The organism is Bifidobacterium sp. ESL0764, from assembly GCF_029395515.1.
In the GTDB taxonomy this organism is placed as follows: Bacteria; Actinomycetota; Actinomycetes; order Actinomycetales; family Bifidobacteriaceae; genus Bifidobacterium.
This window is the reverse complement of sequence record NZ_CP113919.1, coordinates 1,960,830-2,018,500: the sequence shown is the minus strand read 5'-3', so window position 1 is coordinate 2,018,500 and position 57,671 is coordinate 1,960,830. Positions and strand designations below refer to the sequence as shown.

46 protein-coding genes and 1 tRNA gene (2 of these 47 cut by a window edge) are annotated in these 57,671 nt (G+C 58.4%); 29 read left to right on the top strand and 18 right to left on the bottom strand.

The window, feature by feature from the left end; translation table 11 throughout:
• The 7 genes from gatA to OZX71_RS07790 form a co-directional block, all read left to right on the top strand.
• On the top strand, positions 1-1,000 hold the 3' portion of the coding sequence (gatA, locus tag OZX71_RS07820; RefSeq protein WP_277159913.1) for an Asp-tRNA(Asn)/Glu-tRNA(Gln) amidotransferase subunit GatA. Its footprint begins 539 nt before the window's first position; the window shows 1,000 of its 1,539 coding nt (coding positions 540-1,539); its start codon lies beyond the left edge, outside the window; its stop codon occupies positions 998-1,000.
• Positions 1,001-1,024: 24 nt separating this feature from the next.
• Positions 1,025-2,524 carry an Asp-tRNA(Asn)/Glu-tRNA(Gln) amidotransferase subunit GatB gene (gene gatB, locus OZX71_RS07815; protein WP_277159912.1) on the top strand — a complete coding sequence of 500 codons (1,500 nt, stop codon included), beginning with the start codon at positions 1,025-1,027 and terminating at the stop codon, positions 2,522-2,524.
• A 403-nt stretch (positions 2,525-2,927) separates the two neighbouring features.
• Positions 2,928-4,166, top strand: a complete 1,239-nt coding sequence (locus tag OZX71_RS07810) for a GNAT family N-acetyltransferase (RefSeq protein ID WP_277160693.1) — start codon at positions 2,928-2,930, stop codon at positions 4,164-4,166.
• Positions 4,163-4,477, top strand: coding sequence for a DUF2469 domain-containing protein (locus tag OZX71_RS07805; RefSeq protein ID WP_277143495.1), 315 nt, complete (start codon positions 4,163-4,165; stop codon positions 4,475-4,477). Before OZX71_RS07810 ends, OZX71_RS07805 begins: the two co-directional genes overlap by 4 nt.
• Before the next feature lie 571 nt (positions 4,478-5,048).
• Positions 5,049-6,740 carry an NAD(P)/FAD-dependent oxidoreductase gene (locus OZX71_RS07800; protein WP_277159911.1) on the top strand — a complete coding sequence of 564 codons (1,692 nt, stop codon included), beginning with the start codon at positions 5,049-5,051 and terminating at the stop codon, positions 6,738-6,740.
• Between the two features lie 495 nt (positions 6,741-7,235).
• Complete coding sequence (gene rho / locus OZX71_RS07795; RefSeq protein WP_277159910.1) at positions 7,236-9,290, top strand: transcription termination factor Rho; 2,055 nt, start codon at positions 7,236-7,238, stop codon at positions 9,288-9,290.
• Between the two features lie 167 nt (positions 9,291-9,457).
• On the top strand, positions 9,458-9,892 hold the full coding sequence (locus tag OZX71_RS07790) for a chorismate mutase (RefSeq protein WP_277146141.1): 435 nt from the start codon (positions 9,458-9,460) through the stop codon (positions 9,890-9,892).
• A gap of 147 nt (positions 9,893-10,039) precedes the next feature.
• Here OZX71_RS07790 and OZX71_RS07785 read toward each other — a convergent pair whose 3' ends face one another.
• Entirely contained in the window at positions 10,040-11,038 is a 999-nt protein-coding gene (locus OZX71_RS07785; RefSeq protein ID WP_277160692.1) for a LacI family DNA-binding transcriptional regulator, read from the bottom strand.
• A 317-nt stretch (positions 11,039-11,355) separates the two neighbouring features.
• Here OZX71_RS07785 and OZX71_RS07780 point away from each other — a divergent pair, with 317 nt between their 5' ends.
• The 3 genes from OZX71_RS07780 to OZX71_RS07770 all read left to right on the top strand — a co-directional run bounded on the left by OZX71_RS07780 (position 11,356) and on the right by OZX71_RS07770 (position 14,714).
• On the top strand, positions 11,356-12,582 hold the full coding sequence (locus tag OZX71_RS07780) for an MFS transporter (protein ID WP_277146143.1): 1,227 nt from the start codon (positions 11,356-11,358) through the stop codon (positions 12,580-12,582).
• 78 nt (positions 12,583-12,660) lie between these two features.
• A complete protein-coding gene (locus OZX71_RS07775) occupies positions 12,661-13,515 on the top strand; it encodes an alpha/beta hydrolase (RefSeq protein WP_277146144.1) in 855 nt (284 codons plus the stop codon).
• 305 nt (positions 13,516-13,820) lie between these two features.
• Positions 13,821-14,714, top strand: coding sequence for a hypothetical protein (locus OZX71_RS07770; protein WP_277159909.1), 894 nt, complete (start codon positions 13,821-13,823; stop codon positions 14,712-14,714).
• Positions 14,715-14,819: 105 nt separating this feature from the next.
• On the opposite strand, the gene valS is transcribed toward OZX71_RS07770, so the two are convergent.
• The 4 genes from valS to OZX71_RS07750 all read right to left on the bottom strand — a co-directional run bounded on the left by valS (position 14,820) and on the right by OZX71_RS07750 (position 21,036).
• Positions 14,820-17,573: a valine--tRNA ligase gene (gene valS, locus OZX71_RS07765; protein WP_277159908.1), complete on the bottom strand. Its 2,754-nt coding sequence runs from the start codon at positions 17,571-17,573 to the stop codon at positions 14,820-14,822.
• A gap of 68 nt (positions 17,574-17,641) precedes the next feature.
• Positions 17,642-19,168, bottom strand: coding sequence for an ABC transporter substrate-binding protein (locus OZX71_RS07760; RefSeq protein WP_277159907.1), 1,527 nt, complete (start codon positions 19,166-19,168; stop codon positions 17,642-17,644).
• A 113-nt stretch (positions 19,169-19,281) separates the two neighbouring features.
• On the bottom strand, positions 19,282-19,950 hold the full coding sequence (nth, locus tag OZX71_RS07755; protein ID WP_277159906.1) for an endonuclease III: 669 nt from the start codon (positions 19,948-19,950) through the stop codon (positions 19,282-19,284).
• A 306-nt stretch (positions 19,951-20,256) separates the two neighbouring features.
• Positions 20,257-21,036 carry a response regulator transcription factor gene (locus tag OZX71_RS07750; protein ID WP_277146149.1) on the bottom strand — a complete coding sequence of 260 codons (780 nt, stop codon included), beginning with the start codon at positions 21,034-21,036 and terminating at the stop codon, positions 20,257-20,259.
• Positions 21,037-21,348: 312 nt separating this feature from the next.
• Here OZX71_RS07750 and OZX71_RS07745 point away from each other — a divergent pair, with 312 nt between their 5' ends.
• Positions 21,349-22,209, top strand: coding sequence for a hypothetical protein (locus tag OZX71_RS07745; protein WP_277146150.1), 861 nt, complete (start codon positions 21,349-21,351; stop codon positions 22,207-22,209).
• A gap of 223 nt (positions 22,210-22,432) precedes the next feature.
• Here the strand turns inward: OZX71_RS07745 and OZX71_RS07740 are convergent, their stop codons facing one another.
• The 3 genes from OZX71_RS07740 to OZX71_RS07730 all read right to left on the bottom strand — a co-directional run bounded on the left by OZX71_RS07740 (position 22,433) and on the right by OZX71_RS07730 (position 25,986).
• A complete protein-coding gene (locus tag OZX71_RS07740; RefSeq protein ID WP_277159905.1) occupies positions 22,433-23,002 on the bottom strand; it encodes a manganese efflux pump MntP family protein in 570 nt (189 codons plus the stop codon).
• 157 nt (positions 23,003-23,159) lie between these two features.
• Entirely contained in the window at positions 23,160-23,654 is a 495-nt protein-coding gene (locus OZX71_RS07735; RefSeq protein WP_277159904.1) for an inorganic diphosphatase, read from the bottom strand.
• A gap of 145 nt (positions 23,655-23,799) precedes the next feature.
• Complete coding sequence (locus OZX71_RS07730; RefSeq protein ID WP_277159903.1) at positions 23,800-25,986, bottom strand: alpha-1,4-glucan--maltose-1-phosphate maltosyltransferase; 2,187 nt, start codon at positions 25,984-25,986, stop codon at positions 23,800-23,802.
• 324 nt (positions 25,987-26,310) lie between these two features.
• Between OZX71_RS07730 and OZX71_RS07725 the strand changes: the two genes are divergently transcribed.
• Positions 26,311-27,348, top strand: a complete 1,038-nt coding sequence (locus OZX71_RS07725; RefSeq protein ID WP_277159902.1) for a hypothetical protein — start codon at positions 26,311-26,313, stop codon at positions 27,346-27,348.
• Positions 27,349-27,465: 117 nt separating this feature from the next.
• On the top strand, positions 27,466-32,928 hold the full coding sequence (locus tag OZX71_RS07720) for an LPXTG cell wall anchor domain-containing protein (protein ID WP_277159901.1): 5,463 nt from the start codon (positions 27,466-27,468) through the stop codon (positions 32,926-32,928).
• A 353-nt stretch (positions 32,929-33,281) separates the two neighbouring features.
• On the opposite strand, the gene OZX71_RS07715 is transcribed toward OZX71_RS07720, so the two are convergent.
• Complete coding sequence (locus OZX71_RS07715) at positions 33,282-34,535, bottom strand: site-specific integrase (protein WP_277159900.1); 1,254 nt, start codon at positions 34,533-34,535, stop codon at positions 33,282-33,284.
• A 290-nt stretch (positions 34,536-34,825) separates the two neighbouring features.
• Here OZX71_RS07715 and OZX71_RS07710 point away from each other — a divergent pair, with 290 nt between their 5' ends.
• Together OZX71_RS07710 and OZX71_RS07705 are read left to right on the top strand one after the other, a co-directional pair.
• The gene (locus OZX71_RS07710; protein WP_277159899.1) at positions 34,826-35,362 is read left to right on the top strand and encodes a hypothetical protein; all 537 of its coding nucleotides are present in this window, start codon (positions 34,826-34,828) and stop codon (positions 35,360-35,362) included.
• A gap of 208 nt (positions 35,363-35,570) precedes the next feature.
• Complete coding sequence (locus tag OZX71_RS07705; protein WP_277159898.1) at positions 35,571-36,146, top strand: recombinase family protein; 576 nt, start codon at positions 35,571-35,573, stop codon at positions 36,144-36,146.
• Positions 36,147-36,198: 52 nt separating this feature from the next.
• Here the strand turns inward: OZX71_RS07705 and OZX71_RS07700 are convergent, their stop codons facing one another.
• From OZX71_RS07700 to OZX71_RS07690, 3 genes are all read right to left on the bottom strand, one after another.
• Positions 36,199-36,363, bottom strand: coding sequence for a hypothetical protein (locus OZX71_RS07700; protein WP_277159897.1), 165 nt, complete (start codon positions 36,361-36,363; stop codon positions 36,199-36,201).
• A gap of 832 nt (positions 36,364-37,195) precedes the next feature.
• On the bottom strand, positions 37,196-37,774 hold the full coding sequence (locus OZX71_RS07695) for a hypothetical protein (RefSeq protein WP_277159896.1): 579 nt from the start codon (positions 37,772-37,774) through the stop codon (positions 37,196-37,198).
• Between the two features lie 347 nt (positions 37,775-38,121).
• Positions 38,122-39,843, bottom strand: coding sequence for a hypothetical protein (locus OZX71_RS07690; protein WP_277159895.1), 1,722 nt, complete (start codon positions 39,841-39,843; stop codon positions 38,122-38,124).
• A gap of 190 nt (positions 39,844-40,033) precedes the next feature.
• Between OZX71_RS07690 and OZX71_RS07685 the strand changes: the two genes are divergently transcribed.
• The 5 genes from OZX71_RS07685 to OZX71_RS07665 all read left to right on the top strand — a co-directional run bounded on the left by OZX71_RS07685 (position 40,034) and on the right by OZX71_RS07665 (position 44,141).
• Entirely contained in the window at positions 40,034-40,534 is a 501-nt protein-coding gene (locus OZX71_RS07685) for a hypothetical protein (protein ID WP_277159894.1), read from the top strand.
• A gap of 484 nt (positions 40,535-41,018) precedes the next feature.
• Positions 41,019-41,828: a hypothetical protein gene (locus OZX71_RS07680; protein ID WP_277159893.1), complete on the top strand. Its 810-nt coding sequence runs from the start codon at positions 41,019-41,021 to the stop codon at positions 41,826-41,828.
• 69 nt (positions 41,829-41,897) lie between these two features.
• Positions 41,898-42,269, top strand: a complete 372-nt coding sequence (locus OZX71_RS07675; RefSeq protein ID WP_277159892.1) for a hypothetical protein — start codon at positions 41,898-41,900, stop codon at positions 42,267-42,269.
• A 60-nt stretch (positions 42,270-42,329) separates the two neighbouring features.
• Positions 42,330-43,334: a hypothetical protein gene (locus tag OZX71_RS07670; protein ID WP_277159891.1), complete on the top strand. Its 1,005-nt coding sequence runs from the start codon at positions 42,330-42,332 to the stop codon at positions 43,332-43,334.
• A gap of 84 nt (positions 43,335-43,418) precedes the next feature.
• Positions 43,419-44,141: a hypothetical protein gene (locus OZX71_RS07665; RefSeq protein ID WP_277159890.1), complete on the top strand. Its 723-nt coding sequence runs from the start codon at positions 43,419-43,421 to the stop codon at positions 44,139-44,141.
• A gap of 226 nt (positions 44,142-44,367) precedes the next feature.
• On the opposite strand, the gene OZX71_RS07660 is transcribed toward OZX71_RS07665, so the two are convergent.
• The 5 genes from OZX71_RS07660 to OZX71_RS07640 form a co-directional block, all read right to left on the bottom strand.
• Positions 44,368-44,622 (bottom strand): hypothetical protein, encoded by a 255-nt coding sequence (locus tag OZX71_RS07660; protein WP_277159889.1) that lies wholly within the window; start codon positions 44,620-44,622, stop codon positions 44,368-44,370.
• On the bottom strand, positions 44,588-45,637 hold the full coding sequence (locus OZX71_RS07655) for a hypothetical protein (protein WP_277159888.1): 1,050 nt from the start codon (positions 45,635-45,637) through the stop codon (positions 44,588-44,590). Before OZX71_RS07655 ends, OZX71_RS07660 begins: the two co-directional genes overlap by 35 nt.
• Before the next feature lie 136 nt (positions 45,638-45,773).
• Positions 45,774-47,126, bottom strand: a complete 1,353-nt coding sequence (locus OZX71_RS07650) for a plasmid recombination protein (protein ID WP_277159887.1) — start codon at positions 47,124-47,126, stop codon at positions 45,774-45,776.
• The gene (locus tag OZX71_RS07645; RefSeq protein ID WP_277159886.1) at positions 47,126-48,871 is read right to left on the bottom strand and encodes a hypothetical protein; all 1,746 of its coding nucleotides are present in this window, start codon (positions 48,869-48,871) and stop codon (positions 47,126-47,128) included. The genes OZX71_RS07650 and OZX71_RS07645 overlap by 1 nt, the downstream gene beginning before the upstream one ends.
• A 232-nt stretch (positions 48,872-49,103) precedes the next feature.
• Positions 49,104-49,346, bottom strand: coding sequence for a helix-turn-helix domain-containing protein (locus OZX71_RS07640; RefSeq protein WP_277159885.1), 243 nt, complete (start codon positions 49,344-49,346; stop codon positions 49,104-49,106).
• Positions 49,347-49,495: 149 nt separating this feature from the next.
• On the opposite strand from OZX71_RS07640, the gene OZX71_RS07635 reads away from it, so the two are divergent.
• Positions 49,496-50,251 carry a hypothetical protein gene (locus OZX71_RS07635; RefSeq protein WP_277159884.1) on the top strand — a complete coding sequence of 252 codons (756 nt, stop codon included), beginning with the start codon at positions 49,496-49,498 and terminating at the stop codon, positions 50,249-50,251.
• A 150-nt stretch (positions 50,252-50,401) separates the two neighbouring features.
• Here OZX71_RS07635 and OZX71_RS07630 read toward each other — a convergent pair.
• A tRNA-Met gene (locus OZX71_RS07630) sits at positions 50,402-50,478 on the bottom strand.
• A 106-nt stretch (positions 50,479-50,584) separates the two neighbouring features.
• Between OZX71_RS07630 and metA the strand changes: the two genes are divergently transcribed.
• The 8 genes from metA to atpD form a co-directional block, all read left to right on the top strand.
• Entirely contained in the window at positions 50,585-51,631 is a 1,047-nt protein-coding gene (gene metA, locus OZX71_RS07625) for a homoserine O-succinyltransferase (protein ID WP_277159883.1), read from the top strand.
• 286 nt (positions 51,632-51,917) lie between these two features.
• Entirely contained in the window at positions 51,918-52,733 is an 816-nt protein-coding gene (gene atpB / locus OZX71_RS07620) for a F0F1 ATP synthase subunit A (RefSeq protein ID WP_277146157.1), read from the top strand.
• Between the two features lie 153 nt (positions 52,734-52,886).
• Entirely contained in the window at positions 52,887-53,114 is a 228-nt protein-coding gene (atpE, locus tag OZX71_RS07615; protein ID WP_277146158.1) for an ATP synthase F0 subunit C, read from the top strand.
• A 60-nt stretch (positions 53,115-53,174) separates the two neighbouring features.
• Positions 53,175-53,708 (top strand): F0F1 ATP synthase subunit B, encoded by a 534-nt coding sequence (locus OZX71_RS07610; protein WP_277146159.1) that lies wholly within the window; start codon positions 53,175-53,177, stop codon positions 53,706-53,708.
• A 78-nt stretch (positions 53,709-53,786) separates the two neighbouring features.
• Complete coding sequence (locus OZX71_RS07605; protein ID WP_277159882.1) at positions 53,787-54,614, top strand: F0F1 ATP synthase subunit delta; 828 nt, start codon at positions 53,787-53,789, stop codon at positions 54,612-54,614.
• 89 nt (positions 54,615-54,703) lie between these two features.
• Positions 54,704-56,332, top strand: a complete 1,629-nt coding sequence (gene atpA, locus OZX71_RS07600) for a F0F1 ATP synthase subunit alpha (RefSeq protein ID WP_277146161.1) — start codon at positions 54,704-54,706, stop codon at positions 56,330-56,332.
• A gap of 3 nt (positions 56,333-56,335) precedes the next feature.
• Entirely contained in the window at positions 56,336-57,334 is a 999-nt protein-coding gene (locus OZX71_RS07595; RefSeq protein ID WP_277159881.1) for a F0F1 ATP synthase subunit gamma, read from the top strand.
• 8 nt (positions 57,335-57,342) lie between these two features.
• On the top strand, positions 57,343-57,671 hold the 5' end (the start) of the coding sequence (gene atpD / locus OZX71_RS07590) for a F0F1 ATP synthase subunit beta (protein WP_277156820.1). It continues 1,165 nt past the right edge of the window; the window shows 329 of its 1,494 coding nt (coding positions 1-329); the start codon lies at positions 57,343-57,345; its stop codon lies beyond the right edge, outside the window.

Sequence of the window (57,671 nt, the reverse complement as noted above, 5' to 3'; positions counted from 1 at the left end):
TACCGGCGGCTCGATCCGCCAGCCCGGCAGCCTGACCGGCACGGTCGGCGTCAAGCCTACCTATGGCGGCGTCTCCCGTTTCGGCGCAATCGCCATGGCGAGCTCGCTCGACCAGATCGGCCCCGTCTCTCGCAACGTGCTCGATTCCGCGCTGCTGCAGGAGATCATCGGTGGCCACGACGTGCGTGATTCCACGTCCATCCCGATGGGTGTTCCGCCAATCGTCAAGGCCGCTCGCGAAGGCTACAAGCGCGACCTCAAGGGTATGAAGGTCGGCCTCGTGCGTCAACTCGGCGGCGATGGCTATCAGCCCGGCGTCGAGGCCCGATTCAACGAGGGCGTCAAGCTGCTGCAAGACATGGGCGCGGAAGTGGTCGAGGTCGATTGCCCGCACTTCGATTACGCGCTCGCGGCCTACTACATCATCATGCCCTCCGAGGTCAGCTCCAACCTGGCCCGCTACGATGGCATGCGTTACGGTCTGCGCGTGATGCCGCCGGCAGGTGTGCCGCAGACGGCCGCCAACATGATGGCCTATACCCGCGAGGCCGGCTTCGGCGACGAGGTCAAACGCCGTATCATACTCGGTATCTATGCCCTTTCCGCCGGCTACTACGATGCGTGGTACGGCTCGGCGCAGAAGGTCCGCACCCTGATCATCGACGACTTCAACAAGGCGTTCGAGAAGGCCGACGTGCTGGTCGCGCCGACGAGCCCGACTACCGCGTTCAAGTTCGGCGAGAAGATGAACGACCCGCTGACGATGTACATGAGCGATATCGCCACGATTCCGGCGAACATGGCCGGCACCCCCGCGATGAGCATCCCCGCCGGTCTTTCCGACGACGGTCTGCCCGTGGGCTTCCAGTTCATGGCCCCGCAGAAGCACGACGAGCAGATGTACAAGCCCGCCGCCGCGCTTGAGGCGGCCCTCGAGGAGCAGTGGGGCGGCCCGGTCTGGCAGAGCCTCAAGACCCCGTGGCTCAAGAGCGCAAAGTAATCGGACGGCAAGGAGAAACAAATCATGGCTGAAAAATTGATGAAGTATTCCGATGCCGTCAAGGAATTTGACCCGGTATTCGGTCTGGAAACCCACGTCGAGCTGTGCACGCAGACCAAGCTGTTCTGCCCGGCGCACGAGGAGTTCGGCGCGGAGCCGAACACGGAGCTGAGCCCGGTGAGCCTCGGCCTGCCCGGAAGTCTGCCGGTGGTCAACAAGACCGCCGTCGACTTCGCGATCAAGCTGGGTCTGGCGCTGCACTGTGAGATCCACGAGTGGAGCCAGTTCGCCCGCAAGAACTACTTCTACCCGGACATGCCGCGCGACTACCAGATCTCGCAGTTCGACAAGCCGACCAACGGCAACGGCTACCTCGACGTCGAGCTGGACGACGGCAGCACGTTCCGCGTGCCGATCGAGCGTGCACACATCGAGGACGACGCCGGCAAGAACACCCACGTGGGCGGCGCCGACGGCCGTATCGAGGGCGCGGACCACTCGCTGGTCGACTACAACCGCGCCGGCGTCCCGCTGATCGAGATCGTCACCAAGCCCGTCGAGGGCGGCGGCGACCGCGTTCCGGAGATCGCGGACGCCTACATGCGCGCCATCCGCGACATCGTGCGTGCCTTGGGCATTTCCCACGGCCGCATGGAGCAGGGCAATATGCGTGCCGACGTCAACATCTCGTTGCGCAAAAAGGGCACCACCAAGCTCGGCACTCGTTCGGAGACCAAGAACGTCAACACGTTCCGTGGCATCAAGAAGACCTTGCAGTACGAGATTCGCCGTCAGGCGGCCATCCTCGACGAGGGCGGCGAGATTCTGCAGGAGACCCGCCACTGGGACGAGGCCACGCAGACCACCGCTGGCGGCAGGGTAAAGTCCGATGCCAACGATTACCGTTACTTCCCCGATCCCGACCTCGTGATGCTGCACATCACGCAGGAGCACATCGACGAGATCGCCAAGACCATGCCGGAGATGCCGCGCGAGCGTCGTGCCCGCCTGCAGAAGGAATGGAACCTGACCGATCTGCAGATGCGCGACCTGATCAACGCCGACGCGCTCGACCTGGTCGAGGAGACCGTCAAGGACGGTGCCTCGGCTGCCGGCGCCCGCAAGTGGTGGCTCGGAGAGATTTCCCGCGTCGCCAACGAGCGCAGCCTGTCGCTTGAGGAGCTGCCGATCACCCCGGCCGATGTGGCCGAGGTCGAGAAGCTCGTCGCCGCGGGCAAGCTCAACGACAAGCTCGCCAAGCAGACCGTTACCGGCGTTCTGGCCGGCGAAGGCACGCCTGATGAGGTGGTCAAGAAGCACAACTACCAGGTCGTCTCCGACGACGGTGCGCTCGAAAAGGCCGTCGACGACGCGCTTGCCGCCAACCCGGATGTGGCCGAGAAACTCAAGAGCGGCAACATGAAGCCGATGGGCGCCATCATCGGTGCCGTCATGCGCGCCACCCACGGTCAGGCCGACGCCAAGGCCGTGAGCGCTCTGGTCATCAAGAAAATGAAAGGCTGAGCCGCTAAGCGGGGAACCCAGTGGGTTCCCCATAGGCTCAGTGAGCGCGATGTATCGAGCGCGAAGGCAAACCTCTGGTTTGCGTGTGAGTTCCAGCTTGGTGCGTGAGCTTCTTGCAGCCCAAGCCCAGTGGGCTTTTGTAGGCTCGGTGAGCGCGATGTATCGAGCGCGAAGGCAAAATCGCGAGATTCTGCTGGTCTGAACCCGATAAGATCTGCGTTCGGACGATGTTTTATCGTTGTCTGGACGCAGATTTTTTATATGGCGGGTGTAGTGCAATGAAAGATCGGCCAAGATTCGGGTGTCAGACGAAAAGGTCGGGGTTGTGATTCTCTTCCATCCGTCAGACGAATACACTATCCTTATAAGGGTATGTCTCGAGTTCGTTGGAGGGTGAGTGACTATGTCTGAAAACTCCGAAATTCCCGCAGAGGATGCAACGCCGCGTCAGCTGCCGGAACGTATTGTCATACCGGAGATTCGTGGCGAGATGGTGCATCTGCGCCCCGCCACCCTTGACGATCTGCCGAGGCTCGATCAGCTTGAGGTCTATTTCAACGCTTCCGGCGATACCGGCAAAGACAAGCAGTCCGAGCGCGCCGTCGTTCAGGCCTGGGTCAAGCGTTCCGTTGCATGGGTCAACGGCGTTGCCGCATCGGAATCCGGAGTCGGCGATCCCGAGGCCCGGCGCACGATGGCCTGGACCATTCTGACCGATTCGGATCATGACGCTGACGGCAAAATCGATGCTGAGGAGACCGACAACGTCATCGGCATGATTTTCCTGATCGACATCGACGGCTGGGCACGTTCGGCTCGTATCCAGGTGATGCTCGGCAAGGATTACCGTGGCCGCGGCTATTCGCGCGACGCGATGCCGCGCGTGATGACCTACGGGTTTGCCTCCACCCCGGTGGGTTTGGGAATGCACCGTATCTGGGTGGCGGTGCCGGAGAAAAGCACCCGTACCCTCTCGGTCTATCAATCGTTGGGCTTCATCAAGTCCGGCACGTCCCGCGATTCGCTGTGGGACGCCTCGATTGGCAAATATCAGGACCTCATCGTTCTCGACACCCTGGTAGACGAGTATGACCCGATTCATTCGTTGGATGCTTTCGGCATGCATGTCATCGAAGGCAATCCCGGCGTCAAAGAGGCGATGGCCGCCCGCGAGCATTCCATCGAAATCCAGCAGCACAAGAATCGGAAAAACAAAGACGTCGTTTCAAGTCCTGATGCCAGTTGCGGGGAGACCAGCGGAAACCTCGCGGAACAGGGAAACGGTGGAGAAGGCAACGGCCAAAAAGCGAAGCGTAAACATGACGATGCCGGAGTCGTCGAAAGCCAATCTGTGGCTAACGAGGCCTCTGCAGCTGTCGATTCCATATCCGGAGCAGCGGATATGGCAACTGCTCGTGGTGATGATTCCTTATCGGCATCGGCACGGCAAAGCTCAGAGTATCCTGAGCAGAAGCGTAAGAGTGATGATTCCGATGAAACGTCATGGCCGTTTTCCGCCACGCAAAGCAAGAAATCGAAAAAGGCCTGGTGGCGTAGTCTTGGTCACGGCACTCAGAAAAAAGGCGACGTCGACAAGACGTCCGTTTCGAAAAACGACAAATCAGGAGGTAGCGTTCAGTGAGCGCTGAAGATCTCGACGATTACGAGATGAACGCCGAGCTGGCACTTTACAAGGAGTACCGCGACGTCATCAAGCTGTTCACGTACGTCGTGGAGACGGAGCGGCGCTTCTACTTGGCCAACAAGGTCGATTTCAACGTGCGTTCCGCCGGGCAGGATGTCTATTTCGACGTGCAGCTTACGGATGCGTGGGTCTGGGATGTCTACCGCTCGTCGCGCTTCGTCAAGAACGTGCGGATTGTGACGTTCAAGGATGTCAACGTAGAGGAAGTGCAGAAGTCCGACATCGATATTCCCGATTCTCTGGCTTGATTGTTTGTTGCTTATGACGGTCTGGGAGGGAAACATATTTCCCTTGGGACGCTCCGGGCTGAACCGTTAAGCGAAAAGCCCTGTGGGCTTTTCGTAGGTGAAGTGAGCGCGATGTATCGAGCGCGAAGGCAAAATTTCCAATTTTGCTCAGGCCAAGTCTTTACGGTCGAGCAACGCATATCTCCGGCTCCCAGACCTCAACCTTAGAATCTTTTCGGAGAGCAATTGTTTCGATGTCGAAGTTCTGAGGCACTTTTAAGCGGATAAAAAATAAGCTGTTATAGACTTGACTCGCTGTGGATAGCTGATTGTTGGAGGTGGGCGGAAAGATATGCCTTGTTCGGGCGTAAGACACGGCCGAGCGGCCAAGGAGCGTCCCGAATAAGGTATATCTTTTCACCCACCGTGAGTTGTATCACTGATCAGTGGTGCGAGTTTTCAGCGAACATGCAGATGGTTCGTGTATGTTTTTAGACATTGGTTGGGCTGGTTTGTGCTTTCGTGTAGGCTGGTGATGATTTGCGTATGAGGCGTATTGGCTTCAAAATAAGGATTTTTTTGGGAGGCTGTTGTGGCTGAGGATGCTGGCAAGAAGTCTGTGGTGATTATCGGTGGCGGGCCTGCGGGTCTGACGGCGGCTTGGGAACTGCTCAAGGACGGCGGCGCCGACAAGTTTGATGTGACCGTTTTGGAAGCGACGCGCGAGTTCGGCGGTATTTCGCGCACGGTGAAGCACAACGGCAACCGCATGGATATCGGCGGGCACCGTTTCTTCTCGAAGGACGACCGCGTGATGGACTGGTGGAAGAACATCATGCCGTTGCAGGGTGCGCCTTCGTATGACGACAAGAAGCTCGGCCGTCACCACGACCTCGAGCCCGGCGGCCCGGATCCGGAGAAGACCGATGTCGTGATGCTCAAGCGTCACCGTGTCTCGCGTATCTTCTGGAACCAGCACTTCCTGGACTATCCGATTTCGCTTTCCCCGGGCCTGTTCAAGGCGCTGGGCTTGAAGCTGACGCTGAAGGCCGGATTCAGCTATCTCTGGAGCATGATTCACAAGCTGCCGGAAGACAATCTCGAGAACTTCTATATCAATCGTTTCGGCCGTCAGCTCTACTCGATGTTCTTTGAAGGCTACACCACCAAGGTCTGGGGGCGCACACCTTCGCAGATTTCGGCGGACTGGGGCGCCCAGCGCGTGCGCGGCCTGTCCGTGATTACGGTGCTGAAGAACGCCATCGCCAAGATGCGTCCACAGAAGCGCGATTCCAGCCAGGTGGAGACCTCGCTGATCGAGGAGTTCTGGTATCCGAAGCTCGGCCCTGGCCAGCTCTGGGAGATCGTCGAGGGCCAGGTCGTCGACAATGGCGGCAAGGTCATCACCGACGCGAACGTGGTCGAATTCAAGCAGAAGGCTGACGGTTCCATCGCCAGCGTGGTCTACGTCGACGACAAGGGCGCACGCACCGAGCTCAAGGCGGACGATTTCATCTCGTCCATGCCCGTCAAGGACTTGGTCAACGCCATCGACAGGGCCGCGAAAGAGGACGAAGCCGCAAACGCCGGCGATAGTTCGAACGCTGCGGATGCCGCTGATACCGCAGCTTCCAAGGAAGTCGCCACAACCGCTGAAGACGTGCCTGCAGATATGAAGCGCATCGCCAACGGCCTGCCGTACCGTGATTTCGTCACCGTCGGCCTCTTGGTTGGTCACCTCCGCCTGAAGAACACGACGGACATGAAAACGCTCGGCAACCCGCCGATCGTGCCGGACTGCTGGATCTACGTGCAGGACCCGGGCTACAAGGTCGGCCGTGTGCAGATCTTCAACAACTGGAGCCCGTATCTGGTCAAGGACGTCGACAACACGGTGTGGGTCGGCCTCGAGTACTTCTGCGAGGAAGGCGACGATTTCTGGAACCTTTCGGACGAAGAAGCCACGAAGTTTGCCATCAAGGAGCTCACCCGTATGCGTGTGATCAACGGCCCCGAGGACGTCTTGGACTCCCACCGCGAGCACGTGAAGAAGGCTTATCCCGCCTACTTCGACACCTACGACGAAATGCCGCAGCTGATCGACTGGCTCGACAAGTTCGGCAACCTCTACTGCGTGGGCCGCAACGGCCAGCACCGCTACAACAACCAGGACCACTCCATGGCCAGCGCGATGGAGGCCGTGGGCAACATCAAGTCCGGCCGCGCCGACAAGAAGAACGTCTGGAGCGTCAATACCGAAAAGTCCTATCATGAGGAAAAATAGCCACTGACTGTTCTGATTTTTCAGAATACCCGGTTTCATGCTTGAGGCGGGCGATCCACAAGGGTCGTTCGCCTTTTGCGTTTTCGTTGTTCCGATTAAGTCAGGCTCATTGGTGCTGGTAAACGGCATCCGGGATTCATTTATGTGCGGTTTTCCTGCACTCAATTGTGTTGGTGCTGGTGAACGGCATCTGCCGTTCCTTCATATGCTGTTTTGCAGCATCAGATTATCTTGTTGCTGGTGAACGGACTTTGGCAGTTTGCCAGGTGCGGTTTTCCGGCAGCAGAGTCATCAGAAAGTAGTGTGAGAATTGGCGTGGATCGTGAGTTCGCCACGCCGAGTGGCGTTGGTCAGGGCACGGTTGTAATCTAAAGAAAAGTTCGAAAACCACATGATGGTAACGAATATTTCATAAGCGGTTTTTAATATATGCCGCATCTTTTTCATTAGTCTTCCGGGCAATGCCGTAGGAAGTCGAGGAAAGGCAACATTATAGTGGCAACTAGCCAGAATATTGAGGATATGAAGCTGCCTGAGCTCAAAGCGCTCGCCAGGCAGATGGGACTACGCGGCACGTCAACGATGCGTAAACCCGAGTTGCTCGCCACCCTTCAAGCTGCAAGAACAGGCGGAGAAGCGCCCGAGGGAGTCACGGTTCGTTCTCCCAAAGCCGCGCCGAAAACGGCTGCGGAAAAGAACGAAAAGCCTGATACCAAACGTAAGCAGGCTTCCGCAAACGATCAGGTGTCCAAGCAACCGGCTTCCGTCAGTGACGCCGATGGTAAGGCCAAAGGCGCTAAGGCAGCTCACGATGAAGCTGCGTCCGACAACGTTGTGACGCACGAATCGGCTGCCCGTGAGAATACACGGTTGAAGAAATCAATTTCGCGGGATGAGCAAGCCGACGAGCAAGAGTCCTCCGAAAAGCATGGTGAGGGCCGGGCATCCCAGCCCAGTGTGTTCGACGATGAAGAGTCGTTGCACCGGCGTAGCAGGTCATTCGTTTCCCACCATCGCGGCGAACGCGAGATGGGCGAGGAAGGCGAGACCCGCACTCATCGTCGGAACTACCGCGCGGAGCAACAGTCCCGTCACGATACCGAATCCAATAAGGTCCGCGATTTGGATGACATTCTTGCCACCTTGCCGGTCGTCGGCAATGACGAAGGGAATGCTGACGACGCCAAAGAGGCGGAGCCGCGCCATGAATTCGTTCGCCGCAACCGTCATAATGACCGTTACAATCACGAAGATCGTGGCAATGATCGCCATCAACGCAGGATGCGTGGGCGCGATCGCAACAACTATGACTATAAGGATCGTGACAATCGTAACGATCGTGGCGGCCGGTACAACAACAATGAAAACATCAGCGAAGAGGACACGCGCGATCATCGCAGCGACTCCAAGGAGGGTCTGGTCCCCGTCGCCGGTATCGTCGATGTTCTCGATTCCTATGCGTTCATCCGTACCTCTGGCTATCTGCCAGGGCCGAACGACGTCTACGTTTCGATGGGCCAGATCCGCAAGTACGGCCTGCGCAAAGGCGACGGCGTGCAGGGCTTCATCCGTGAACCGCGCGAAGGCGAACGCCGCAACCAGCGCCAGAAGTTCGTGCCGCTGCAGTCCATCGAGGCCATCAACGGCATGAGCGTCGAGGATGCGGCCAACCGCGCGCAGTTCTCCAAGCTCACCCCGCTCTATCCGCAGGAACGCCTCAAGCAGGAGACCACGCCAAACAAGATTCTCGGCCGCCTGATCGATCTCGTCGCGCCGATCGGCAAAGGCCAGCGCGGCCTGATCGTCTCCCCGCCGAAGGCAGGCAAGACCATCACCTTGCAGAACATCGCCAACGCGATCGCCACCAACAATCCTGAAGTGCACCTGATGATGGTGCTCGTGGACGAACGCCCCGAGGAAGTCACCGACATGGAGCGCACCGTGCAGGGCGAGGTCATTTCCTCGACCTTCGACCGCCCGGCCTCCGACCACACCACCGTCGCCGAACTCGCCATCGAACGTGCCAAGCGCCTGGTGGAGCTTGGCCAGGATGTGGTGGTGCTGCTCGATTCCATGACCCGTCTCGCCCGTGCCTATAACATCGCGGCCCCGGCTTCCGGCCGTGTGCTTTCCGGCGGTGTCGACGCGCAGGCGCTCTATCCGCCCAAGAAGTTCTTCGGCGCGGCACGCAACATCGAAAACGGCGGTTCCTTGACCATCATCTCTTCGGCACTGGTGGAAACCGGTTCCAAGATGGACGAGGTCATCTTCGAGGAGTTCAAGGGCACCGGCAACATGGAGCTGCGCCTTTCGCGCGATCTGGCCAACAAGCGCCTCTTCCCGGCCGTTGACATCAACGCCTCCGGCACGCGCCGCGAGGAGCTCATCACCCCCAACGACGAGCTCGCGGTCATCTACCGCCTGCGTCGTCTGCTTGGCGGCCTCGAGCCGGAGCAGGCCTACCAGACCATCGTGCCAAGGCTGAAGAAGACGGCGACGAACCGTGACTTCCTGCAGGCCATCATCAAGCAGAACAGCGGCAACAACTGATTCGGTTTGTACCGTGCTATAGGGGACTTCCTGTTGGAGGTCCCCTTTTGCTGTCTGGCGTCACATTTGCAATGGTTGCATGGTTTGGTTGCGTTGGTGACGTTGCGGCCACGTTTTGCGCACGAACGCAATGATGGAAGTGGAGCTCGTGTCGTATGGTAAGGGATATGACTTTCAATACCGCAGACGACACCGCAGATGACACCGCAGATAGCACCCAGGCTGCCGGCCAATGGCGCGATACCACCATCGACGACGCGCAGGAGCGGACCAACCCGCAAACCGCCCAGGCCGTCGAACGCATCAAACAGTTGCGCCAGTCCATCGACAATGTGGACACGGCCATCGTCTCGCTGCTTGCGGAACGTTTCAAATACACCGCCGAAGTCGGGGTGTTGAAGGCCAAGGCCGGGTTCGCCCCGGAGGATCGGGAACGCGAAAGTCGGCAGGCCGGGCGTCTCAAAAAGGTCGCTCTCGACGCCGGGCTCGATCCGAGCATCGAGGAAAACTACCGTGAGTTCGTAGTCACCGAAGCCAAAAAACGCCACCAACGCATCGCCGAAGCCGGCGGAGACCCCGGTGTGCTCGACGTCTACGCGTGAATTTGATGACTGTGATTAATAGCGTCGCAGCAAGGCGTCGCAGCAAGCAGGCAGCCGACGGTTCATCGACGGCTTACCAGCGGTTCATCGGTGGTTCATCGGCGGGCTTACCATCGGCTTACCAGCAGCTCAGGAACCTGACCGGAATCAAGCTGATTGACGTTTGACGACCCATACGTTCTGCGGGCCGAGTTCCGCATCGTCTTCGTCCGGTGTTCCGCTGTTTTCGCGCTGGCGGTCATGTCGTCTCGCGTCAATCGCATCTTTGATTTCAGCAACATATTCCGACATATCGTGGTCGAAATCGACTGTGGTCAATGACGGCTCGAAATATTGGCCCATCGATAGATTATCGACGCCGATCACCTTGACGTCTTTAGGCACTTCAATGCCTGTTTCCTTGCAGCATGCCAAAACAGCGGCCGCGCAATCGTCATTGAAACAGCAAATGGCGTCGCTTCGTTTTTCTGTTGCAACTTTGAGCGCCTTATGCACGGAATCGAAATCGGTCAAATCGATTTCGAGATTGCATGTCAGCTTTTGTCCGGATTGCGCAAGCGCGTCCTCGACACCACGGATTCGGAAAGCCCGCAAGCCGAAGCCGAGAGGGTCGTTGGCCCCGATATAGCCGATTCGTTTGCAGCCGAGTGAAGTAATGTATTTGCCTTGGGTGGCTCCCAGATTGTATTGGAACCGCGAAAAAACAGGCATTGGTTGCTGATCGATGTCAGGTGACCAGAATTCGACGATTGGTATTCCCTGATTCTTCAAAAGCCTGCGATCATCATCCGAAAGTTCGAAAAACGGAACGACCACACCGGGGGTCATGTCGGAAAGCAATTGCCGCAAAGGCGTTGTCGTGCCTGCGGAACGCGAAAACACGCAGGACAGTCCCGCGTTGGTAAGTTGCTTGCTCAGCGCATTCCACATGCTGTCGGCTCGTCCGGACGGCATCCAGCCGGGGGCGAGACAGAGAACGGTGCTGCCATGGCCGTTACGCAGGGTCCTCGCCTCGGCGGATGGCACGAATCCCAGTTTTTTCGCAGCCTGCAAAACGCGTTGGCGAGTACGCTCGGGAATCGAACCCGCCTTTTCGTTCATCACCATGCTTACGGTCGTACGTGACACGCCGGCTTCCTTGGCCACGTCGGCGCTTGTTGTCTTATGAATATGCAATTCCCGTCCAACCCTCACATCGTTATCTCCCGGTCAGTATACCGGAACGCCTGTGCAAATTGCGATTCAATCCGTTGGAAAGCAGTAGTTGCATATGCAGGATTGACAACGTTTTGACAAATGGGAATTTTGGCTTATAGTATCTGGTAACACGTGTTACTGACACGAATTACTAACACGTGTTACTGAAGATTGCCAGTCATACTGGTAAGTGAGACCGAAGGAGATCTAACTTGAGTTCAGATATTCAATCAACTGGAGCAACGTCGCCGGTTGTGAAACATAAAATGAGTGTAACGCGCATTTTGGGTCTGCTGATGCCGACCATCATCGCGCTCTATGGTGTCTATCAGGCCATCAATCAGGTGCTGTTGCCTGCCCAACTTGCTCAAATCTCGCCGTCGGGCAAGGTGCATTATATGGCCATCGCCTCCTTGGTGGAATCGGTGGTCGGTACCATCATTCTGCCTGTTGGCGCGGCGATTTCCGACCGTACTCAGACCAAGCTCGGCAAGCGTACGCCATGGTTGCTCTTCTCGGCGGTGGGTACTTTGATCACCTGCCTGATTATGGCTACCGCAAAATCGATTCCTGTTGTCGTCGTCATGGCAGGTTTCGTATGGTTCTTCGCCAATTGGTATCAGGGCGTCATCTATGCGGTCATCCCCGATCGCATTCCCGAGAATTATCGTGGTATGGCCTCATCCGCCGCAGGCTTGGGGCTCCCCTTCGGTATCCTGATTTTCGTCAATATCGCAGCCCGTACCAGCCGGTTCGTCGGCTATGCCGTTGTGGGCGTCTTCATCGTGGTCACCACGATCCTGTTCTGCGTCTTCGCCCGCGAGGATTCCTCGATTCGTGCGAAGGCCGAAATCCGGGAAGCCGACAAAACCGAAGAGGCGCAAGGCAAACACACCGCGTTCTTCTCCGCGTTCCTGCATCGTGATTTCACTATGGCGTTCCTCTCTCGTTTCTCGTTCTTCTTCGCCAACTTCGCGGTCTCCAATTTCACGTTCTATATTTTGAGCGATTACATCGGCGTGAAGAACCTGCCGAGCGGTAATGTCGCCGCCAACGTCGCGACGGTGTCGACGTTCTCCACCATAGCCCAGATCATCGCGATCATCGTTTTCGGCAAGCTCGCGGATATGCTCGACAGAAGGAAGATGATCGTGGCGCTTTCCTCGATTATCTACATGGTTTCGTTCATCGTTCCGCTGGTTTCCAAGACGTGGATCGGGATGTTGATTTACGCCGTCATCAGCGGCGCGGCTTCCGGTGTCTACTTCGCGGTCGATATCGCCGTGATGTCGCTGGTGCTTCCCAGCAAGGCGGATGAGGGACGAGATCTTGGCATCCTTGCGATTGCGACCTCGGTTCCTGCCGCCGTCGCCCCGCTTGTAGGCTCGACGTTGCTCGATATCTTCGGCACCTACGCTTCCATTTTCATCTTCGGATGTGTCACGGCCCTGTTGGGTGGCCTGTTCGCGTTCATGATCAAGTCGGTGCGCTAACCGGCAATCCGCTTGTGGGCAGACGCAGGTGCTGCCTGAAAAATTTCTGATAACAGAATCTCAATAAAAGGGGTATGTATGCCATACGCAAAAAACAAAGATGTATCACTGTATTACGAATCGTACGGTCCACAAAATGGTCCGTCGCTGATCATGATCGAGGGCTATACCGCACAGATGGTCGGCTGGGAGCGTGGTTTTGTGGAAAACCTCAACGCCGCCGGTATCCGAACCATCCTGATGGACAACCGTGACGTCGGGCTTTCCTCGCAGGTTGCGGGTCCCGATGAAACCGGCAAATGCTATTCGGTTGCCGACATGGCCGATGACGTCGTGGCCGTGGCCGATGCCTGCGGGCTGAAGAAGTTCCATGTTCTCGGTCAGTCGATGGGCGGTATGATCGCCCAGCAACTGCTTGTCTCCCACGCTGACCGCCTCAAATCCGCCAGCATCCTGTTTACGGCTCCGGCCAACCAGCCCCAGTGGATGTCCGAATCGAATTCGTCCGGCGACAGCGAGACCAAAGGCCTTGAAGCGGCGGATTCAAGAGATGAAGCCATTGAGATTTTCATCTCGCGCGAACGCGCCTGCCACGAAGGTTCCGTCTATGGGTTCGACGAGCAGTGGGCCCGTGAGCTCGGTGGCATCACCTACGACCGTTGCTATCGTGTTGACGGCTGGCGCCGGCAGCAGGCGGCGATGTCTGATTTCGCCATTGACGCCGATAAGCTCAAGGCCAGCACGGTTCCGTCCGTAGTGATCCACGGCCGTAATGATCCGTTCTTCAACGACGCCGCCACTTGGTTTATAGCCGACCATTTGAAGAATTCCGAATTGCACGTTTACCCGGGAATGGCGCATGAGATTCCGCGTGCGTTGTGGGGAGAATTCACGACTATCATCGCTCGCACCATCCGCCGTGGAGAACAGTGAACGGTCATTGAGGTCTAAGGCGCGCCGTTAGCAGCTATATCTGTTGCCTGGCGTCCCGATTACGGGTGCCACGATTTCATAATGCATCATTATGAAATCGTGGCACTCTTTTGTTGTCTATCCGATTGAATAGGTGTCTTGAATGGGCGTCCGTATTGGACAGCTTGTAATACTTCTTGCTTTCGATGAGCTGTTTATTCGCCATCTATGGTGGGCCGGTACGATTCGTCTTTGATTGTATGCGTGGTCATCGATGATATTATTACTTTATAATAAGTTTTACGTTTGCTGGCAAGGAGGCTGCTATGGGCAAGAAACACGGTAAGAAACACAGTAAGAAAATCATCAGCGCAAAGAAATTCAAGATCGTCGACAATCTGGACACTGCAGAAAAGCGGCTTGAGGACCGGCTGTTCCTCATGCAGATGGCGATGGACGAATACGACGAGTATCTGGGCGGAACGTTGGAACGTTCGGTTTCGTGGTATCTGATGTGCTCGTGGTACGGGCTTTCGACCATGCAGAGTGCGATTTTGATCGCAAGGCTGGCGACTCTGCTTGACGCTTCGCAGAGCGGGCACAAATGGACGCCGTTCGTCCACGCGCGCCAGGGCAAGCGCGGTTTGGAGATTTACGCCAGGAAAAACAAGTCGAAGCGTGAGAAGGGGCCCGCGTTTGACGTTGCGCATATCCGTATGGTCATGCGTTCGGTGATGACCAAGGAGAAGCTTGAAGCCATCACCGACGAACAGGTGATGCGTTTCGCCCGCACGTTGCAGAGCATCGCCGCGCGCGAGGAAGAGCGCGAGGCAAAGAACGGCCGTAGGGACGATCCCGATTCTCCCGGGGCCGTCGCGTTCGAGGACGCCAAGGAATACGCCGATCCGGACGCGTTGGATGACGTCGATGATATCGATGACGGGATCGGTGATGTCGACAGCTTTGACGATTTTGAGGGCGGACCGTTGGATTCCAAGACCGCCGAGGTCGCCGAGGACGTCGGAGTTCTGGGTGAAACCGGACCGTTGAATGAATCTGCGGCGGCAGAGGGATTATCAAAAAGTGATGACGCTGAAAATCGTGACGATGAAAGTGATGACGCTGAAAGTCATGATGTCCATGGCAAGCACGCTCAAAGCGACGATTCGCTGACGGATATTCCAGAACTCAAGCGGCTCGATCTGGGCAAGGAGAGCTAAAACAGATATAACAACGGGAAATATGCCAAGAGGGGTTGCACTGTGATTAAGCAGTGCAACCCCTCTTAGTATGTTGCTTTCAGCGTTTCAGCCGCAACGCTTCGGTTATTTCTTCTTGGGCTTCTTGGCCGGTGGCTCGCCGAGCTCGGAATCGCTGACCTTGACGATAATCTCGTTGTCCGGACTATCGGCGGAATCTTCGACCGCAACCGTGAGCGGACCAGTGACCTTGCCGGCTTCGGCGATGTCGACGAGGCTCAAGTCGATGGCGGTCTTGCCGGCCTCGTTGGCCGCGTTAAGCGTTGCCTTCAGAATCGGGGTCTTCATCGAGACCTTGGCCTGCGACTTCAAGCCGCGCAGCTCGGCGAGCGCCTTGCCTGCCCAAACGAGCATGTCCGGGTCGGCGTCGCCCGCAGCGGCCTCGTAAGGCTCGGCGGTCGGCCAGGAGGAGGTGTGCACGGAGCCCTCGCCTGCATGCATCCAGTGCCAGACCTCTTCGGTGGCGAACGGCATATACGGCGCGAGCAGACGTGCGAACGCCTCAAGGCCGAGGCCCAGCGTGGTGTGCGCGGACTTTACGGCGGCGGCCGTCGGCGTCTTGCCGGTGGAGTCGGCGGTGCCGTAGGCGCGGTTCTTTACCAACTCGATGTAGTTGTCGCAGAACTGCCAGAAGAAGGTCTCGATGAGTTCGAGTGCCTTGGAGTGCTCGTAGGCGTCCATCGACTTGGTGGCTTCGCGGATCACGGTTGCCAGGCGAGCCATCACCGCGCGGTCCAGCGGTTCGGTGACGTCGGCCGGATCCCAATCGGCGCTTGAGGCCGCGCCAACGTGATGGTTGTCGTCCTCGCGGCCGATGGCCAGCGCGAACTTGGTGGCGTTCAACAGCTTGATGGCCAGACGACGGCCGATCTTCATCTGCCCCTCGTCATAGGTGGCGTCGAGACCCAGCTTGGCGGAAGCGGCCCAATAACGCACCGCGTCGGCACCGTACTTCTCGATCGGCTCCTTGGGAACCACGACGTTGCCCTTGGACTTCGACATCTTCTTGTGGTCGGGGTCGAGAATCCAGCCGGAGAGCGCGGTGTGCGCCCACGGCAGGCAGTGGTTCTCGAGGTGCGCACGGTCCATCGTGGTGAAGAGCCAGGTGCGGATGATGTCCTGACCCTGCGGGCGCAGGTCCATCGGGAAGGTGGCCTTGAACAGGTCCTTGCTCTCCTGATCGGGCTCCTCCCAGTGGGTGACGATCTGCGGGGTCAGCGACGAGGTGGCCCAAGTGTCCATGATGTCCTTTTCGGCCGTGAAGCCGCCGGGCACGTCGCGCTGCTCCTCCGTGAAACCGGAAGGCACGTCGTTGGTCGGGTCGATGGGCAGCTGGTCCTCGTTCGGGGTGATCGGGTGGTCGTAATCCGGCTCGCCGTCGGCCTTGACCGGGTACCACAGCGGGAACGGCACGCCGAAGAAACGCTGGCGGGAAATAAGCCAGTCGCCGTTGAGGCCGTTGACCCAGTTCTCATAACGTACGCGCATGAAATCGGGGTGGAACTCGAGCTCCTTGCCACGCTCCAACAGCTCGGCGCGCAGTTTCATATCGGTGCCGCCGTTCTTCAGGTACCACTGGCGGGAGGTGACGATTTCGAGCGGCTTGTCGCCCTTCTCGTAGAAGTTTGTCATACGCTTGGTGGGCTTCGGCTCGCCGTCGAGGTCACCGGATTCGCGCAGGTGCTCGACGATGATCTTGCGGGCCGTGAAGGTGGTCTTGCCTTCGGTCTCCTCGAAGATGGCCTTGCCGCCTTCATCGGAAATCCAATCCGGCACGCTCATGATGATGCGGCCGTTGCGCTGGATGATCGGGCGGAGCGGAAGGTTCAGATCACGCCACCACTCGATATCGGTCTGGTCGCCGAAGGTGCAGCACATCGCGATGCCGGCGCCCTTGTCCATCTCGGCGGCCGGATGTGCCATAATCGGCACCTTGACCTTGAAGAGCGGGGAGTAGACGTACTGGCCGAAGTACTTCTGATAGCGTTCGTCGTCGGGGTTGGCGATCAGCGCGCCGCAGGCTGCCAGGAGCTCGGGACGGGTGGTCTCGATGTAGATCGGCGTGCCGTCCTCGAAGCGGAACGCGACGCGGTGATAGAAGCCGTCGTATTCGCGGCTCTCCAGCTCGGCCTGCGCCACCGCGGTCTGGAAGGTGACGTCCCAAAGGCTCGGTGCGTCCTTCTGATAGGCCTCGCCGCGCTCGAGATTGCGCAGGAACGCCTTCTGCGCCACGCGCTGCGGGTGCTCGCCGATGGTGTGATAGGTCTGACGCCAGTCGATGGACGTGCCAAGGGAACGCCACAGCGCCTCGAACTGCTTCTCGTCCTGCGCGGTCAGGCGCTCGCACAGCTCCACGAAGTTCTTGCGGCTGATCGGCACCTGGTCGCGGGCCTCGATCTTCTTGCCCTGCGTGCCTTCGAACGGCGGCTTGAAATCAGGATCGTATTTGAGCGACGTGTCGACGCGCACACCGTAGTAGTTCTGCACGCGGCGCTCGGTGGGCAGGCCGTTGTCGTCCCAGCCCATCGGATAGAAGACGTGCTTGCCGCGCATACGCTCGTAGCGGGCGATGACGTCGGTGTGGGTGTAGGAGAAGACGTGGCCCACGTGGAGGCTGCCGGAAACGGTAGGCGGCGGGGTGTCGATGGAATAGACGGACGCACGGTCGGGGGCGCCGTTTCCATCGCGCGGAATCTCGAATTCGTAGGTGCCGTCGTTGTCCCATTCGGCGCGCCATTTGTCTTCCAGGCCGTCGACGCCGACCCGGTCGGGCAGCGGCGAAAGGCTTGCGTGGATAATGCTATTGTCCTGATCAGTCATAACGACCAATTTTAGAAAGCAATGGTGACATAGGGGCCGTGTGGGCTGACATATGAGCTTTAGGCCGGCTATCTCGTCCTCACGTCACGCAACGGCAGGTATTCGTCGGTCATATTTTTGGGGTAACCGGCGATGTTGTCATCGGCGACGACCATGCTGCTTTCGGTGTAGAGCCAGGCGCTGCCGGCATCGGAGCTCACGGCCTTGGCGTAGGCGCGCAGGTTCTGCTGGTAGTCGATGTCGTTGGGTGAGGCGAGCGCGTTGCGGTAATCCTCCTGCGCCTGGCTGCCCTGATAGCCGAACCTGCCGTCGGCGAACGCGCCGAGGTCGTCGGGCCCTTGCATGGCGACGATGGCCATTTTGTAATCACCGTTGGCGACTCGTTGCGCAAGCGTGCTGTCGTCGACCACCTGCATGACAAGATTGAAACGGGTCGTCTTGAACTGCTCGACGATCTGCTGGCCCAGTGTCGCGTATTCGGAAGGTACCAGGAAAGTGATGTCACCGATATAGTTGGGCCCGAAATAGTTGATGTCGTTCTTGCCCTCGTCAAGATTGTGCGGGAACATGACGGAAAGGTCATCGTAGCCCGGTTCGAGAGGGCTGATGGGCCCGTTGAGCACGGAGGCGGCGTTCGGCTGCGCCTTGGTGATTGACTCGTTGTCGAGGATGTAGCGCACGGCCGCGCGCGCACGTTGGTCCGAAAAGATCGAGTCGGCGTTGTTGTTGAGAGCAAGCGTGACCTTGGAGGTTGTCAGTCCTTTGGAGACGTTGTATTTTTTGCTGTTTTGGAAGGGCTTCGGGGAATCCGACGGGCGCAACACGGCAACCTGGATCGTTCCGTCTTTCATGGCTTTGTTCAATGATCCCGCCGAGTCGAAATAACGCATGGTCATCTGCGAGCTGGCCGATTGCTGCTTCCAATAGAGAGGATTACGCGTGAAAACGATGGAATTGCCGGGGTCGAAACTGTGTACGGTGAAGGGCCCGCTGCCGCTGGCCTGTTTGGCATAGTTGACGTTGGAAGTCGAATCATAGACGATTCCGGCCCGCGAGGAAAGCGCGCGCAGAAGTCGCGGATTGGGGGAGGAAAGATTTATCTGCACCGTTGAGGTGTCGGGATTTTTGACGGATTTCAGTCCGGTCAGATCGACGGAGCCCACATAGTCCTTATTGATGACCTGCTGCAGGGAATAGACCACATCGGTGGAATCCAGAGCGTCCCCGTTGGCAAAACGCATATCCGTATTAAGGGTGAACGTATAGTTGAGCCCGTCTTTGGAGACGTCCCAGCTTTTGGCGATGGACGGGACGGGCTTGTTGTTCTCGTCGCGGCCGACGAGGGTTTCGTAGACGTTGCCGATCAGCGCTTGATCGAGTTCTTTGCCCTGCACGGTGCGGATGTCAAGGGATTGCGGCGCGGGCGAGTCGAGGCCTACGGTGACCTCCGAACCGGAATGGAGCAACGTCGCGTCAACGGAACCGTGGCTGAAATGGGCCCAGCCGACACCCGCAAGAGCGAAAAGCACTACCGCAGCACCAAGGAAGGCAAGACCTCTTACTGGTCCGCTTGTTTGCGGCTTACTACGTGACATGACTCCAAAGTTTACTATCCGGTGCTGAATGATTCCTGAAAAAGGTGTGAAGCCTGAAGTGCCGGGATTTTGGGTGGGTGCCGATGCCCCGATACGCTCAACCGAACAGCCCGTCAACCGAACAGCCCTGCGGAAGGGCAGGTGTCGTTGAGCGGGCAGTCGGCGCACGCCGGCTTGCGCGCGTGGCAGGTCGAACGGCCGAAGAGGATGAGACGATGCGAAAGGTTCGTCCATTCCTCCGGTGCGAAATAACCGGTGATCTCCTTTTCGATCTTCACCGGATCGGGGTGTGTGCTGCGCCAGTCGGTGCGCCAGCGCAGGCGGCCGGTCAGGCGCATGACGTGGGTGTCGACGGGGAAGCCGGGGATGCCGAAGGCGTTGCCCAGCACGACGTTCGCCGTTTTGCGGCCGACTCCCGCCAGTTTGGTCAGTTCCTCCATCTTCTGAGGCACGACGCCGTCGTAACGGTCCATCAGCTGGCCGGAAAGGGTGATGATGTGGTCGGCTTTGGCGTGGTAGAAACCGACCGGGTGGATGATGTCTTCGATGACTTCCGGGTTGGCCGCCGCGAGCCGCTCCGGCGTGCCGTAATCCTTGAACAGCGTGGGGGTGACGCTGTTGACGCGCACGTCGGTGGTCTGGGCGCTTAGGACGGTGGCGACCAACAGCTGGAACGGCGTCTTGAAATGTAATGCGCACGCGGGTTCGGGGATGAGCTCGCGCAGGATCTCGTATTCGCCGTGCATGCGCTCGAGGCGTTGTTTCTTCGTTTCCTTTGGCATAGCAGCGATTATAGATGGCTGGGATACCGCACGTGATGCTGATGGTGAATTGTGCAATTTTTGCGCTGCCGGTGTTTGTTAGGTGGCTCAAATCTGGTGTAACGTCAGGCTCGATTCTAGCGCAACGTTGAGGTTCCGCCATTTTGTATCGCTGAGATTGGTTCAGAGGCCTATTTATGTCGTGTGTGATGCGTATGGTGCGAGCCGGAGTTGAGCCGTGATTTGGACAGGGTTTAGACGGAGTTTATCCGTAATTAAGCCGTAATCCTGAATGACGTTTCGGATGTGCCTGCTTGCGCGTTTACGTCAGTCGTTGTCGGTATCGGTGCCTGAAGTGCCTGGAGCTGGTGCGTGGCCATCGGAGACGTCATGGTTATTGTCATCGTCGTCCGGCGGATCGAAACGATAACCGACGTTGCGCACGGTGCCGATCATATGCTCGTACTCGCCGCCGAGTTTGGCGCGCAGGCGGCGGACGTGGACATCGACCGTGCGTGTGCCGCCGTAATAGTCGTAGCCCCACACCTCCTGCAGCAGCTGGGCGCGAGTGAAGACGCGATGCGGATGCGCGACGAGATATTTCAGCAGTTCGAATTCCTTATAGGCCAGATTCACCGGTTCGCCGTTGAGCGTCGCCGTGTAACCCTTGGTGTCCACCACCAGATCGCCGGAACGAATCTGCCCGTCGTCGCTGTAATTGTCGCGTTCCACAGACGTGCGGGCGGTGGCGGGAGCAGCCTGACCGCGCTCGCAGACCAGCCGAAGCCGGCCTTCCACCTCGGCGGGGGAGGCGTTGCTCACTACGACGTCGGCCACGCCCCACTGGATGTTGATGGCGGTAAAACCACCTTCCGTAATAATAGGAATAATCGGAATGGAAAGACCGGATGCGTGGATGAGATTGCACAGCGTCTTGGCGTTGGCCAGATCGTCGCGCGCATCGAGGAACAGAATGGTGTTTTCGGGAAGCTTCACCAGGCTCGCGGCATCCATCGGCAGGACTCGCACGCGGTAGGAAAGCAGGGCGAGACTTGGCAGAACGCTCGCGGGATTGGGGGCCATCGTCATCAATGTCAGATCGGTCATCGAGCCCTCCCTCCCAGGCGCATCCCCGCTTGACTGCCGGCTTTGCCGTTTCGCTCGGACGGTCCCAAGCATAAATCGACATCGAGTGTACGACGTCATTGGGGTTTATGCGATTGTCACCATTGTACCTGTTGGTTGTGGACACTGGCGGCTACCATATTTCTTATAGAAAACCTTGTTGGTTTCGGCATTGTTACGCCGGAGTTCCGCGTTTTGGCAGCGTTCAACGGTTTGGCCGCGAGGTTTTTGTATGACGGTATTCGTGCCTGGTGGCATGAAAAGCGAGCGATACGAGACGGAACGGGGTTACGGATGGCTGCTGCGGCGAATGGCGACGGCAATGATAAGAGGCATTCTCTTTCGATAGGTTCCACCAGGGGAATGGTGGCGCTTGAGGTCGGCGCGTATGTGGTCATTGCTGTTCTGTTGATTGCAGCGTGCTTTGTCGAAGGCCGGATGGAAGTGGCCATCTTTACGGCGGTTGCCGGGGCGCTGGCGATTTTCGTAGGGGTTTCCTGGCCGTTGCACACCAGCGTTTTTGACGCTTTGGTGGGAGCTTTCGGCGGATTCGGCATGATATACGGCACCGAGACATCATTGACGGAGGCGCTGCCGAAAACCGCTGGTATGACAGGGCCGCGTAGGCTGCGCCGCCACGTATCCGCACGTTTCGACGCGATGTCGGGCAGCGAATTGCTGCATTGGTGTACGCTCTGGGCGGGCGCATTGCTGATTGTGCTGGCGGCGTTCGTCATCCTCGGTTTCCTGCATCAGATGCTGCGTCGTGAGCGCACGAATATGGTGCTTTCCCTTTCGCGCGGACTGATGTTCGACGTCGCGATGGCGGGGGCTTCGGGCTGGGTGTTCGCTCCGGCTCTGCTGCGCTATTTCGGCGTCGGCACGTTGGGTGCCTGCAAGCCGTATGTGGTCGCGATTGTCGTGGTGATCGCCGTGGCTCTGCTGGCTGCGTTGTCATGGGCCTCGACCAGGTGGGCGAAGGATTATCGTGCCTCCGGAAGTCCCTTGCCGCGCTTCAAGCTCGAGGCCGGCAATGGGAAGGATGTGCGTAATTTCCGCAGTTATGCGCTGTATTCTCTGGGATTGATGCCGGTGATGTACGGCGGCTTCGTCGTGTTCCTTGCTCTGGTCGCGCTGCTCGTTTTCGTTGGCTGAGAGGTTGCTATCTGTCTGCGTAAAAAGTGCGTTTTAACTGGTCTAATACGCATATTCTTACCGCATCTGTGAATAAAGTGCGTTTTAGCTGGCGTAAAATGCACATTTTTGCCGAGTCTGTGAATAATGTGCGTTTTGTATACGTTTGGATGCGCGTGTTAGTGTGGTAGCCCGATCTTGCGAATGCCTTTGTCGCTTCTCGTGACAACGTGACTGGCTGTCTCTACCAGGCGATGATGCCGAGGTGCTCCAGCAGGGTTTTTAGGCCGATGAGAATGAGGATGATGCCGCCGACGATTTGGGCGGTCTGCTGCCAGCGCACGCCGATGGTGTGGCCGAGGTAGAGGCCGGCGATGGAGAAGGCTCCCGTGATGACGCCGATGATGGCGGCGGCAGCCCAGATGTTGAGTGGCATGAACTGGAAGCTCACGCCGACTGCAAAGGCGTCGATGCTGCATGCCACGGCCAGCGGTGCCATGTGTCGCCAGTCGAATTGCGCGGTTTCCTTGGCATCCTCCTCAGGCTCGCCGAAAGCCTCGCGGATCATGTTGCCGCCGATTAGCACGAGCAATCCGAAGATGATCCAGTGGTCGACCGCCTCGACATAACGGCCGAATAATGAGGCGAAGAAATAGCCAAGAATGGGGAAGAGTGCTTGAAAGCCGCCGAACCACAGTGCGGTTTTGAGTGCGTTGACCGGCCTGACGTGTTTGGTGGCTAATCCCTTGCCGATGGCGATGGCGAAGGCGTCCATGGAGACGGACACCGCGATAAGCAGGATTTCGATAAGCATGGCCTCTGCCTTAGAGAAGTGGGAATTGGCTGGTATATGGCTGGTATATGAAAAGAAGGTGCCGGAATACGCATTCGAATTCCGGCACCTCCATCAAGACGAGATCCTCTGTGGCGAATCACTTCACCGCAGGAGACGTGTCAGCAAGTGAAAACGTTCACTTCTGGGAGGCGGCGAGGCGCTCGCGGGAAGCCTTGATCTGCTTCTCGGCCTCGGCCACGTTGGTCCAGTAATCGCCGGGCTTGACTTCCTTGCCGGGCTCCAGGGCCTTGTACTGCTCGAAGAAGTGCTTGATTTCGGCCTTGTGGTACTCGTTGACGTCGTCGATGTCCTTGATGTCGTCGAAACGCACGTCGGCGGGCACGCACAGCACCTTGTCGTCGCCGCCCTCTTCGTCTTCCATGTGGTAGAGGCCGACGGCGCGGCACTCGATGACGCAGCCGGGGAACACGGAGTTCGGGATCATCACCAGGGCGTCGAGCGGATCGCCGTCTTCGCCCAGGGTGCCCTCGATGTAGCCGTAGTCGTCCGGATAGCCGAAGGAGGTGAAGAGGGTGCGGTCGAGCGTGATGCGGCCGGTCTCCTGGTCCACTTCGTACTTGTTCTTCGATCCACGCGGGATCTCGACGAGAACGTTGAATGTCTCTGCCATGTTTGCTCCTTTTGAACGTCTGTTGAACGTAGTGTTTGTTGCCGAACTCAAGTCTAGCGCAGATACTCGCCGATGCGGTTATCGGTTTTATTTTGCTTTTGACTGCCGGTGGATGGGCTGGGTTTGGCCTATTCCGGTTGGGTCTTCATTCCTGCTTGTTTTCGGTGACGCTGAAAATATAGGCCGGGCGCTCGGCGGGATCGAGGGTGATCTTGTTGTTGCTCGACCAGGTGAAACTGCCGCCGCCGAGTTCGTCGTGGACGTCGAAGGTATGATCACGGGGCAGGCCGAGCAGTGCCGGGTCGAAGTTCACCTCCGAGGTGTGGGCGGCCTTGCCATCGAGGTTGACCACGGCGATGAGGGTGTCGCCAAGGGCCGCAAGAGTTGCGTTTTCGGCTCCGTCGTTTGCGCTGCTGGTCTCGTCGCTGTTCTGCTTATCCGCCAAACCGGTTGTCATCGGCGGGATATGGCGGGCGAAGGCGACGACGTTTGGGTCGCTGGTCCAGAGCATGGTCACATCGTGATAGCTGCGGCAGGCAGGGTGCGCGCGGCGGATGCGGTTGAGGTCGGTGAGCAGCGTAGCGATACCATATTTATCGGCCTCGCTCCAATCGCGCACCTTGATTTCGTATTTCTCGTTGTCGGCTTGCTCTTCGTGGCCTTCCTGCTGCCGGTTCTCCACCAGCTCGTAGCCGTTGTAGATGCCCCAGGAAGGCGAGCCCATTGCGGCTAGGACAGCGCGGACCTTATGACCAACCGGTCCGTTGTCGCGCAGATAGTCGGTGAGGATGTCGGGCGTGGTGGGCCAGAACGTGTTGTGCTGGTAGTAGGCCTCGTCGCTGTTGGTGGTCTGCAGGTATTCGCTCACTTCGTCCTTGGTGTTGCGCCAGGGGAAGTAACTGTGCGACTGGGTGAAACCGGCCAGACTCAGCGCCCGCATGATCGCCGGGCGGGTGAAGGCTTCGGCAAGGAAGAGGATTTCGGGGTGCTTGCGCTGCACCGCCTCGATGACATCCTGCCAGAAACGCACCGGCTTTGTGTGCGGGTTGTCGATGCGGAACATGGTGACGCCCGCTTCGACCCATAGATTCATGATGCGCTCGGTCTCGCGCTCGATGCCGGGCATGTCGATGTTGAAATCGATGGGGTAGATGTCCTGGTATTTCTTCGGCGGGTTCTCGGCGAACGCGATGGTGCCGTCCGGCTTGTGGCGGAACCAGTTCGGATGCTCACGAACCCACGGATGGTCCGGCGAACATTGCAGCGCGAAGTCCAGCGCGATCTCGAGTCCGAGCTTGTGCGCGTGGGTGCAGAACGTCTTGAAATCGTCCATCGTGCCGAGCAGCGGGTCGACCGTATCATGACCGCCGAGCGACGAACCGATGCCGAACGGCGAGCCCGGATCGTCCGGTCCCGCCACCAAGGCGTTGTTGCGGCCTTTGCGGTTGGTGACGCCGATGGGGAAAATCGGCGGCAGATAGACCACATCGAAACCTTCGGCCTTGGCGCGGTCGAGCCCGGACAATGCGGTTTTCAGCGTCCCCTGAGTGATTTCGCCGGTTTGCGGGTCGCGGTTCGCGCCTTCGGAGCGCGGGAAGAACTGGTACCACGCGGTGAAGCTCGATCCGGGGCGTTCGACCCTGAAACGTTGCGGGGCGCTCGCGCTGAGTCCATCCCGCAACGGATTCGAGTGGTGAAGGGCCGAGATGGCCGGATTGTCGGCAGCGGCAAGCCGCTCCTTGATATCCAAGGAATCGTCGGCAAGCAGTTGGGCGGCTTTTTGCAAGGCGTTGCGCTGGGCGTCGTCGAGGTTGCAATCAGTATTCTCCGACCAGCGTGCGAGAAGCTGGGAGCCTGAAATCAAGGCGTTTTCGGCGTCATCGTCGACGTCGACCTTGATGCGCGCGTCGGCCAGCCAGGAGGCGTACGCATCCTCCCAGCCTTCGAGCACGACCGTCCACTCGCCAAGCTGTTGCCGGACTTTGCCGAAGTCCTTGTTCCATGGTTTGAGGTCGCTGGGAATGCCGGCGGCGAGTTCGGCTTTCCATAAATCGAGGCCTGGATTGGTGCAGGTCATGGCGACGCGTTGCCTGACCTCGCCGTGCGGGTCGCGCAGAACCGCGGTGGCTCCGGTATGGCTCCGGCCTTCGATGAAGATTTGCGCCGTCACGGTGAATGCTTCGCCCAGTTCGATGCGAGCCGGGAAGATTCCGCGCTGTTCGCACGGTGTGACCGACATGATGACGATTCGTCCGAATTGGTGAGGTGCGGCAATGGGAATGCTGGGTGTGGCCGGTTCCTTGAATTCCTGGTTTGTGGTGTTGGCTGCCATAATTATTCCCGCCTTATTTTCGCGTCGCTGAATTGTTTTGTATGTCTCATTGTAAAGGCACGTTTGGTGGCTTTTGGCGTTTTTAGACGGAATGATAAAATTTGTGTATAACTATTTTCTTGTATTGCAAAATAGTTGATAACCATGTGGGCAACTTGGTCGAGGATGACCTGAAAACGGCGAAATGTGGATAGTGAAAACTAAGTTATCCACAACACGCCGAGACCCCGATCATTCGACCACAGTGCCTGAAATCGGCACGGAAATCTGAAGAATTATGCAACCATAGCGATATCAGGTTGTGAACGGGAAAGTGAGAAAACGATGAATGACGAAGCGAAATCGGAACAGACTGCCGACGAACGAGGTGAGAAGGATGTGCCGCCTCCTGCCGGGCCCAGCAGTCATACTGCCTCGCCGCGAGCGGGTGAGGCCCCCAACGAGCATGACGTTGTTGCGGCTGAGGGCAGATCGCCGTTTTGGAAGAGGCGTGTGGTGTGGATGGTGGTGGTTGCGTTGGCCGTTGTCGTGGTCGCCGTTGTCGTTGGCGGGATGGTATGGAGCAGGCATGTCAAGGATGAAGCGCTTTCGGGCTGTCGGCAACAAGCGGGGCAGATTCGGCATCTTGCAGGTACGTCTCTTGGCAAGGACGCGATAGAGGCCGGGAAAGTGGGCAAGAAGGATGTCGCCGACGCCAAGACTTGGGAAGCGCTGCAGGGCAGCCAAAAGAAGCTGGCTGGTTTGGTGCGTGAGGGAGTGCCCGCTTGCGACGCAACTTCACGCGTGGCGGCTCAAGGGCAGAAAAGCAAGGCTGCTGCATTACTGAAGTCGATGGAGAAAGCCCGCGCCAATGTTGAAAAGTCGGCGAAGGCGGTATTGGTCAGCAGAGACATAAAAGTTTTGAAGGATACTCAGGACTTATTGAGCGCGAAAGTCGGGCAGGCGAAGCAGCTGTTGGATTCATCGGCGGGCAACGTGGCCGACGATGCGACGCGTACGGCGCTTTCGCAGCGGATTGACGCGGCGAACGGGTTGCTTGGCAGTCACAAGGGCAAGGTCGCCGATTTGCAACAGACTTCACAGGCGTTGGACGATGCGGTCAATGGGGTCAACGCGAGCGTGCAGGCGAAGGCAGAGGCCGATGCGCAGGCTGCTGCGGCTGCTGCGGCGGCTCAGGCTCGGGCGGCGCAGCAACAAGAACGAAACCGGCAGGGGCAAGCGGCTGGTGGTGGCTCGTCTGCGCTAGCGTCGCCGAAACACTATCCGAATGAAGGTGCATGGGATGCATATCAAAAATATCTTGCAGAGCACCCGCCGAAGCCTATATGTACTGATCCCAATAAGTTTTGTCCTATTGGCTGATAAATAAGATTGTGCCGCCGTCCCCGTCTCTTTCTTGGCGGATCGGAACAGGGCCAGCGGCTCCAATAGTTGGAAGAGGGCAAACCGTCCTCTTCCTCAATGATAGCGGAGGGCTATATGAGGATGCAAAGAAAGCAATCCAAGGTTGGAAAATTCCTGGCCTGCGCATTGTCCGGTGCCATGGCTTTGGCGACGTTGCTTCCTGGCACCGCCTATGCGGGCGGTGACGGTGGGTCGGCCGGTGGCGGCGGCGGGGGAAGCATGGCTGTCTCCCAGCAATGGGCCTACAAGGACAACGACGATGGTGGTTTCGGCGGGCATGACATGTCATCCATCACCGCAGCGTTCAAACAGTCAGGTGTGACGATGGGCATCGGCACCGATGTGGCCCATCAGGCATTGGATGAGGCGAATACCAATTGCGCCAACCGGTTCCACGAAGCACATCCCGGGAAGGGTGACGGGGACTGTCGCGTAGTCGGAGTGGGCACCATGACCGGCCTGAGCAAAGAGTTTAGCGGGCAGGTCCACAACCCCAAAAGCGTATGGACCGATAACTGGGCTACTCAGGTTTCCGGCGGAACTTACAGTAATGGTGGCGTTGCGTATAACACTTCGACTCCCTTTGCCGATCAGCCTGATACGTCGGTGAATTCCATAGTGGACAAGTACGCTTCGGATGACGTGTCGATTGTAGTGATCATGCTCAATAGATTCGAGCCGATGATTCCGACCTATGATCTGTCGCTGTCTACCTCGGAACGGGCACCGACCGGTATGGCCGTCGGCGCCAAGAATGCGGCACGGGATACGATTCACGCCAGCAACAATAATTCGCCAATTAAAGAGGATGTAAATGCGGATGTGACCTTGCATTACGAGGGTCAGCCCGACGGGTATGTTCCAGCCGGCCAATCGACGAAGACCGGTGGAATCCACAACAACGGCGATTCCCCCTCGCCTTCGTTCTCGCCCTCTGACCTATCGATGACGCATTGGCAGGAAGGCCGATACTGGTTCGATGTGGATGTCAGCAAACAAGGCAAGATGAGCGCAGCCGCTTCGCACGAGGGGTCTGGCGATTCCGCCGAGCAGTGGGACGTCTCTTCGCTGGCTCCTCCGGCACCGACAAAGAAGGTGCAGAAAGGAACCAGCGTCAATGACATGGCCAATACGACCACAATCGAATCCGATACCGGGCGTGGCGGCTATGAGATGCATTTCAAGGATTCGATTACGCCCAACGGTGTCGATTATGACGTTTCCGATATGGAGGTCACCGATGCCAGTGATGGGTCGGATGTGTCAAGTCAATTCGCGATGAATTGGGACCGGCTTGCGAATGTCGTAACGGCCGATCGTTCCCCGAGTTTGGGCGAACTGCCGCTCAACCATATTTTCAGATTCACCTTCAAAGTGACGGTGCACAATCCGACCACCACTGTGGTCGGAGACCTCGCTGAGGTGTCGTGGAACCGGAATCCTTTTGTCGAAACCGCGCATTTTCAGTTTCCGACGCGCGATCCGGATCCTGACAAGGCATGGACCACTAATCCCAATGAATCCCTTGATGTATCGGATCCAGGCCATACCAATCAGGTGGGCGCGGACGGCAGAACCTTTGTACCGGGCGACAGGGTCTCCAGCGTGGTCAATGGTACGTTGCCCAAAGACTTGGTAGAAGACCTTTCACAGTATTCGTTGAGCGACGACTGGTCGGGTGCATCGCGCTATGTCGACTTCCCCAACGAAAAAGCCAAGGTCTATGTGGACGGTGTCGACCGTACCGGAGATTTCGACATCACTACGACCGGTTCTGTGACAACGGCCAGCGCCAAACGCTCGATTCTCGCCGGTAGCGCTCACCAAGCCAATGACCGTGTGGTCAAACTGGTACTTGACGGCACGTTCAAGTTGGAGACGACGGCCACGGACGCGGTGTCGATGACCAATTCCGGCGAAGAGCAATTCAACGGCCAGGGAGTCGATACGAATACGCCGCCAGTGCTCGTGCGTAGCCCCAACCCTGACAAGGCATGGGTCAAGGACACGCAGGGGGCGTTGAATACCGCCGATAAGACGCATGCCAACAATGTGGCTGCCGACAATAAAACCTACGTGACAGGAGACAATGCAGTAGTGGTCGTCAACGGGACTTTGCCCAAGAATCTCGCCCGAGACCTTGACCGATATGTCCTGAGCGATGATTGGTCGCAGGCGGCACAATACGTTGATTTTCCGGCCGGCAAAGCCAAGGTCTATGTCGATGGTGTCGATCGCAGCGACGATTTCAGCATTGGGGTCAGCGATCATGTCACCACGGCCGAGGCCAAACCGGCGATACTGAGCGGCAGCGGCAAACAGCTTAAAGACCGCAAGGTGAAGCTGGTGCTGAACGGAACGATGCTCAAAGACGTGGACGCGCATACCACGGCCACGATCGTCAACAAAGGCAGCGAGCAATGGAACGGCAAAACGGCCGCGACGAACACGCCACAGGTGCATGTGTGGAGCCCGAATCCCGACAAAAGCTGGGTGCGGCTCGACGAAACCGGCAAATGGAAGTTGGTGATCGATCCGAACAAAAGCGACGCGACCGGGGCAGACAACCTCACGTTCCTCGATGGCGACCAGCTGGGGGCGGTAATCAATCTTCCGATCAGCGACCCCAGTGTGCTGGAATACGGCATCAGCAAGCTTTCGCTGACCGACGACTACGCAAAAGCCGACTATCTCGTCGACCCGCAGGCGATTTCCAAGGTGCGCGTGTATATGGCGCCTGCTGCCTCGAGCAGCCAGTCGAGCGTCGACGCCATCAATACCATTGCGGGTTCGGATGTCACCAAGGAATTCAACATTTCGCAAGAAGGGACGAGGATTACCGCCAAGGCCAGGTCCGATTGGCTTGCCTATCTTTCGCGCCATGTCGGCGCTGTGCAGATCACTATGTTTGTTCCGTTCCTCGCCAACTATGCCAACGGGAAGGGTGCCGCGAAAGTCCGTGAGGATTTCGGCAAAGGCACCGGTGAGGAGCTTGCTTTTGGAACCGATCCCGGCGGAACGGATCTGCTGAACAAGGGTTCGATTCTCGTCAACCGCCAAGGCAAGGAGACCAACCTGCCGAAGATCTACGGTTATGTTCCACCCGTGAAAAAGGACGTGGTCAGCGAGGCCTCGCAAGGCGGGGACCAGGGGTCGGTGGATGGCAAGGTCGTCTATCCGGGCCAGAAGGTCGAATACGATCTGGACACCCAGCCGCGTCTTCCTTCTTTGGCTTATCCGGTGAAGACCATCGTGCTCACGGATCGTTATGACGAGTATTTAACGCCTGACAAACAGACGCTGGAACTCATGAATCTCAACAGCGGACGTATGATTCCCAAGTCGAAATACGTGACCAAGTGGAACGACGCCGAGCACGAGGTAGCCGTTGTCATCACTGATACGGCACTTATCTCCCTGTGGCAGGCCGGAGGCACACCACGTTTGCAGTTGCGATTCGAAGGTACTGTCTCAGCCGATGCTCCGGGTGATCACAAGGTAGGCAACCAGTGGATGCTTACGTTGAACAACTCCCTGACGCCGAGCAATGAGGTGTTCAATATCCCTCCCGAGCTGAATCCTTCCAAGCATGATTTCCAGAGCTCGAAGCAAGGTGACTCCACCGTCTCCATCGACGGAAAGACGTTGCTTCTGGGTGATAGCGGCAGCTACGTCATCGATCTGGACGCCACGCAGGTCGGGCAGGCCTACAACGTATGGAAGCTCGGTATCGTCGACGACTTCGATGAGGAATACCTCAAGGTCGACCCCACGGGCATTGCCGTGACGGGCGATGATGGCCGCGACTATACCAGGAAATTCAATATCGACATTCACGACGGCGTGCTTTACGCTTTCGCGCGTCAGGTCGACACGTTCATAGCCGCTTCTGCACAGACAGTGAAGGGAGATCCGCAGCCCCAAGACCTCAAGGCGTATGCGGCAAACGACGAGCATGACCCGCTTGCCGATCCCGCGATCGACCAGACCTTGCTCGGCCAGCACTATCATATTGCGTTGCCGTACACGGTCCAAAAAGTCAGCGACGGTTATGTGGTGAAAAACAAAGCCGTCCAGATCGAAAACACGGTACGCAAGGAGACCAATGAGGTGAGCAACCCGCTCAAGCCGATCAACCCGGGCAAAGACGTGGTCGTTCAGGTCGGCGGCGAATCCGTGAACGGCTCCAACGTATATAAGAACAGCGCGTTCCTTTACCAGTTGGACAGTTCCGTGCTGCCGGCGAATCGGGCCTATCCGAAAGTCGATGAATGGAATATCGTCGATGACCTCGACCCGAACTACGACCGATACACCGGCCAGTGGGCCGTATATGCCACGCATGATTTGCGAGGCGCAGATGGCAAGGTGATTGCTCATCGAGGCGACAGAATTGCCGGCAACGGGTTCGACGCGATCGGCAGATTCGGTGACGATCTCTTTACTCTCGTAGCCGATGACGGAGGCATCTCTGCGCGCGTTGGCGCTGACGGCATCGATAGCGCAAACGGCGTTGATGGTGCCGAAGGCAACGGTTCAGGGATGCGGATCACCGTCGCCGCAACCGAGTTCTACCGCCGGCTTGTCTCTCGTGACGGTGCGCACGAGCAGGGCTGGCGGGCCTACATTCAGGTTGAAAGGATAAAGCCGACCGAGCATCACGACAACACGTTCGTCGAGACCCTCAACGGGAGGACGAACGAGTCGAACACCGTCTGGACCCGCACGCCTGACCTGATCCCTTCGCTGCATATCGAGAAATGGGACAAGCCGAGCGGCTGGTCGAAGGGCGACCGTGACGATCCGGATGATGCGCTCAACATCGAAGGTGACACCGAAATCGTCTTCACCATCACCAACACCAGCGACGATGAAGGCGGGCATGGGGCGCTGTTCAAGGCCAGCGACCTGAAAATCAGCGATACCACCCTCGCCGGCGATGGCGCGGTGACCGGTTTCAAATATCCGGCCGGATGGTCGAAACTGGTGCTGAAGCCCGGGGATCATGTCGATGTGGTCGGCACGCTGAAAGACGTCACGGCTAGTCACATGGACCGCGCCAAGGTCACGGGGATTCCTCTTATCGCCTATGAGAGCGTAGATACGAATCCCTGGGCAGATGGTAACGGCAACGGGGATGCAGGCCATAGTGTTGGGGGCTCTGCGTCTTCGACTCCCGGGGCTGGTGACAATCAGAATGGTGCACAGACCGGTGACGGTCAGGTTGATGGCCCGGACTCTGGCACTTCCAGCGCTTCCGGGATGCTTCCGGAGCAAAAGACTGACGGTCCCGTTGCCTCGTGTCCGGATTCAGGTAACGGTGCCCAACTCGAGACTGTCAACATCGAAGGGCGGACCATGAGCAAGATGCAGCCGGTCGCTTCCAACCTCGACGATTGGAACGGCAAGAGAGAAAAGCCGTTGGTGGCTACCGGCACATCCGTCATGCTGGTGCTGCTGTTGGCTGGCGTGTTCCTCTTCGGAGCTCTGGTGTTCATGAGCTTGTCTCGAAACCGCTACAGCCCGCGGCATCGGTGACATGGCCTCGATATCGTCTGTTTCCGGGGTCTCCCTAGAAAAAATGGAAGCCCCGGATACCGTATCCTCAGGCCTGTTGAATCCGCAACTATTCGGATAAGTCTCTGAACTCAAGAAAAATCGGAAATGTCAAAGCCCGGAATCCTTGAGATTCCGGGCTTATTGGTAGCGGGGTTAGGATTTGAACCTAAGACCTCTGGGTTGTAACATAGTTTTGTCACTGGTTGTAACTGTATGTCATAAACTTGTATAAAATATAGTAATTACAAGGATTTTCAGATGACTCATCATCATTTTATGTCACTGGTTGTAACTGTATGTAACAATTCTATCGCTGAGTTTTACGCTCATATTTAGGAGGCACTCAATTGAAGAAAAAGCTGATTGAATGCCTGGAGCATCGGCGCGACGTTTGTGGTGTCGGTATATGAATCTCTATTGACTTCTTGGGTATGGCCGAAATAGGCTGCGCGGATTATTTCCGGGACGGATCCTAGAAGCATGGTGTTGAGCGTAGCTCGCCAGACATGAGATCTCGCAGTTTTCAGCAGTTCTATGTTGAGTTCATCGGCGAGTTCACAATAAAGATTGGCGATGGACTTTGAGCAATTTCGTGCATCCCATATTTTCGAAGCGTCAGTTGGGGAGCCTATGACATAATCAGAACTGCTGCTAGAAGCTCTTTTACGCGCCTGTAGACGCTCGACAACCGCTGGAATGAGTACTGGCACATCCCGCATCTTATGTGTCTTAGACAGGGCCTTCGAAATATGTACAGTGGCCTGCGACCGCTCGCCAAATCTAATGTTTTTCCAAGTGATGGCGTTGGCTTCTCCGATGCGTAAGCCCGTCGCGGCTTGCAGCAACGTTACGTCTATTGTGTTACGTCTTTTCGCTATGCGGTCTTCCAGGCCAAACCTGCCCTGTTTGGGTTTGCTGATCCCGTCTTCCGGGACTATGCTCAGTAGCTTTTGCACGATAGACGCATACTGCGGTAAGGTCAGCGCGTGCCCGCCCCTTGGGGTAGCAGCGTCGTTATCGTCCTCTGGCAGGTTAAGGTCGATGCTCTCCTTGAGGAGAAGATTGTTCTCCACGAGCTGGTCCCGCACCATGCTTTGCAAAACATATTTGCTGAGGACTGTTCTGGCGTGATGGGCACTTTCCTTTCCATGTTCTCGTGCCACGGCTCTCAGGACGGATTCCAGGGCCTTGAAGGTGGTGCCGCCGGCGATTGTGTATCCCTTCGTGTTTTGACTTGTTTTGTAGGCGGCGATGACTTGCTTTATTGCCGCCAAGTAGCGCAGTTTCGTATTTTTCCGTAGGTTTGATGCCTCGATGGACGGGATACTTACCTTGACGATGTAATCGTTAATCAGATCTGTTGTCTTCCAAGTTTTCTGATCGCCAGCGCGGAGCAACTCCGTTGCTGTTTTTCTCGCTCTTGCGCGAGCTATTCCAATAGTTTTACCTTGAGAACGGCGGTTCAACAGTCTTCCGTCCATGAGACGTATTCTCCAATCGAATACGTAGACCCCGTTTTCTTTGCGCACCTTCGCGCGGTCGATACTTGTCTCGCCTGGTTCGATTTTTGCCTTTGAAGCTGTCATATACCGATTCTATCGCTGAGTGTAGAAGTACAGCATGGTTCAATTCGAACCTTATAGAAAAAGTGTCTCTGGTATCCAAAGAAAAGCTGCCACGGGGCGGGTCGATAATCTATAATGGCAATAAATGCAGAGTGAGAGAAAGGTGTGAATGATGTCTAAAGATGAAGGCAATAATCAGAAGCCTCAGCCCGGTGTCCATAATGCTCCTCCAAGTCATGTTAATCCACAAAATCAGACCAGCATACATACAAATTCTCTGCATCCCAAGGGTGTTCGCAGAGTAATTAAGCATGGGTGAGAAGAAACTCGTGGCGGGGGAGCGCATGGAAGATGACGGAGTAGTGGAATCTCTTGAAGATGTCCTCACTGAGCTGAGACACCAACAGGATTTTCGCCGTCATCAAGTCGATATCTCTATCCAACAGAGTCAGCAGCTCATAGGTTTTGCGTCGCTTACCTCAGCTCTTATATCATTATCTACGGTTCAGGCGGAGTGGTGTAAGTGGGTCAGAATTTTTTCATTGGTGTTCCTTTTGTTGGCAATCGGTATCGGTGTGTTTGATTTATGCAAACCCGGTCGCAATGAAAAACAGCCCGCTATAAAAGAATTACGCGATAAAGCTGCCGAGTTCGGCGAAAATAAAAACCGCCGGGAAGATGTCTTGCTTGATCTCATCGACAACATATCCGAAGATGAAAAGAATGCTAGAAAAAAAGAAGATGAACGTATTGGCGTTGTCCATTTAGGATACGTTTTTCTTGGTATAGCTATCCTACTTATGGCTATTGCTCTACTGGGTAACCAGGTTGTTCCGTCTACTCGCTAGCTTCACTGATTGATTTCTCGTGTTTTGATGATTCTACAAAGATTTATCTGATAGTTTCCTTGTTCCACAAACGTTCGTTTATGAAACATCGGCAATTGGGATGATCTTATGTGGCTTTTCTTCGCTTTTAACGTACCAAAATCCGTTCCGTATTCAATGTCCGATATAATAAGGATGTAACGAGTTTCGGTATATAGGAGGTGTCCGGATGCTGATTGGATATGCCAGAGTGAGCACATTGGATCAAGATGAGTCGCTTCAGACTGATGCGCTCAAGAAGGCCGGCTGCGAGAAGATTTACACCGATCATGCCAGTGGGGCGAAGGAGCACCGTCCGCAGCTCGACCGGATGCTCGATACTCTCCGAAAGGGAGATGTAGTAACGGTCTGGAAACTTGACCGGCTTGGACGCAGCGTGCAAAATCTTGTGGTCCTCGTCAACCTGTTCAAACAACGTGGGGTAGAGTTCCGCAGCCTCACCGAACAAATGGATACCACTACCCCCGGTGGCGTCCTCGTTTTTAATGTATTTGCAGCCATGGCCCAGTTCGAGCGCGATTTGATTCGCGAGCGCACCAACGCCGGCCTCCAGGCCGCACGCCGACGCGGCCGCAAAGGCGGGCGCAAACCCAAGCTTACCTCGGCCCAGGCCGAGAGGGTGCGCGAGTTGTACGACTCCAAGGCCGTCACCGTCGATGAAATCGCGCGCCAATACGACGTCGGGCGTACCACCGTCTACCGTGCGCTCGACAGGGCCAAGACGCAAACAAAAACGCAAAAGTAGAGAGGAGAAAGGAAGTACCCGGCACGAGTCTCCCCGTGCCGGGTGGTCCTAGCTATCGCCTGCGCCACCTCCAAATGACGATCAGCCCGCAACCGACAACGATCGCGAGCAGCACGTCAACCATCGCGTTATCGGCGTTGGCCGCCAGAACGATGGTCAGTGCCACGATGGCCTGAATGGCGTCAGGGTAGTCGGAACCCTTCCTTTGGTTAGGCATGGAAGATGCCTTTCTCGGTATGGCCGCGCCACGACAGACGCGGCGAGGTCGATACGGCTGGATGGCCGCACGGTCATGCAAGCCTTGGTGAGGGGCCGACACAACGGGCTCATCTTATCGCGAACGGGTATATATCCCGGAAGATGGTATACTGAACTTGTCTGTTACGGAGGTGACTCATCGGAATCTAGCCGGCGAATAAAGCTTTTACCGGTGAGGCCGTAACCGATGGGGATGTTTCCACATCCTCATTCTCAGTATGGCCGTCGGCCCCGGTACCTGGAATGGGTGCCGGGGCCGAGGTGTATCCGCCAGACAATACACGTTAAATTTCAGGGTTATAGGCCAAAAACCATTATAGGACGGTCTGCTTTTTTAGGGGATGAGACGGAAGAGCCTCGGCCGAAGCCGAGGCTCTTGAGCGATCGTTGCCGTCCGATCTTTTATATTTCAATTCACACCACCCTTGCGGATGGTGACCATGCGACACCCTCAATGCGAAACCGCGATGAGATGCCGCTCATCGAACAACGCACTCCCGTACGTGAATGCTGCCAATACGGCAAGCCGTACTGACTGTTCTATTTCAATTCACAAGAAGGATTAGGCCTTCTTGACATTCATCCAGACGCCTAACAGTCCGAATGGGCAGAAATATTGTATCACCGTCGAGTCTGCTCAGCCAGTCTCGGTGTTTTTCCGTGTTCCGCTATATTTTCCGGGACGGTGACGGTTGCATGATATAGGCGAGAAGGTGCTTCTTTCAATGAAAACAGATGCGGTCCCATGGGCATAGTTCCCGTGGGACCGCATCACGCGGATACGCATTTGCCTATTTGGCTGTCGGGTCCTTGCTGACGGCCTTGGCGTGGTCGATGGCCTTCTTGAGCTGGGCGCGGGTGTTCTCGTCGGCGACCTTGCCCTCGCTCTGCTTGTAGAGCTGTTCGGCCTTCCTGAGGTCCGTGTCGAGGGTCTTGTGGGTGGTCTTGTCCATGTCCTGTTCGAGGGCCTTGCGGTGGGCCGCGGCGTCCTTGTCGCCGGTGTATTCGGCGGCGAGGTCCCTGTTGTCGAGCGTGTCCTGGCGCAGCGTCTTGGCGGGCGCGCCGGCGGGGCAGGCGACCGCCTTGGGAGCCTTGCCGGCCCTGCTGTTGTCCTGCTGGACCGTCTTGAGCAGTTTCCTGTCGGTGAGGTGGCCGGGCTTCACGGCGTCCCTGGCGAGTTGCCCGCCCTTCGTGGCCCCGGCCCGGTGGGCCTTGTAGGCCGCCGTGACGCCCGCGGCGCTTTCCCGGCAGTCGGCCAGCGCGGCCCCGCGGTCGGCCCTCACGCCGAAGAACGCGCCCACCGCCACCAAGGCGATGACGACGACGGCCACAATCACGCTCGTTGTCTTGTGGCTTTTCAGGTATTCCATGATCCTTCTCCCCGTTTCCCGGTCATTCCCTTGTACTTGTCCGAATATACGCGCACCGGGCGAGACACGCATGACGGACCCGGATATTGTGAAGATTAAGTGTAGGAAAATACGGCGGATTTGCCCCTTATCAGGGTGTTTTGCCCCCGTTTCGCTTGATCGGCGGCCGGCGACACGCCGAGGCCAGGGCGTCCCTCGGGCCTCCGAAACGCCGTTTTCGGCGAAATCCTGTCAAGCGCCGTTTCACCACGGGCGTAAGGACACGCCGTGTAAGCGCCATTGCCGTGATGGTTGTGTGAAGGATATTGGCCTGTTTTCGGGCATAAAAAAAGCGCCCCGCGGCGCTCTCAGGCAGGCTGCCCGCCCCCGCCCGGCCCGGGCTGTCTGCCGCCGGCGACGATGGTGCCCTGGCGGTTGCTCATCTGCTTGTCGGTGGAGACGACCTGGGTGTAGCCGTACAGGTCGGTCTGGGTCATCTCGTCGCGGACCGTGGGGCTCGCGCCGTTGTAGACCTTGCCGACGATGCCCTTGGAGCTGTCGTCAGCCACGCGCAGCACCCAGTGGTAGGTGCCCGGCGTCCAGCCGGTGAAACCGGATCCGAAGTCCTCGGGCCTGACGCTGGCCTCGGTCGACCATTCGCCGCCGTCGGTGGCGTCGCCGCCGGCGGTGACCTGGTGGGAGGGGAGGCCGGCGGTGCCGGTCTCGATGCCGTCGGCGCAGTACGCCGTGTCCTTGCCGAAACGGGCCTGCACGGCGGCGGGCAGCTGGTCCTTGCTGTAGCCGTGGCCGGGCACGTAGCACAGCTCGTCGGTGGCCTTGAGGGTCACCGGCATATTCACGCCCTGGTGCTTCAATTCGTCGAGCACCTCGCCGACCGCGCCCTGGCGGTCGAGCCCCATCCAGACCTTGTCCTTGGCGGCGTTGTTGGTGCCCATGGCCGGCTGCTGCAAGGCGTTCGTGCGCGCGGTGACGGGCACGGGCAGCGGGTCGGCCTTGAACCGCTCCTTCGGGTCGTTGGACCCGTCGAGCTTGTTCGGGTCCACGCCGTCGCCGTAGTCGGTGTCCCAGTGGTAGTTGCCCGGGAGCACCGTCTTCTGGCCGAGGTCCACCGTGGCGTCGTAGGCGCCCTTCTTGTAGCTCACGGAGCCGTCCTGGTTGGTCTTGCCGGCCGGGATCGGGTTGCCGAGGAACGAGCCGCCGTCATACTTGAGGTGGCCGTTGACGGTGCCGTCCATTATCGCTGGCGCCTTCGTGTCGTCGTCCTTCGACTTGGAGAACCAGGTTTTGTCCCTGACGTCCTGCTTGCCCATGTTCGCCGAACCCTGCGGTGTTGCATCGGTATGCGGGGCGACGCTTTCGCGTGGCTGATCCTTGTTGATGACCACGCAGATCTGGACTTCCTTGAGTCCGTTCGAACGCTGGTGCATCGACTGGTTGTAGGCTTCCTTGTAAACAGCATCATCGAATGCTGTGTTATCGTCAGGATCGCTGTTGCCGTGGGCGTTGTCGAACTGCTGTTTGAGGGCCGGCCAATCCTCGTTGAGCTTGTTGGTGAGGTAATTGCCGGGGTTCTTCTCGTAGAAAATCTTGCCGCCATTGCCATCGCCGAGGAAGCTGCCTACCAGGACGACTCGGTAGTCGCTTTGCTGTGTGCCCGGATGCTTGTCGGTGGCGTTCTTGAACGCGTTCTTGCAGGCGACGTCCATGTTGGTGAAGTCATAACCCGGATCATGGTAGTTCATCTCGGGTGCCCAATAGGGCCAGTGCTTCATGCCGCTTGTCTTGCCGTCGCCTTCACGGGCGTCACCGTCATGGGTGGCATTGTCGTATGCCCACCATTCGGCACCATAGCCCGAGTCATATTTGCCTTTGCCACCGTCGCCGATGGGCTCAAACCCACCGCCGCCTGTATCATTCGGGCCGGCCATGGCCGTTCCCGGGATGGCGACGATGCCGCCAAGCCCCATGGAGAGCGCGATGATCGTGCCCAATAGTTTCTTCCCCAGGCCATGCCCCTGGCCGCCTGACGGCGGTGTCGTGACACGGGGATTTCGATGAATGAGCTTCATGTTCTCCCTGCTCCTTGCATAGGTGATATGAACATGTGGGTACAAAACGCCTTAAACAAAGGCGAGTCCCACAGGCCTCATTCTATCGAACGGATTGGACGGTCGAAACACCTGTCCGGACGGGGATATACGAGGCCACAGGCCTCGATTTTGATTTTGAAAATACAACTGATCCTGAAGGAGGATTACGATGAACAACATGTCTATGGAGAAGAGTAAGAGGATCCGCTCGCTCACCGCGTGCGCCGTGACATTATTACTGTCGGCGGGAATGCTCGCCGGTAACGTCGCCAACGCGGCGACCACCGAGGCTTACACGGCGTACAGTACATCTGATAGGGCTCTGAAGGATGCTATGGACGCCGTCAACGCATCGATGAAGGCCAAGTCGGACGCTGATGCCCAGGCCGCTGCCGACGCCCAGGCCGCTGCGGCAGCGCAAAACCAGGCAGTCCAACAGCAAGGGGTATCCCAATCCGGTAACGGCTCACGGTCCAATGGCTATCGGACCGGCGGACGGCAGACGCCGCACTACTCGGCGCCATCCACGCCACACTACACACCAGCACCAGCTGCTCCGGCCCCATCGTCAAATCCCTATGGTGGAGATTCGTCCTATCATCCTGAGTGGGGCGATGCGCCGCATGGCCCATGTAAGCCAGGCAATGGTTTTATCGGTTGCAACTTTTGATTACCAGACGATATGTTGGCCGTCGTTCCCCGCCGGGGTCCGGCGGTCTTTTCATATCCCGATATAAGGAGTTTGTCGGATGTCGCCTGATTCCGATCCGCACAACCGTCGCACGCGCGTGTCCGTCGCGTTGCCTGTAGTGGCCGTGTCCTGGCTGGTTCCCGTCCTCACGCCGGCGCTTTTCGCACCTGCCGGCCGGGCCTTGCCCCGTGTGTTCGTCGGGGTGGGCCTGGCGGTGGCGGAGGGCGTGCTTGCGCTTACGTGCGTGCGCCGTTAGGGCGCCCGTCTGTCGGCCGTCGTTCCCGTTCATCGGGCCCGACGGCCTTTTCGTAGGCTCGGTGGGGGTGCCTGTCATGGGTGTGGTCGTTTGGCGGCGTGGTCCGCCATTGTTTTCGGCCGTCGTCCCTTTCGTGGGGCGGCGGCTTTTTGTTGTTGCCGCCTGTGTGGGTGGCATGGTTCCGGATTGGAAAGGTTTTGGTCGTATATGGGATTGAAGAAAATGAGTGACGCCGAGCTGACGGCGTTCCTGGATGGGGTGCGTTCGCATACGCTGGACCAGGCGCGTCGGTTCCGCGAGGAGCTTCCCGATGGTTCGGCGTCCAAGCGGCACACCAGGGCGTTGTGGGAGGCATGGACGGACATGCTGTCCCGCGCCGACATGGTGTGGTCCGGTTTCCTGCCGATCACGGCCAGTCCCGAGGACGCGGTGGACAACGACGGCGTGCCGGCGTTCTCGGTCGTGCAGCACGCGGACCAGGACGGCGCCGAGGCCGCCACGGTCGGCATGCCGGCCGACGGCCGGTCCCTGTGGTTCGCGGGCGCCGTGCCGCTGACGATGGGGCTTCCGTCCCGCAACGGCATGCCCGTGGCTATGGGCGCCATGGCGGGCGTGCTCTCGTTGGGTACCGGGGATGTGGCCCTGTTGGATTCCCCGGATATGATGCGCAGGCTGGGGTCAGGCCTGTGGCGGCAGGTGCGCGGGACGCGGCAGGTCCCGTTGGAGCCGTTGCAATGCGTCGCCGCGCACACGTCCGACGGCTCGCCCATGACGATGGCGCTGATGGACCGGCAGATCGACAAGCAGGGCGGCTACGCCTACCCGTACGGTGACGAGCCGACGATGCTGTTCGCGCCCGAGCTGAAGACGCTCCCCGCCAGCATCGTCACGCAGATGGCCGACCGGTTCACGGCTCCGTGGTCGCTGCGCGGCCATGCCGCGGCCGGGACCCTGGCCGACGGCGTGACGGTATATCGCATCGATGGCGCCGACGAGGTTCCCTGCGGGCTCGACTGACCGCCCATCGGCCGTCGGATCCGTATTCGGGTCCGGCGGCCTTGTCGTATCCGCAACGAAAGGATTTTTATGGACCGCAATGAATCGGATGGGGCCGTGGATGTCGGCCGCGGCTTCGGCCGCGGGTTCGACATCGGGTGGGCGGCCGGCACGCTCGCCGTCATGGCCGTCCTGACGGCGCTCGGCTGCTGGGCCGCCGTCTCCTTCCTGGACGGGATCAGCACCGATGCGGGCCTGGCCTGGTGGCTCGACCGCATCACGCCCTGGGGCGTCGGCCTGCTGTTCGTGGCCAGCGTCGGCCTGCCGTGCCCGCTCATGGGCGGCACGGTCGCGGCGGCCCTCGATCTGGTGCGGGCGCTGGCGGAGCCGGCGGACACCGGACACGGGGACGACCCCGCGCCGCTGCCGCCGGACCCGATCCGGCGGCCTTTCACCGATTGAAGCGAGATGCCGCCGGGCCGTTTCGGATTGTGGCGGATGAGATTTTTATAAGGAGGAATCATGAAAGGTATCAGTATTACGGTGTCGCCGGGGCGTCTGGAGCGTGTGATCGGCCAGGTGTTGATCGCCCATGCCATCACGGAATCAAAGGATGCGAGGGTGCCCGAGGGCACGCACGCCTATGACGACGATGCGGCGAGGGCCATGTTCTCGGACATGGCGGCCCGTCTGATCGCGGGGCGCCGGACCGACGTCGATAATGGTGGCGTCACGTTGGCGTTCGGCAAGGGGACGTTGGATGGCATCACCGTTGATCTGGGACCGTCCATCGGCGAGCCGGACGGCCTGTCGGTCGCCACGGTGCGTGGCCTCCCGCTGGTCGACTGCCCGGAGGGCGCGGACCTGGCCGGCATCGTCTCCAAGCTGCTGCCGGTCTATGACAGCGGCCTGGCGTTCAAGGATGATCCGGCCGTGGATTCGGAGGCGTTGCGCGGCATGTCGGTCATCACGGACACGGACATGCCGCGTCTGGTGGACGCGATCGTCGGGCAGGTCGACGACTGTCAGTGTCGTGAGACCAGAAAGGAAATGGGTATGGAATCCGATGATATGAGCGTGGTTTACACGGGTGGCGCCGAGGGCGCGGTGACGGTCCCGCTGTCGTTCGCGGAGGGCCGTGCGCCGAAAACGGGCGGGGATGTGATCGTCCGTTTCGTCCGTTCGGGGTTCGCTTCGGCGTGCAAACGACATATGGCGGACGACCATGAGGCCATCACGGTGTTTCCGGATAATGGGATCGGCGATGGGGATGTCTCGTTGAGGCTGGATGGACATGGCATCGATTCGGATGTGGATCGCCTGGCCGATTACATCGTCCGATATCACGGGCCGAACCCGTACGAGCAGACGCCGGAGGCCATCGCCAAGGTGGTCATCGGTCTCCTCCGTTTTGATGACGGCCGTTTCGACGCGGCCATCGGCATCCTGGTGAGTTTGGGACTGGATCCGGAATATTACAGCCCGGTGGGACCGTGTGTCAGCTTGTGGCAGACGGATGGTGAGTGACACCGTTACCCGATGGGTCATCGAATGGATTGCGGAAGCGGCCGAAGGCCGCTGAATGGACATTGATTATCAAAGGAGTCTGACATGAATACATTATTCGGATCTCATCTTGACCGTCTGGTCGAGCATGCGATCGTGTTTCACGGCTTGTATCGAGGGGAGACGAAATTGCCGGACATGGCGCTGCCGATCATCCCGGGCCATGCCGCCGACTATGGCGATGTGGCGCACCGCTGGCACGAGGTCGACCGTGACATGGACGCGGTCGACGGCCTGGATCCGCTGGGCTGCCAGCATGCGCTGGCGTTCTCGAGCGGCGGTGTGTCGATGACGGTCGGTGACAATGGCATGGGCAGATTGGAGCTGCTGGATGTTGGATCTGTCGGCGAGGTATATGGTTCTGATCCGTTCGTGCCGCTGGCGCTGCCCGACGGATACGCGCAACGCTTGCTGGACGGCATGATGCGCGGCCTGGACCCCCATGCCGAGACGGACATGTCGGAGTCGGACGACGCGTATCCGGCGTTCTGGTTCAAGACCGGCTCGCCGCGGGGCCGTGACGTGCGGCTCACGTTCGCGTCGGTCGACGACGACGGCGTGCCGGTGGCCGGTGACGACCAGGTGGCGGCGCTTCGTGGCCAGGTGGAGACGGTGTGGGATGGCAGTGAGGGTTCGCGCCAATTGGTCTTCGAGGACTGGCTGAGGGTGGTGCGCCGTTTCGGTGGGCTGTTCTCGCCGGTGCCGGCGTGGTTCCTGGAGTCGCTGACCGGCTATCGCACGATGGTCGACGGGCCGCTGAGGATCTGATATGACGGATGAGATGGCGGCCGGGTCGCCGGGTAAAGGAACGGATGGTGGAATGAATCCTCAATATGGGAGCGGGCTATGAAGAATAGCCCTTGCATTTAAGGGCTAACGCATGGCTCCGCCACCACACCGTCGTGTGGCCCTGCGGGTGTGTTGGCCCTGAAATGGTTGGGGGCTTGCGCCCCCGACACCCCTCGCCTCATATACGAGAGCGTGCGGCGCCAACCTACATGGGGTTGGTGCCGCACGCTCTCGTCTTCGGCTCCTCGCCTCCGCCGTGCCTGTGGACGGGGTGCGCCATGACACAGGTCACGGCTCCCGTCCACAGGCACGGCGGAGGCTGCGGCCAAGGCTCTCCGTCCTTGGATCCAGGCGAGGGAGCCTGCAGGCCCCCTCGACCCGCGCGGCCACACTCGGACGCAATGGCGTCCGGCGTGGACGGGATGCTACTCCAGTTCGGGGCCGTCGTACGTGGCGCCATCTGCGGAAGCGGACAGCCCGGCGTCATGCATCTCCTGGGTGGTCTGGGCCTTCTCGGCCTCGTCCCGTGCCTTCGCCTCGGCGATGAGCTGCCTGTTGACCGGACGGATGTCCGGGGACAGGCGTTCGAGCCACTTGTGGGCCGGCCACCAGCCGGTCATGTCGACACCCTGGTTACGCAGTCGGCGGACGGCCTTGCCGGTGCACAGCCGGTCGTCGCCCGGTTTGGCGTACAGATCGAGGTACGCGTCGGACCAGCACGGATGGTCACGGTTGCCCCTCATCGGGGTCTCGCACACGCCATGTCCAAAGGGGCGCGCGTCGTAGACCCTGCCACCTTGGTAGACGCCGGCGAGGGCGTGGATCAGGCGAAGCAGGTGCGCCGTGTCCCGGTCCAGGCTTGCCTGCTTCTCGGCCCCCGCGACCAGCCGGCTGGCCTCATCCAGCCGCTCCCGCGTCCGTTTCTCATGGCCTTGGGCGATTCCGATGGCCTGTTCCAGCTGACCGGCAAGACGCCGGTTCTTTTCCTCTCGGGCGGACAGATCGGCGAGCCGGGCCATGTTTCCGGCGATCATGGCGAGTGCCGGCCCGTAAGCGGAGATGGCCTCCCGGACCTGCTCCTCGGGCGATTTTTCCTCCTCTCTTGGCTGGCTGTGACGGCGGACGCGGCGGATCAGCTGGATGAGGGGCCCGTCGCCGCCACCGTCGCCCGTGTCGCCGCCGTCCGAGCTGGTGGCGTCCGTTAGGCAGGCCAGCACCAGACTGGCCGCCTCCTCGTCGTCGATGCCCGGTTCGATGGACTCGACGACCATGTAGCACATCAGACCATCCAGGTCGTGCCCGTCGCCGAGCCGGCCGTCGGCGGCCCTGAGCCGGGGGTGCGTGGCGAGCAGGAGCCGGTACTCCCCCCGCCTCGCCGCGAACCAGTCCGGGTCGAGCATGCGCTCGATGACCGCGGCGAACGCGTCGCCCCCGATGTTCCTGTGCGTCGTAGGTGTTGTGTTTGTTGTTGTCATGATGATATTTCTTTCTGCGCGGTGGACCGCGCGATCCGTGTCCGCCGCTCACGGCGGCGTGACGTTTCCTCTTGTTTTCATGGCCGGCGCCGACCCTGGCGCCGCAGGTCACGGCGACCGGCAGGACGCCGGCGTCTTACAGTGTGCGCCCATGATCCGCCTCCCTGTACGCCTGGGGCGGCTGTACGCCCCGTGAGACGAGCACGGCGCGCCTGGTGGGCGGCAGGGCCGCCCACTCGGCTGCCGTGTACGCGTGGCGTGCCCGGCCGGACGCCGGCGGTGCCCCGTCCCCGCCGTCCAGCTGGCGGCGCAACGCCTCCACCGCACGCAGCTGCTCGCCCGACACCGACCCGGCCGCGGGCATCTGAGGGGCCGCGTCAAGCGCCCTGGCGCCCTGCCCGACACCCGCCCGGTAGCCCTCGGCACGGCCGGCCTCGTAACCCTCGCGGCGGGCGCGCGCGAACGTCTCGCGCGCCTTCGCAAGCTCACGCTCAAGCCAGGCCTTGAGACGGTCCACAAACTCGATTTTCACCTTCTGTTCCCAGACGCGCACACGCTCGGCGAACGACGCCTCACGCCGTTCCAGACCGGCCTCACGGTCGTCAAGCTCTCTACGTGTCGCGGCGCTCTCGGCGTCACGTTGACGGGCCATGTCCAGCGTCTCCGACGCCTTACGCCGGTCCTCCCCGGCGGCCCTGGCCTGCTCACGGGCCCTGGCGACCAGCGGCTCCGCCTGCTCGGCCACCGCGCTTTCAAGCTTCAACTGCTCCACCTCCGCCGACGACGAGTACCCGTGCCTGGCCTCGTAGTGGCAATGGAATTCCTTGAGGGCCATCCGCTGGACGCGCCTGTTGAGCTCCCGGTACCAGCCACGCGTAAGCAGCTGGTTGGCGGCGAACCACCTGCCCGACGGCCCGTGTCCCTTGCGGGACCTCGAACGCGGCTTCACGCCGTTGATCTCCGTGATCTGCTCGGGCGTGAGCACGGGGACGAAGGCGGCATGGCAGTGGATGCGGCTCATGCGGCGCACCGGCGGGTCGCCCGGCTGGACGGGCGTGCCCTCGGCCGCCAGGACACTCGCTGAGACGGTGTACTCGTGTAGCTCGTCCATGTGTTTCACGCCGTAGACCTGGTTGTCCCATCCGCCACTCATGGACGCCTGGATCCGCATGCAGGCAAGGAAAAAACGGTCGATCTCCGCCGGATCGTCAGGGTGGGGGAAATCCAGAGGCAGGTCGTAGACCGCGGAGACCATCTCGACCATGCTTTTGCCCTCACGGCGGCCCCTCGGCTTATGGGCGCGGGCCTCCCCGGTCAGGCGCTCGAAACGCTCGACCGGGTTCTCACCGTCAACCGTGTAGACACGGTTCAGACACCTCCTCGACGCGTCGATGTGGGGATTGGAATGATGCTTCCCCAACCGCAGATTGTGTTGCATTACAGCCCGGGCCTTGCCCTGCGGATACTTCTCTATGCTGCAACCTGCCATCAGATCAGATCCTTCTTAATGTTTCTCGACATCGGGTCTATTTGCTTGGCGTCCCGCATTTCCCGCTCATGCCGTTTCTGCTCGGCTCGTTTTTTTGCGTCCTCGAGGCCGAGCGTGGGATCGGCCTTCAGCATGGCGCACACCAGACAATCGTCTTGCCATCCGAAACTCGCTTCGGGCGCGGTCTGCCAATGGTCCTCGATCAGATGCGTGACCGCGGCTTCGCTGTATCCCGCGGACTTGAGGTGCAGCATCATCCGCCTGCGTTTGACCTTCCCGAGATCGGTCTCCAACGCGGCGTGCGGTTCCGTGCCATGGCCTTCCGGACCGCCTGGCAGGGACGCCTTGAGCGCCGGCATGTCCATCAGCGTGTCGGCGAGGGCGTCGGGCGAGTCCACCGATCCGACGTATTCCAAGCCGCGCATGGATTTGAGTTTGGGGCCATGGTCGTCTCCAGGGAAGTACTGGTCGTACTGTTCAGGGATGTCGGGCGCGGACAGTTCCCAGGAATGCACCGCGCCGTCGTGTGAGAGTTGCGGAGTGTAGATGTCATAGCCGTGCCGCCGTGGTTCGGATGACCCCTCGGGGGACAGCTCGTAGCCGACCGCGTCGATGTAGACAGTGATCCGGCGCAGTATCTCGTCCATGGGCATCCCGTGGCTCTCCCGTCCCGCCAGCAGGGCCACGATATCCTGGAGCGACGCCGATGAGGTCACGATGATGACACGCGCCACGATCGGGCCCGTCTTCTTGTAGCGGGAGTCGCTACGGTGGATGTTCATCGGATCGGTGAGCTGAAGGACCTCGCTGAACCGGAGGGAACCCTGGTCGAACTCGTCGATCACGACGACGTCCTCGGACCGGTAGCCCTCCATCACGTGCGTGGTGGTCGTGTCGAATTGCTTCCACCCAAAAGCCTCGCGCAGCCGTCGGGCGAGGGTCTCCGCGCCCAGCGTCTTGCCTGAGCCGGATCCCTGGCCGTGGAACCAGATGAGGGCCACCGGGATGCCTTCCCGCCTCATCCGTTCCGCCTTCTTCGCCGCGATGTGTTCCCCGGCCATGTCGGCCAGATCCTCGAGTTCCTTCCTGTCCTTTCGCTTCAGGTACGACATGACCTCGAACACCCCGTCGTCCGACACCATGCCGTCCCTGTCGAGCTTGCCCTCGCGCACCATCTGCTCCAGCACGGGCAGCAGCTTCCCGATGTTGGCCGAGTTCACGTACTGCCGGCCAGCGAACCAGTCCAGTCGACGAACCCCAAACAGTTTGGCGTACGGCGGACCGCATACGGTCACCACGTCGTCGGGACTGTATTGGTGTTTCCAGACGGTCTTATAATGAGTCATATATGAACAGGCGTCGTCCCACCCGTATTTGCCCTGTTTCATCTTCTCCACGTACTGGGGGTCGAGCCCCAGCCATTCCGCCGCATCCTTGAGCGTCACGCCGTCCCCGGGGCGCAGATGGACTAGGAAATGATCATGGTCCGGCTTGGGACTGCCCGGCTTGTGGATCGAGAACCAAGGATGCGGATCGAGATAGTCCAAGACCTGGTAGATGTCGGAATCGTGCATGATTCCGTACGCGATTATGACCTCGTGACCATGCTCCTCGAAAATATGGACGATACGTTCCAGCAACTTGCGGGGGTCATGCTCGCAGCCCTTAGCCAATGGCCACTTGTCGGGCCTTTGGACGAATTCCAACTGGGTGACGCGGCTCGGACGTTTGCGCTTGGCTATCATCGGAGACCACCTCTGATTGCGCTGCGGCGTGCCATTGATAATGACCCGTTAATAATCACGGCAATAATCACCAGATGAACAGGCGCTGCAACGCCGCTGGAGGCACCCTCGCTGGTACCGGTTGACAAGCCCGTAGGGCTTGGCGCGTAAGGGATTCGACGGCCTTGGCCTCGATCCATTTGCACAGCGATCGGCAACAGGATGGTAATTATTAGGAGGTTCGACGTAGTGATCATCGGCGACCACCTACCATGTGCTTCTCAACATATTTGTTGAGATCTGCAATACGGTAGCGTACCATGCGGCCGTATTTGATATATCGGGGGCCAAGGCCCCTGCTGCGCCAATTGCGTAGCGTTCCAGCTGATACACCGATATACTTTTGAGCAGTAATCGTATCTACGATATGATCTGTTGTCGGTTGCGCGGTACGCGATGCAGCTATGACCGCGTCTTTTGTGCCTTTTTTAGACATACACCTCTCCTAAGGAGAGGTGCCCACGTTATGGCACCCGTCGGCGGGGACAACTTGCACGGTGACTCTCTAGAGTCGCAAACCCCGTCAAAACGACTAAAACTAGTATAGCAATTAAATAATAATCTGCAACCAAGGAGAGTGGGTATATGGTTGGCTCGTATGATACGACGGTCTTTTCCAAGATTGATATCGAGTGCGCGAAATGCCCTCAAGGCAGGCGTCCGATCCTCGCCGAATTCTACCTGTCCGAAGGGTTGGACCGGATCATCTCGGCCAAAAACCAGATTACCGATGGGATAAGAGGCAGCGAAGTCGGCCCATTTTCCCCGGTTCTACCCGTCCAGATAAGAGAGGGGCAGTACGCCATTGATAGATGCCCTATATGTGCAGGAGATTCAGATAAAAGCTCTCTGACCGGAGAAGACTTCCTGAAACAGAAAGGTCTGGGGAAGTATGGCAAAGACAAGACGCTTGATGCTCTCGAAGCCGTTTGGGACGAGCTCCAGAACAAGGAACTCATCAAAAGCACATGCGGGATAAGGCTTGAGAATAAGCATGACAATAGAAAGTTGAGCCGTAAACTACCGATATTCCGATATATGCGGGGAATTCAGGAAAAACGGGCATCGGGTGATACTGATCCTGGAGTGTCGGTACTGATGGAAAACTATGAATCATTCGAAAAGCTTGAAGACCAGCACGGTAAAGATAAAGCACTGATCATGTCCACGGAATATTTTCAATCCATGTTGAAAGGGCTTGAGAACCAGGGATACATATTTGATGGACGGCCGTTGGAGGGTAGAGGTGATAAGCGCATCATTGCTCCTGAGCAGCAAATGTCAATCCACAATATTCTAGTGCTCGCAGGAGTCAGAATATACAGGAATCATCAAGCCTAAAAGAATAATGGTGCTTCACGGAATCTGGATTACGGATTATAGCGTCATTGCCTTCCATGCTAATCTTCTGAATCTATCGCTGAGTTTTACGCTCAGTTTTGCGTTATCGAAAAATAATGAAGCCCGGAAATCCTTGGAATTCCGGGCTTTTGGTAGCGGGGTTAGGATTTGAACCTAAGACCTCTGGGTTATGAGCCCAGCGAGCTACCGAACTGCTCCACCCCGCGACGGCTGTTTAAGACAGCAATAATCTAGATTACGGATAATGACGCAAATGTCAAATTTTCGGCGAGTTTTTTGCTATGAGGGGAGATTTGCGGCCATAATGGAATCATGCCTATCAAGATTGCCAGCGGACTGCCTGCGCGTGAAATACTCGAGAGCGAACGGATATTCGCCATCGAAAAGCCTGAGGCGGAACAGCAGAAAATCCGTCCCCTCAAGTTGGTCATTCTCAACCTCATGCCCAAGAAAATCGAGACGGAGACGCAGCTGCTGCGTTTGATTTCCAAGTCCCCGCTGCAGGTCGACATCGATTTCATGAAGACCTCGACCCATGAGTCCACCCACGTCAGCGCCGATCACCTGCTCAAGTTCTATGAGAATTTCGACGCGTTCAAAGACAACTATTATGACGGTTTGGTGGTCACCGGCGCTCCGGTGGAACAGCTGGATTTCGCACAGGTCGATTATTGGGATGAGTTGACGCAGATCCTCGACTGGGCACAGACCCACGTTTTTTCGACGATGTACCTGTGCTGGGGCGCGATGGCAGGCCTCAACTACCGTTACGGAATCCGCAAGCAAAATTTCAAAGAAAAACTTTTCGGCGTGTTCCCGCAATTTCTGCAGGATGAGTATTGCTTTATCACCAACGGGTTCGACGAGATTTCGTTGCAGCCTCATTCGCGTGTCGCCGGCATGAACGAGGACGATATCGCGGCGAACAAGGATTTGCAGGTGCTCACCTGGGGGCCGCAGACCGGTTCCGGGCTTATCGCCGCCCGTGATTTTTCCGAGGTCTTTGTGCTTGGCCATTGGGAGTATGGCAAGTACACCTTGCGTGACGAATACGAGCGTGACAAAGCCAAAGGCCTTACGAACGTGCCGTTCCCTGCCAACTATTTCCCGCACGATGACCCCATGATGGAGCCGCTGTTCTCGTGGCGCGCCCATGCGAATCTGCTCTGGCGCAACTGGCTCAACTGGGTTTACGAAACCACCCCATATGACCTCAAAGAGGTTCCGAAACTTCGCGCAGAGAAAAAATTGGGTACCGATCGTTCCATTCGACATGAGCCCGGCATGCCGCGCAACGATTGTTTCAAACCACTGGTAAATGATGGGTATGGGGTTGTCCCGGATACGACAGAAAAGTGAGATATGCGACATATGCTGTTTATTGGTGTTGATACCTATCTATGAATGCTAATATCGAAATTAATTGTGACGATATTTACATTTTTCGGGTAAACGACGTACAATCATCAGCGGCCATTCGGAGTTGAGGGTCGTGCCGGATGCGTCAAGCCCCGCATGATTCTCGTCGCTGGAAAACCAAAAGAAGTGGAATTGTCGCCAATTCGCGTCGAATCGCGGAACGATGCATTTTCATTTCCTTTAGATGGAATAGACTGGTAGCCTCAAGATAAATCGGGGAGGGCACATGATCGAAGCTGTTGGCGCGAATATGGTGTTGGCGTCGGCGTCCGGTGCGGATTTGCCGGGTGTCAACGACTTCCTGCCTCCGGAAATCCTTTTCCAGGGCACGCCATTTGCTATCAATCGCATCATTCTCATCCGCATCGTCGCTACGATTCTCTTGCTCATCATTTTGGGCCTGACCGCGGCACGTGCCAAGCTCATTCCCGGCCGTTGGCAGGGTCTGATCGAATTCGGCATGGACTTCGTACGCAACAGCGTGGTCTACGAGACCATGGGCGAGTTGCGCGGCAAGCGTTACGTGCCGATGATCACCACCCTGTTCTTCACGATTTTCTTCTTTAACCTTTTCGGTGTCATTCCCGGGGCCAATATGGCCGCGACGGCCACCATCACCATGCCTTTGGTCTTCGCCATCTGGGTATTGGTGCAGTATTGGGTCGCTGCGTGCCGTGAAAAGGGACTTTGGGGCTACATCCGCGACGAGTGCTTCACACCTGGGGTGCCGTGGCCGGTCTACATCCTTCTGGCTCCGATTCAGCTGCTCGAGTTGGTCATCATCCGCCCGGCGTCCCTGACGATTCGACTTTTCGCCAACATGATTTCCGGCCACCTTACAGTTGCCACCTGCCTGGCGTTCGCCCAGTTCTGGATGATCGAGTCGGCCAACAAGATGGTCGGCATCCCGGTGGGGGCCGCGTGGTTCCTCGGCGGCATCGTAATGACGCTTTTCGAGGTCTTCGTAGCGTTCCTGCAGGCCTACGTCTTCTCGATTCTTGCGACGGTCTATATCAACCTGAGTTACCCGGAGGCGGAATAGCCAAAAACAGTCAGATCAAGACAACGACAATAAGGCGGCCTTGCCGAAAGAACGGCACAGGACGCAAACAATAAATTTTTACAATTGAACAAAGCAGTAACCAAAGTTGTACCGGTTTTTTTAATGCCGACACGGCACTGGAAAGGAAAACAAATGGATATCATCACTCTCGCAGCGGTTTCTGGCAACCTGAGCGTTATCGGCTACGGCCTGGCCACCCTCGGCCCGGGCCTCGGCCTCGGCATTCTCTTCGGCAAGGCCATGGAGTCCACGGCACGCCAGCCCGAAGTCAGCGGCAAGATCCAGATGATCATGTTCATCGGCTTGGCACTGGTCGAGGTTCTCGGCCTGCTCGGCTTCGTCGCCGCTCTGGTGCTCTGAAAAAGACAACCAGCGGCAAGCGAAAACAATGACGAAAACGAACGATGAAAGGAGATCACGATGACATTTGCTGCCTCGAAGGGCATCAACCTGTTTATTCCGAAGGTCTATGACATCGTATGGTCCCTGATCATTCTTGCCATAGTCGCTGTGTTCTTCTACAAATTCTTTATGCCGAAGTTCAACGCCATTTTCGACGAGCGCGCCGAAAAGATCGAAGGCAACATCGCCAAGGCCAAAAAGGCCAAGGAAGATGCGGACTTGGCCAAGAAGAAGTATGAGGACCAACTCAACCATGCCCGTGTCGATGCCTCCAAGATCACCGACGACGCCCGCGGCGAGGCGACGAAGATCATTTCCGACGCCCACACCCGTGCGGACAAGGAAGCCGAGCAGATCACCGCGAACGCCCAGCGTTCGATAGCCTCGCAGCAACAGCAGGCGATGGTGACGTTGAAGAGCGAGGTCGGTACATTGGCCACGGCTCTTGCCGGCAAAATCCTGGGTGCCAAGCTCGAGGACAGCGACGTGCAGACCAACATGCTCGACGGTATGATCGACGATCTCGACAAGAAAACAGACAATACGAAGTGATGTGTTCCATCAACCAACGGAATATGTTGCGGCACATGGATTTGAAGCAGTATTCATCCAAAGAAGGTGAGGTGAACAATGCGAGGAGAAGCGTCACTCAGCGCTGATCGCACTTCGCGCGATTCTCTGGCTCCGAAATTGCGGGACAAGGGGACGGGCGCGTGGAGAATCGGCGAGGAGCTGTTCGTCGTCACCAATCTGCTCGACCATGACGCCCGGGTGGAGCGTTCACTTACCGATCCTTCTCGGCCCACCGCCGACAAGAAGGCGTTGATCAATGCGATTCTTGCCGACCAGGCCGATCCTTTGACGGTGGATATTCTCGACGATCTGGTCTCGCGTAATTGGAGCCGGGTCAGAGATATCGCCAACGCCGTTGAGGATTTTGCCGTTGACGCAATGATGTATTACGCCGATGCGACCGATTGTACTCTAACGGTCTCCATCGAATTGGCGGAAATGCGTTCCGCGTTGCTCAAGATGTCGGTGCTGCGTTCCAAACTTTCCGACGAATTTGCACCGGCCAAGGCGCGTCTGGACCTCCTTCACACGGTTTTCGAGGGCTCGAAGCTCAACAAGGTGACCATGAGGTTGGCCGAACATGCCGTTGCCAATCCGCGTCATCGTCGTTTCCTCGTGACTCTTGAGTGGCTTATCGCCAAGTTCACCCGTCATATGGGGCAATCGATGGTTACCGTCACCACGGCCACGCCGTTGAACCAGACCCAGATCAAGCGGCTCGCCGCAATCTACTCGTCCAGGCTTGGCCGTCCGGTGCATATCAATTCATCGGTCGACCCCTCGGTTTTGGGCGGGATGCGTGTGCAGATCGGGGCGGACGTCACGGACAACACCGTTGCCGCCCAGCTGTTGCAGCTGCGACGAAAAGTGAGTACGGAGATGTGAATGGCACATCGCAGAAGAAAACAGGGCGTTTGAATAAAGCGCCTGTCCAAAGACTTATCAGTCAACAAATTAATCAATAAGGAGTGATCATGGCAGAACTTACCATTGATCCTGCGAATGTGCGAAAGGCCCTCGACGATTTCGTCGATTCGTACAAGCCCAGCGACACTCCCACCCAAGAGGTGGGCTATGTCGCGACGGCCGGCGATGGCATCGCACACGTAACGGGACTGCCTGGTTGCATGGCCAACGAGCTGCTGACGTTCGAAGACGGCACGCTCGGCCTGGCTTTCAACCTTGATCCCCGTGAGATCGGCGTGGTTATCCTCGGCGACTTCGCAGGTGTCGAGGAAGGCCAGGAGGTACGGCGCACCGGAGAGGTGCTGTCCGTACCGGTCGGCGACGGCTACCTCGGGCGTACGGTTGACCCTCTGGGCAAACCGATCGATGGCTTGGGTGAAATCAAAAGCGAAGGCCGCAGAATTCTCGAGGCGCAGGCCCCGGACGTGATGCATCGTCAACCCGTTGTGGAACCGCTTTCCACGGGGTTGAAGGCCATTGACGCGATGACACCGATCGGCCGTGGTCAGCGCCAGCTCATCATCGGCGATCGCCAGACCGGCAAGACGGCCATCGCGATCGATGCGATTTTGAACCAGAAGAGCAACTGGGAGAGCGGCGACCCGAAGAAGCAGGTGCGCTGCATTTATGTGGCCGTCGGCCAGAAGGGCTCCACGATCGCCTCCGTGCGTCAGAGCCTTGAAGAGGCGGGCGCGATGGAATATACGACCATCGTGGCTTCCCCGGCTTCCGATTCCGCAGGTTTCAAGTACATCGCCCCCTACACCGGTTCGGCCATCGGCCAGCACTGGATGTATCACGGCAAGCACGTCCTCATCGTCTTCGACGACCTGTCGAAGCAGGCCGAGGCCTACCGTTCGATCTCCCTGCTGCTGCGTCGTCCGCCGGGGCGTGAGGCCTACCCGGGAGACGTCTTCTATCTGCATTCCCGTCTGCTCGAACGTTGCGCCAAGCTCTCCGATGATCTTGGCGGCGGTTCGATGACCGGTCTGCCGATTGTGGAGACGAAGGCGAACGACGTGTCCGCCTACATCCCGACGAACGTCATCTCGATCACCGACGGCCAGATCTTCCTGCAGTCCGACCTGTTCAATGCCAATCAGCGCCCCGCAGTGGACGTCGGCATCTCGGTCTCCCGCGTCGGTGGCGCGGCCCAGACCAAGGCGTTGAAGAAGGTCTCCGGCACGCTCAAGATCTCGCTGGCGCAGTACCGCTCGTTGCAGTCCTTCGCGATGTTCGCCTCTGACCTGGATGCGGCTTCCAAGGCGCAGCTGACGCGTGGCGCGCGCCTGACCGAGCTGTTGAAGCAGCCTCAGTTCTCGCCGTATTCGATGGAGCAGGAGGTCGTCTCCGTGTGGGCCGGCACCCACGGCAAGCTCGATGATCTCGAGATTGCCGACGTGCTGCCGTTCGAGCATGGCCTGTTGGGCTATCTTGAGCACAACACCGATATCTTGAAGACGATTCGCGACACCGAGAACTTCACCGATGACACGGAGAAGGCTTTGGATGAAGCTGTCGAGAAATACCGCGAGAACTATGTGACCAAGGCCGGCAAGCCGTTGGTCGTAAAGTCGCCGGTTGCCACCACTGCCACCAAGATTGAGCAGGAAAAGATTGTGGCGGGTGATAAGTAACCCATGGCTTCGCAACTCGGATTGAAATCACGCATCACCTCCACCACGTCGTTGGGCAAGATCTTCAACGCGCAGGAGATGATCGCTTCTTCGCATATCGCCAAGGCACGCTCTGTCGCGCTCAACGCGAAGCCATACAGCGACGCGATTTTCGATGCCGTCCAGGCGCTGGCCGCACATACCGATATTGATCATCCGATTGTCAAGTCCACGGAACACAACCCTCGGGTCGCCGTTCTCGCCTTGACGTCGGACCGCGGTATGGCCGGTGCCTATACCTCGTCGATCATCCGCGAGACGGAATCGTTGCTCGCTCGCCTCGACGAAGCGGGCAAGCAGCCTCTGCTGTACGTTTACGGTCGCCGTGGAGTTTCCTATTACCAATACCGCAATCGTCAGATCGCGGCGACATGGGAAGGCAACACCGACCAGCCGGGCGCCGAGACCGCCAGGGAAATCGCCAACCGGCTGTTGGACGACTATATGAAAACGGCTGCGCAGGGCGGTGTTTCCGAGCTGTATATCGTCTTCACGGAATTTGTGAACATGGTGGTGCAGAAGGTCCGTGTGCTGCGGATGCTGCCGGTCGAACTGGTCAGGAACGGCGACAACCAGGCAGATGTCAATATCACTGCCGAGTCCGACGCCAAAACCGAAAGCGGGCAGTCCGATTCCTCGGTGGCTACTACGGGCGGAGATGTGACAGCTGTAGCGAAAAGCGATCAGATGTCACCGCTCTACACGTTCGAGCCGAACATCGACAAGGTCTTGGATGCGATTCTGCCGAAGTACGTGCAGTCGCGTATCCATGAATGCCTGTTGACCGCGGCCGCCTCTGAGACGGCGAGCAGGCAGAACGCCATGCACACCGCGACAGACAACGCCAACAACCTGATCGATACCCTGACGCACCAGCTCAACGCTTCTCGCCAGGCTTCGATCACCCAGGAACTTACTGAGATAATCAGCAGCGCAGACGCGCTGAACAAAGAGGAAGAGTAGGAACGCTTATGGCACAAAACGAGTCAACGGCTCAGTCCAGCGCGACCTCCGCCGACAAGGCGAACGATTTGAATGCCGGACGTGTGACGCGCGTCCAGGGTTCGGTGATCGACGCCGAGTTTCCGGCGGGGCACCTGCCCGACATCTACAATGCCCTGAAAGTCAAGATCGGCAACGAGGGAGACACCGAAGGCGAGACCGTCAAGGAGATCACCCTTGAGGTCGAGCAGCAGATCGGTGATTCCACGGTGCGCGCCGTCGCTTTGAAGCCTACCGATGGCCTCGTGCGCGGTGCGACGGTCACCGATACGGGCGGCCCTATCGAGGTGCCGGTCGG

What these genes read in the sequence shown, in the direction of transcription:
- gatB (WP_277159912.1), top strand. Translation starts at nt 1,025, where the DNA reads ATGGCTGAAAAATTGATGAAGTATTCCGATGCCGTCAAGGAATTTGAC.
- metA (WP_277159883.1), top strand. Translation starts at nt 50,585, where the DNA reads ATGCCTATCAAGATTGCCAGCGGACTGCCTGCGCGTGAAATACTCGAG.
- OZX71_RS07720 (WP_277159901.1), top strand. Translation starts at nt 27,466, where the DNA reads ATGAGGATGCAAAGAAAGCAATCCAAGGTTGGAAAATTCCTGGCCTGC.
- OZX71_RS07610 (WP_277146159.1), top strand. Translation starts at nt 53,175, where the DNA reads ATGACATTTGCTGCCTCGAAGGGCATCAACCTGTTTATTCCGAAGGTC.
- OZX71_RS07605 (WP_277159882.1), top strand. Translation starts at nt 53,787, where the DNA reads ATGCGAGGAGAAGCGTCACTCAGCGCTGATCGCACTTCGCGCGATTCT.
- OZX71_RS07775 (WP_277146144.1), top strand. Translation starts at nt 12,661, where the DNA reads ATGCCATACGCAAAAAACAAAGATGTATCACTGTATTACGAATCGTAC.
- OZX71_RS07640 (WP_277159885.1), bottom strand. Translation starts at nt 49,346, where the DNA reads ATGTCTAAAAAAGGCACAAAAGACGCGGTCATAGCTGCATCGCGTACC.
- nth (WP_277159906.1), bottom strand. Translation starts at nt 19,950, where the DNA reads ATGCCAAAGGAAACGAAGAAACAACGCCTCGAGCGCATGCACGGCGAA.
- OZX71_RS07645 (WP_277159886.1), bottom strand. Translation starts at nt 48,871, where the DNA reads ATGATAGCCAAGCGCAAACGTCCGAGCCGCGTCACCCAGTTGGAATTC.
- OZX71_RS07705 (WP_277159898.1), top strand. Translation starts at nt 35,571, where the DNA reads ATGCTGATTGGATATGCCAGAGTGAGCACATTGGATCAAGATGAGTCG.
- OZX71_RS07675 (WP_277159892.1), top strand. Translation starts at nt 41,898, where the DNA reads ATGGACCGCAATGAATCGGATGGGGCCGTGGATGTCGGCCGCGGCTTC.
- OZX71_RS07715 (WP_277159900.1), bottom strand. Translation starts at nt 34,535, where the DNA reads ATGACAGCTTCAAAGGCAAAAATCGAACCAGGCGAGACAAGTATCGAC.
- OZX71_RS07655 (WP_277159888.1), bottom strand. Translation starts at nt 45,637, where the DNA reads ATGACAACAACAAACACAACACCTACGACGCACAGGAACATCGGGGGC.
- OZX71_RS07740 (WP_277159905.1), bottom strand. Translation starts at nt 23,002, where the DNA reads ATGCTTATCGAAATCCTGCTTATCGCGGTGTCCGTCTCCATGGACGCC.
- OZX71_RS07790 (WP_277146141.1), top strand. Translation starts at nt 9,458, where the DNA reads ATGACTTTCAATACCGCAGACGACACCGCAGATGACACCGCAGATAGC.
- OZX71_RS07745 (WP_277146150.1), top strand. Translation starts at nt 21,349, where the DNA reads ATGGCTGCTGCGGCGAATGGCGACGGCAATGATAAGAGGCATTCTCTT.
- atpE (WP_277146158.1), top strand. Translation starts at nt 52,887, where the DNA reads ATGGATATCATCACTCTCGCAGCGGTTTCTGGCAACCTGAGCGTTATC.
- atpB (WP_277146157.1), top strand. Translation starts at nt 51,918, where the DNA reads ATGATCGAAGCTGTTGGCGCGAATATGGTGTTGGCGTCGGCGTCCGGT.
- OZX71_RS07635 (WP_277159884.1), top strand. Translation starts at nt 49,496, where the DNA reads ATGGTTGGCTCGTATGATACGACGGTCTTTTCCAAGATTGATATCGAG.
- OZX71_RS07780 (WP_277146143.1), top strand. Translation starts at nt 11,356, where the DNA reads ATGAGTGTAACGCGCATTTTGGGTCTGCTGATGCCGACCATCATCGCG.
- OZX71_RS07730 (WP_277159903.1), bottom strand. Translation starts at nt 25,986, where the DNA reads ATGGCAGCCAACACCACAAACCAGGAATTCAAGGAACCGGCCACACCC.
- valS (WP_277159908.1), bottom strand. Translation starts at nt 17,573, where the DNA reads ATGACTGATCAGGACAATAGCATTATCCACGCAAGCCTTTCGCCGCTG.
- OZX71_RS07770 (WP_277159909.1), top strand. Translation starts at nt 13,821, where the DNA reads ATGGGCAAGAAACACGGTAAGAAACACAGTAAGAAAATCATCAGCGCA.
- OZX71_RS07725 (WP_277159902.1), top strand. Translation starts at nt 26,311, where the DNA reads ATGAATGACGAAGCGAAATCGGAACAGACTGCCGACGAACGAGGTGAG.
- OZX71_RS07690 (WP_277159895.1), bottom strand. Translation starts at nt 39,843, where the DNA reads ATGAAGCTCATTCATCGAAATCCCCGTGTCACGACACCGCCGTCAGGC.
- OZX71_RS07735 (WP_277159904.1), bottom strand. Translation starts at nt 23,654, where the DNA reads ATGGCAGAGACATTCAACGTTCTCGTCGAGATCCCGCGTGGATCGAAG.
- OZX71_RS07685 (WP_277159894.1), top strand. Translation starts at nt 40,034, where the DNA reads ATGAACAACATGTCTATGGAGAAGAGTAAGAGGATCCGCTCGCTCACC.
- OZX71_RS07700 (WP_277159897.1), bottom strand. Translation starts at nt 36,363, where the DNA reads ATGCCTAACCAAAGGAAGGGTTCCGACTACCCTGACGCCATTCAGGCC.
- OZX71_RS07660 (WP_277159889.1), bottom strand. Translation starts at nt 44,622, where the DNA reads ATGGCGCCACGTACGACGGCCCCGAACTGGAGTAGCATCCCGTCCACG.
- OZX71_RS07810 (WP_277160693.1), top strand. Translation starts at nt 2,928, where the DNA reads ATGTCTGAAAACTCCGAAATTCCCGCAGAGGATGCAACGCCGCGTCAG.
- OZX71_RS07595 (WP_277159881.1), top strand. Translation starts at nt 56,336, where the DNA reads ATGGCTTCGCAACTCGGATTGAAATCACGCATCACCTCCACCACGTCG.
- OZX71_RS07710 (WP_277159899.1), top strand. Translation starts at nt 34,826, where the DNA reads ATGGGTGAGAAGAAACTCGTGGCGGGGGAGCGCATGGAAGATGACGGA.
- OZX71_RS07680 (WP_277159893.1), top strand. Translation starts at nt 41,019, where the DNA reads ATGGGATTGAAGAAAATGAGTGACGCCGAGCTGACGGCGTTCCTGGAT.
- OZX71_RS07665 (WP_277159890.1), top strand. Translation starts at nt 43,419, where the DNA reads ATGAATACATTATTCGGATCTCATCTTGACCGTCTGGTCGAGCATGCG.
- atpA (WP_277146161.1), top strand. Translation starts at nt 54,704, where the DNA reads ATGGCAGAACTTACCATTGATCCTGCGAATGTGCGAAAGGCCCTCGAC.
- OZX71_RS07650 (WP_277159887.1), bottom strand. Translation starts at nt 47,126, where the DNA reads ATGGCAGGTTGCAGCATAGAGAAGTATCCGCAGGGCAAGGCCCGGGCT.
- OZX71_RS07750 (WP_277146149.1), bottom strand. Translation starts at nt 21,036, where the DNA reads ATGACCGATCTGACATTGATGACGATGGCCCCCAATCCCGCGAGCGTT.
- OZX71_RS07670 (WP_277159891.1), top strand. Translation starts at nt 42,330, where the DNA reads ATGAAAGGTATCAGTATTACGGTGTCGCCGGGGCGTCTGGAGCGTGTG.
- OZX71_RS07760 (WP_277159907.1), bottom strand. Translation starts at nt 19,168, where the DNA reads ATGTCACGTAGTAAGCCGCAAACAAGCGGACCAGTAAGAGGTCTTGCC.
- OZX71_RS07695 (WP_277159896.1), bottom strand. Translation starts at nt 37,774, where the DNA reads ATGGAATACCTGAAAAGCCACAAGACAACGAGCGTGATTGTGGCCGTC.